Annotated in this window: 44 protein-coding genes; 18 read left to right on the plus strand and 26 right to left on the minus strand. The window is 68.2% G+C overall.

All coding sequences use genetic code 11. The features are described from left to right. Together purN and purM are read right to left on the minus strand one after the other, a co-directional pair. On the minus strand, window positions 1–529 hold a 529-nt coding region (gene purN / locus OXS49_RS16810), incomplete at its 3' end, for a phosphoribosylglycinamide formyltransferase (protein ID WP_267425760.1). Continuing rightward, entirely contained in the window at window positions 529–1608 is a 1080-nt protein-coding gene (gene purM / locus OXS49_RS16815) for a phosphoribosylformylglycinamidine cyclo-ligase (protein WP_267425761.1), read from the minus strand. The genes purN and purM, both read right to left, overlap by 1 nt. 142 nt (window positions 1609–1750) lie before the next feature. On the opposite strand from purM, the gene OXS49_RS16820 reads away from it, so the two are divergent. The 3 genes from OXS49_RS16820 to ppx all read left to right on the plus strand — a co-directional run bounded on the left by OXS49_RS16820 (window position 1751) and on the right by ppx (window position 6968). Then, on the plus strand, window positions 1751–2461 hold the full coding sequence (locus tag OXS49_RS16820) for a DnaA/Hda family protein (protein ID WP_244000014.1): 711 nt from the start codon (window positions 1751–1753) through the stop codon (window positions 2459–2461). Between the two features lie 104 nt (window positions 2462–2565). Then, complete coding sequence (locus OXS49_RS16825; protein ID WP_267425762.1) at window positions 2566–5142, plus strand: RNA degradosome polyphosphate kinase; 2577 nt, start codon at window positions 2566–2568, stop codon at window positions 5140–5142. 335 nt (window positions 5143–5477) lie between these two features. Further along, entirely contained in the window at window positions 5478–6968 is a 1491-nt protein-coding gene (gene ppx, locus OXS49_RS16830; protein ID WP_267425764.1) for an exopolyphosphatase, read from the plus strand. Here the strand turns inward: ppx and OXS49_RS16835 are convergent. After that, window positions 6965–8410 carry an acetamidase/formamidase family protein gene (locus tag OXS49_RS16835; RefSeq protein ID WP_267425766.1) on the minus strand — a complete coding sequence of 482 codons (1446 nt, stop codon included), beginning with the start codon at window positions 8408–8410 and terminating at the stop codon, window positions 6965–6967. The two genes, ppx and OXS49_RS16835, sit on opposite strands and share 4 nt — an antisense overlap. An 81-nt stretch (window positions 8411–8491) precedes the next feature. Beyond that, window positions 8492–10819, minus strand: coding sequence for an NADP-dependent malic enzyme (locus tag OXS49_RS16840; RefSeq protein WP_276081891.1), 2328 nt, complete (start codon window positions 10817–10819; stop codon window positions 8492–8494). 78 nt (window positions 10820–10897) lie between these two features. Here OXS49_RS16840 and OXS49_RS16845 point away from each other — a divergent pair, with 78 nt between their 5' ends. Both OXS49_RS16845 and OXS49_RS16850 read left to right on the plus strand, forming a co-directional pair. Next, entirely contained in the window at window positions 10898–11527 is a 630-nt protein-coding gene (locus OXS49_RS16845; protein WP_267425795.1) for a CatB-related O-acetyltransferase, read from the plus strand. 44 nt (window positions 11528–11571) lie between these two features. Continuing rightward, a complete protein-coding gene (locus OXS49_RS16850) occupies window positions 11572–11826 on the plus strand; it encodes a DUF3297 family protein (RefSeq protein ID WP_244000005.1) in 255 nt (84 codons plus the stop codon). Between the two features lie 13 nt (window positions 11827–11839). Here the strand turns inward: OXS49_RS16850 and OXS49_RS16855 are convergent, their stop codons facing one another. The 6 genes from OXS49_RS16855 to aspS form a co-directional block, all read right to left on the minus strand. Continuing rightward, window positions 11840–12523 carry a hypothetical protein gene (locus tag OXS49_RS16855; RefSeq protein WP_267425768.1) on the minus strand — a complete coding sequence of 228 codons (684 nt, stop codon included), beginning with the start codon at window positions 12521–12523 and terminating at the stop codon, window positions 11840–11842. Further along, window positions 12520–13566: a hypothetical protein gene (locus OXS49_RS16860; protein ID WP_267425770.1), complete on the minus strand. Its 1047-nt coding sequence runs from the start codon at window positions 13564–13566 to the stop codon at window positions 12520–12522. Before OXS49_RS16860 ends, OXS49_RS16855 begins: the two co-directional genes overlap by 4 nt. A 61-nt stretch (window positions 13567–13627) precedes the next feature. Further along, complete coding sequence (locus tag OXS49_RS16865) at window positions 13628–13957, minus strand: hypothetical protein (RefSeq protein WP_267425772.1); 330 nt, start codon at window positions 13955–13957, stop codon at window positions 13628–13630. Then, window positions 13954–15030: an acyltransferase gene (locus OXS49_RS16870; RefSeq protein ID WP_267425774.1), complete on the minus strand. Its 1077-nt coding sequence runs from the start codon at window positions 15028–15030 to the stop codon at window positions 13954–13956. Before OXS49_RS16870 ends, OXS49_RS16865 begins: the two co-directional genes overlap by 4 nt. Then, window positions 15027–15899 (minus strand): glycosyltransferase family 2 protein, encoded by an 873-nt coding sequence (locus OXS49_RS16875; RefSeq protein ID WP_267425775.1) that lies wholly within the window; start codon window positions 15897–15899, stop codon window positions 15027–15029. The genes OXS49_RS16870 and OXS49_RS16875 overlap by 4 nt, the downstream gene beginning before the upstream one ends. Window positions 15900–15909: 10 nt before the next feature. Continuing rightward, the gene (aspS, locus tag OXS49_RS16880; RefSeq protein WP_267425776.1) at window positions 15910–17754 is read right to left on the minus strand and encodes an aspartate--tRNA ligase; all 1845 of its coding nucleotides are present in this window, start codon (window positions 17752–17754) and stop codon (window positions 15910–15912) included. Window positions 17755–17892: 138 nt separating this feature from the next. Here aspS and OXS49_RS16885 point away from each other — a divergent pair, with 138 nt between their 5' ends. The 6 genes from OXS49_RS16885 to xoxJ all read left to right on the plus strand — a co-directional run bounded on the left by OXS49_RS16885 (window position 17893) and on the right by xoxJ (window position 24056). After that, window positions 17893–18318, plus strand: coding sequence for a hypothetical protein (locus OXS49_RS16885; protein ID WP_267425777.1), 426 nt, complete (start codon window positions 17893–17895; stop codon window positions 18316–18318). 76 nt (window positions 18319–18394) lie between these two features. Then, window positions 18395–19567: a ribonuclease D gene (gene rnd / locus OXS49_RS16890; RefSeq protein WP_243999989.1), complete on the plus strand. Its 1173-nt coding sequence runs from the start codon at window positions 18395–18397 to the stop codon at window positions 19565–19567. Between the two features lie 110 nt (window positions 19568–19677). After that, window positions 19678–19965 carry a hypothetical protein gene (locus tag OXS49_RS16895; protein ID WP_267425779.1) on the plus strand — a complete coding sequence of 96 codons (288 nt, stop codon included), beginning with the start codon at window positions 19678–19680 and terminating at the stop codon, window positions 19963–19965. Window positions 19966–20658: 693 nt separating this feature from the next. After that, complete coding sequence (gene xoxF1 / locus OXS49_RS16900; protein WP_243999985.1) at window positions 20659–22464, plus strand: lanthanide-dependent methanol dehydrogenase XoxF1; 1806 nt, start codon at window positions 20659–20661, stop codon at window positions 22462–22464. 132 nt (window positions 22465–22596) lie between these two features. Then, window positions 22597–23211, plus strand: coding sequence for a c-type cytochrome, methanol metabolism-related (locus OXS49_RS16905; protein ID WP_243999983.1), 615 nt, complete (start codon window positions 22597–22599; stop codon window positions 23209–23211). Then, window positions 23211–24056 carry a rare earth element methanol dehydrogenase accessory protein XoxJ gene (xoxJ, locus tag OXS49_RS16910; RefSeq protein ID WP_267425781.1) on the plus strand — a complete coding sequence of 282 codons (846 nt, stop codon included), beginning with the start codon at window positions 23211–23213 and terminating at the stop codon, window positions 24054–24056. Before OXS49_RS16905 ends, xoxJ begins: the two co-directional genes overlap by 1 nt. 6 nt (window positions 24057–24062) lie before the next feature. Here xoxJ and folK read toward each other — a convergent pair whose 3' ends face one another. From folK to OXS49_RS16990, 16 genes are all read right to left on the minus strand, one after another. Continuing rightward, window positions 24063–24533: a 2-amino-4-hydroxy-6-hydroxymethyldihydropteridine diphosphokinase gene (folK, locus tag OXS49_RS16915; protein WP_243999979.1), complete on the minus strand. Its 471-nt coding sequence runs from the start codon at window positions 24531–24533 to the stop codon at window positions 24063–24065. Beyond that, complete coding sequence (folB, locus tag OXS49_RS16920) at window positions 24530–24907, minus strand: dihydroneopterin aldolase (protein ID WP_267425782.1); 378 nt, start codon at window positions 24905–24907, stop codon at window positions 24530–24532. The genes folK and folB overlap by 4 nt, the downstream gene beginning before the upstream one ends. 2 nt (window positions 24908–24909) lie before the next feature. Then, complete coding sequence (folP, locus tag OXS49_RS16925) at window positions 24910–25746, minus strand: dihydropteroate synthase (RefSeq protein ID WP_267425783.1); 837 nt, start codon at window positions 25744–25746, stop codon at window positions 24910–24912. A gap of 82 nt (window positions 25747–25828) precedes the next feature. Then, window positions 25829–26191, minus strand: coding sequence for a hypothetical protein (locus tag OXS49_RS16930; RefSeq protein WP_243926552.1), 363 nt, complete (start codon window positions 26189–26191; stop codon window positions 25829–25831). Next, window positions 26172–26882: a hypothetical protein gene (locus OXS49_RS16935; RefSeq protein WP_243999973.1), complete on the minus strand. Its 711-nt coding sequence runs from the start codon at window positions 26880–26882 to the stop codon at window positions 26172–26174. The genes OXS49_RS16930 and OXS49_RS16935 overlap by 20 nt, the downstream gene beginning before the upstream one ends. Next, on the minus strand, window positions 26879–28024 hold the full coding sequence (gene pqqE, locus OXS49_RS16940) for a pyrroloquinoline quinone biosynthesis protein PqqE (protein WP_267425784.1): 1146 nt from the start codon (window positions 28022–28024) through the stop codon (window positions 26879–26881). Before pqqE ends, OXS49_RS16935 begins: the two co-directional genes overlap by 4 nt. Next, on the minus strand, window positions 28021–29106 hold the full coding sequence (gene pqqC / locus OXS49_RS16945) for a pyrroloquinoline-quinone synthase PqqC (RefSeq protein WP_267425785.1): 1086 nt from the start codon (window positions 29104–29106) through the stop codon (window positions 28021–28023). The genes pqqE and pqqC overlap by 4 nt, the downstream gene beginning before the upstream one ends. Window positions 29107–29417: 311 nt before the next feature. Further along, window positions 29418–30317: a pyrroloquinoline quinone biosynthesis protein PqqB gene (gene pqqB / locus OXS49_RS16950; protein WP_243999966.1), complete on the minus strand. Its 900-nt coding sequence runs from the start codon at window positions 30315–30317 to the stop codon at window positions 29418–29420. Window positions 30318–30351: 34 nt separating this feature from the next. Then, a complete protein-coding gene (gene pqqA / locus OXS49_RS16955; protein WP_012317526.1) occupies window positions 30352–30441 on the minus strand; it encodes a pyrroloquinoline quinone precursor peptide PqqA in 90 nt (29 codons plus the stop codon). A 224-nt stretch (window positions 30442–30665) separates the two neighbouring features. Continuing rightward, complete coding sequence (locus OXS49_RS16960) at window positions 30666–31370, minus strand: response regulator transcription factor (protein WP_243999964.1); 705 nt, start codon at window positions 31368–31370, stop codon at window positions 30666–30668. After that, window positions 31367–33001, minus strand: coding sequence for an ATP-binding protein (locus tag OXS49_RS16965; protein WP_267425786.1), 1635 nt, complete (start codon window positions 32999–33001; stop codon window positions 31367–31369). Before OXS49_RS16965 ends, OXS49_RS16960 begins: the two co-directional genes overlap by 4 nt. Window positions 33002–33061: 60 nt before the next feature. After that, window positions 33062–33268 (minus strand): hypothetical protein, encoded by a 207-nt coding sequence (locus tag OXS49_RS16970; protein WP_243999960.1) that lies wholly within the window; start codon window positions 33266–33268, stop codon window positions 33062–33064. An 84-nt stretch (window positions 33269–33352) separates the two neighbouring features. Next, window positions 33353–34147 carry a formylmethanofuran dehydrogenase subunit C gene (locus tag OXS49_RS16975; protein WP_267425787.1) on the minus strand — a complete coding sequence of 265 codons (795 nt, stop codon included), beginning with the start codon at window positions 34145–34147 and terminating at the stop codon, window positions 33353–33355. 3 nt (window positions 34148–34150) lie between these two features. Next, window positions 34151–35098, minus strand: coding sequence for a formylmethanofuran--tetrahydromethanopterin N-formyltransferase (gene fhcD / locus OXS49_RS16980; protein ID WP_243999956.1), 948 nt, complete (start codon window positions 35096–35098; stop codon window positions 34151–34153). 27 nt (window positions 35099–35125) lie between these two features. Continuing rightward, window positions 35126–36772, minus strand: coding sequence for a formylmethanofuran dehydrogenase subunit A (locus OXS49_RS16985; RefSeq protein WP_267425788.1), 1647 nt, complete (start codon window positions 36770–36772; stop codon window positions 35126–35128). Further along, window positions 36766–37836, minus strand: a complete 1071-nt coding sequence (locus OXS49_RS16990) for a formyltransferase (RefSeq protein ID WP_267425789.1) — start codon at window positions 37834–37836, stop codon at window positions 36766–36768. The genes OXS49_RS16985 and OXS49_RS16990 overlap by 7 nt, the downstream gene beginning before the upstream one ends. A gap of 492 nt (window positions 37837–38328) precedes the next feature. Between OXS49_RS16990 and OXS49_RS16995 the strand changes: the two genes are divergently transcribed. The 7 genes from OXS49_RS16995 to fae all read left to right on the plus strand — a co-directional run bounded on the left by OXS49_RS16995 (window position 38329) and on the right by fae (window position 45255). Further along, complete coding sequence (locus tag OXS49_RS16995) at window positions 38329–39306, plus strand: beta-ribofuranosylaminobenzene 5'-phosphate synthase family protein (protein WP_267425790.1); 978 nt, start codon at window positions 38329–38331, stop codon at window positions 39304–39306. Between the two features lie 86 nt (window positions 39307–39392). After that, a complete protein-coding gene (locus tag OXS49_RS17000; protein ID WP_267425791.1) occupies window positions 39393–40286 on the plus strand; it encodes an NAD(P)-dependent methylenetetrahydromethanopterin dehydrogenase in 894 nt (297 codons plus the stop codon). A gap of 35 nt (window positions 40287–40321) precedes the next feature. Beyond that, window positions 40322–41452 carry an ATP-grasp domain-containing protein gene (locus OXS49_RS17005; RefSeq protein WP_267425792.1) on the plus strand — a complete coding sequence of 377 codons (1131 nt, stop codon included), beginning with the start codon at window positions 40322–40324 and terminating at the stop codon, window positions 41450–41452. 18 nt (window positions 41453–41470) lie between these two features. Further along, window positions 41471–42445, plus strand: a complete 975-nt coding sequence (mch, locus tag OXS49_RS17010) for a methenyltetrahydromethanopterin cyclohydrolase (RefSeq protein WP_243999944.1) — start codon at window positions 41471–41473, stop codon at window positions 42443–42445. A 318-nt stretch (window positions 42446–42763) separates the two neighbouring features. Beyond that, complete coding sequence (locus OXS49_RS17015) at window positions 42764–43672, plus strand: RimK family alpha-L-glutamate ligase (RefSeq protein WP_267425793.1); 909 nt, start codon at window positions 42764–42766, stop codon at window positions 43670–43672. After that, the gene (locus OXS49_RS17020; protein WP_267425794.1) at window positions 43669–44505 is read left to right on the plus strand and encodes a triphosphoribosyl-dephospho-CoA synthase; all 837 of its coding nucleotides are present in this window, start codon (window positions 43669–43671) and stop codon (window positions 44503–44505) included. The genes OXS49_RS17015 and OXS49_RS17020 overlap by 4 nt, the downstream gene beginning before the upstream one ends. Window positions 44506–44742: 237 nt before the next feature. Next, complete coding sequence (gene fae / locus OXS49_RS17025; protein ID WP_091713492.1) at window positions 44743–45255, plus strand: 5,6,7,8-tetrahydromethanopterin hydro-lyase; 513 nt, start codon at window positions 44743–44745, stop codon at window positions 45253–45255. The last annotated feature ends 439 nt before the right edge of the window (window positions 45256–45694 follow it).

The raw sequence follows: 45694 nt of genomic DNA on the forward strand, positions 1-45694 counted from the left end.
CGATCACGCGGTCGGCGAGACTGTCGGGATCGTCGTCCTGACGGACCGGGATCGCGGCCTGGGCCAGGATCGGACCGGCATCGAGTTCCGGCACCACGAAATGGACGGTGCAGCCGTGCAGGCGCACGCCCGCGTCGAGCGCCTGACGGTGCGTGTGCGTGCCCTTGAACAGGGGCAGCAGCGACGGATGAATGTTGATCATCCGCCCCGCCCAGCCGGCGACGAAGCCCGGCGTCAGGATCCGCATGAAGCCCGCGAGGCAGACCAGCTCGACAGACGCGGCCCGGAGTTCGGCGTCGAGCGCGGCATCGAAGCGGGCGCGATCCGGAAAGGCCGTGTGGTCGATGATCCGCGTCGGGATGCCGGCCTCGGCGGCCCGGGCGAGGCCCGCCGCATCGGGCCGGTTCGACAGGACCAGGACGATCTCGGCCGGATAGGCCGGGTCCCGCGCCGCTTCGAGCAGCGCCACCATGTTCGAGCCGCGCCCCGAGATCAGGACCGCGACCCTCATCTTCCCCGTGGTCGCCATCAGAGAGCGAGGCGCCCGCCGAAGGTCACCGCCTCGGGTCCCCGCGGCGTGATGCGGCCGAGGCGCACCGGGGTCTCGCCGGCCCGGGTCAGGGCCTCGTCGACATCGTCCACCGCGTCGGCAGCGGCGATCACCACCATGCCGATCCCGCAATTGAACGTGCGCAGCATCTCGGCTTCGGCGACGTCGCCCTCCCGGGCGAGCCAGCCGAACACCGGCGGCGGGGTCACGGCGTCGAGGTCGACGCTGATGCCGACATCGTCCGGCAGGACCCGGGGCAGGTTGTCGGGGAAGCCGCCGCCGGTGATGTGCGCGAGCGCGCGGATGCCGTCGGTGGCGCCGAGCGCCGCGAGCAGGGGCTTCACGTAGATCCGGGTCGGCGTCAGCAGCGCCTCGCCGAGGCTCATCTCCGGCGCGAAGGGCGCGGACGCGTCCCAGCCGAGACCGGTCTTGGCGACGATCCGGCGGACCAGCGAAAAGCCATTGGAATGCACCCCGGAGGAGGGCAGGCCGAGCACCACGTCGCCGGGGCGGATGCCCGGACGCGGCAGCAGGCTGCCCCGCTCGGCGGCGCCGACCGAGAACCCCGCGAGGTCGTAATCCGAACCGTCATAGAGGCCCGGCATTTCGGCGGTCTCGCCGCCGATCAGCGCGCACCCGGCCTGACGGCACCCCTCGGCGATACCGCGCACGATGTCGGCGCCGACCCCCGGCACCAGCTTGCCGGTGGCATAATAGTCGAGGAAGAACAGCGGCTCGGCGCCCTGCACGATGATGTCGTTGACGCACATCGCCACGAGGTCGATGCCGATCGTAGCGTGACGCCCGGTCTCGATCGCGATCTTGACCTTGGTGCCGACGCCGTCGTTGGCCGCCACCAGGATCGGATCGCGGAAACCCGCGGCCTTCAGGTCGAACAGGCCGCCGAAGCCGCCGATCTCGGCATCGGCCCCGGGGCGCCGGGTCGAGCGCACCAGCGGCTTGATCGTCTCGACCATGGCGTTGCCGGCGTCGATATCGACGCCCGCCGTCGCATAGGTCAGCCCCGTCGTCGGCTCTTTGCCGTCCCTGGCCGTCATGCCCGCGCCACCTCGGTGATTGATCGGCCCGCTCTAGCGGCTAGCCGCGCGTTGCGCGAGTCGGCGCCGGGCCGCCCGACCATCGATCCGCTTGGAAGAACGGCCCTTGACCTGCGCCAGTGCGGGGTGATCCTGAGTGGGCATGCCTGAGAACGTACCACCGCGGCAGCTCGCCTTCGACCTGCCGCTCGATCCGCGCTACGGCCGTGAGGATTTCCTCGTGGGTCCGGCCAACGAGGCCGCCTACGCACTGATCGAGGCCTGGCCCAACTGGCCCGACAGCGTGCTGGTGCTGACCGGCCCATCCGGCAGCGGCAAGAGTCACCTGGCGGCGATCTGGGCCGAGCGCGCCCATGCCTGGACCGTTCAGGCCGGCGACATCAATGCGGATGCGGTCCAGCACCTCGTGTCCAACGGGGCGCTCGTGATCGAGGATATCGACCGGGCGCAGGACCGGGACGAGGCGGCGCTGTTCCACCTCCTGAACCGCGCCCGTGAACGCGGATGCCCGTTGCTGCTGACCAGCGGCACCGGGATCGATGCGCTCAATCTCGCCACGCCCGACCTGCGCTCGCGCCTGCGCCTCGCGCCGGGAATCGCGATTCGAGAGCCCGACGACGCCCTGCTGCGGGCCGTGCTGGTGAAACTGTTCGTGGACCGCCAACTCGTGGTCGATCTGAGCGTTATCGATTCGCTGGCCCTGCGGATCGACCGGTCCCTCGGGCGCGCCCGTGATGTCGTCGCCGAACTCGACCGGGATGCCCTGGGCCGCCAACGGCGGATCAGCCGCCCGCTCGCCCTCGCCGTGCTGCGGCGGATGGGCTTCGACGACGAGTCCGATCCGGACGGCTGATCCTGGAATCCCGGGTTCGTCACGAAACTGTCGTGATGGCTCGGGGTGGACGTTGTAGAACGCGCGCCTTCGCGCAAAGCCGTGATGAGGGACAGGGAACAGGAATGGATTCGACGCAGAAGCCCACGGAACGCGAAGCCGCCGACGAGGCCGCGGAACCCCGTCGGCATCCCGCGTCCCATCCGACCACCCGGCGCGCTCCGGCCGTCCGGCGGACGCCGGCGGGTGCCACCGCCGCGACGAGTCCAGCCTCTGCGCCTGCCGCACAGCTCGAACCGACCGCGCAGCCCAAGCCCATCGCGCAGCCGAAACCCGCCGCGCAACCGAAGCCGGCCGCGACACGGCCCCGGACAGCGACGGCAGCCCAGACCGCAACGGCCGCGCCGCGGGCGGCGACCGGGCCACAGAACACTGCGCCGACGGCCAGTGCTCCGGCAGCCACGGCCGCCGCGATCTCGGACACGACCGATGAATGGCCGGCCGTCGTCGCCCAGCCCGAGGAGCCCCAGGCGGACGCGGCGCGCGAGTCGGTGCTCGAAGCCGGGCGCGGGTTGCGGCACTCGCCGGAGCGGTTCGTGAACCGTGAATTGTCCTGGCTGCAATTCAACAGGCGCGTGCTGGAAGAGGCCTCGAACCCCAATCATCCGCTGCTGGAGCGCCTGCGCTTCCTGTCGATCTCGGCAAACAACCTCGACGAGTTCTTCATGGTCCGTGTGGCGGGCCTGATCGATCAGGTGCGCGCCGGCCTCACGGTTCCGTCCCAGGACGGCCTGTCGCCCTCCGAGCAGCTGGTACGGATCGGCACGGAAACCGCGCGGCTGGGGGCGGACCAGCAGGCGCGCTGGCGCGAGCTGCGCGAGGAGCTGCACGCCTCGGACATCGACATCGTCGAGCCTGCCGCGCTCACCGCCGAGCAGACCACGTGGCTCGAAGACTACTTCCTGACCCATGTCTTCCCGGTGCTGACGCCGCTGGCGATCGACCCGGCCCACCCGTTCCCGTTCATCCCGAATCTCGGCACCACGATCGCGCTGACGCTGGTGCGGCCCAAGGACGGGCGGACCCTGCGCGCCCTGATCCGCCTGCCGGGCGTCATCGACCGTTTCGTGCGCCTGCCGGTGAGCGACAGCGAGACCGCGGCACGCCTGATCCCGATCGAGCAGGTGATCGGGATGTTCACCGGCCGCCTGTTCCCCGGCTACCTCGTGAGGAGCAGAGGCGCCTTCCGGGTGGTGCGCGACTCCGACCTCGAGATCGAGGAGGAGGCGGAGGATCTCGTTCTCCACTTCGAGACCGCGTTGAAGCAGCGCCGCCGTGGCGTGGTGATCCGCCTCGAAGTCGAAGCCGGGATGGCGGAGGATCTGCGCGGCTTCGTGGTCGACGAACTCGAGATCGCCCCCGATGCGGTGTTCCTGGTCGAGGGCATGCTGGCCCTCAACGAACTGAGCCAGGTGGTCGGGATCGACCGGCCGGATCTGAAGTTCAAGCCCTACAACCCACGCTTCCCGGAGCGCATCCGCGAAAGCGGCGGCGACGTGTTCGCGGCGATCCGGCAGAAGGACTTCATTGTCCACCACCCCTACGAGTCCTTCGACTCGGTGGTGCAGTTCCTGGCCCAGGCGGCCCGCGACCCGAACGTGGTGGCGATCAAGCAGACGCTGTACCGCACCTCGTCGAACTCGCCGATCGTCGCGGCGCTGGCCGAGGCGGCCGAGCTCGGCAAGTCGGTGACCGCGCTCGTCGAGCTGAAGGCCCGCTTCGACGAGGAGGCGAATATCCGCTGGGCGCGCAACCTGGAGAAGGCAGGCGCGCAGGTGGTGTTCGGCTTCGTGGAGCTGAAGACCCACGCCAAGCTGTCGCTGGTGGTCCGGCGCGAGGGCGACAAGCTCGTCACCTACTGCCATGTCGGCACCGGCAACTACCACCCGATCACGGCGCGCATCTACACGGACCTGTCGTTCTTCACGGCGGATCCGGCGATCGCCCGGGACGTGTCGCGGATCTTCAACTTCATCACCGGCTACGCGGAGCCCGCCGAGCTGGAGCGCATGGCGGTCTCGCCGCTGACGGCGAAGAACAAGCTACTGGAGCACATCGAGGCCGAGGTTGCCCACGCGAAGGCGGGCCGCCCGGCGGCGATCTGGATCAAGTGCAACTCCCTGGTGGATGCCCAGATCATCGACGCGCTCTACGACGCCTCGGAGGCCGGCGTGCAGATCGACTGCGTGGTGCGCGGCATCTGCTGCCTGCGGCCCGGCATCCCGGGCCTGTCGGAGACGATCCGGGTCAAATCGATCGTCGGGCGCTTCCTGGAGCACGGGCGCATCTACGCCTTCGGAAACGGCGTCGGGCTGCCTCATCCAAAGGCGACGGTCTACATCTCGTCGGCCGACCTGATGAGTCGGAACCTCGACCGGCGTGTCGAGGCGCTGCTGCCGATCACGAATCCCACGGTGCATCAGCAGGTGCTCGACCAGATCATGCTGGCGAACCTCCTGGACAACCGTCAGAGCTGGCGGCTGCTCGCCTCCGGCGGGTGTGAGCGGATCCAGCCGGCGGATGGCGAGGAACCCTTCAACGCGCACAAGTACTTCATGACGAATCCCAGTCTCTCCGGACGCGGCAAGGCGTCGAAGAAGTCGAGCCCCCGTGCGTTGAGCCGGCGGGCGCAGCGCGCCTAGACGTCCCCCGCATGCGCCGGAAGCTCGACAGGTTTCGCGCGGACGCCCTGCGCTTCTGCGCGAGGAACTTGCGGACGATCGAAGATTTGCGCAAAGGACGTACCCGCCCGTCGACGCAAGGCCATGTGGTTTCCCCGCCGCCGACATGGTTTCCCGACCGGCCGCCGGGCCGTGACATCATGGGTCCGGAGCCGACATCGGTCGCAGCGCGACCGGCCACGGCCCCGGATCGCACCGGCGGTGCGTCCAGCGAGCCCGCCGCGCTCACTCAAGGACATGGACGTTTGGGCAGCTCTCGCGCCAATCTCATCCTCGCGCATCCGACGGAGCGGTCCGTGGTCGCCGCGCACGCTCCGGTGGCCATCATCGACATCGGATCGAACTCGGTCCGGCTCGTCGCCTATGACGGCCTAACCCGGGCGCCGACCCCGCTCTACAACGAGAAGGTCCTGTGCGGCCTCGGGCGCAACGTCCTGACCACCGGCCGGCTGAATGACGAGGCGGTCGCGCGGGCGCTCGCCGCGCTGGCCCGGTTCCGGGTGCTGTGCGAGACCATGCGGGTGTCTCGGGTCTTCGTGCTGGCGACGGCGGCGGCCCGCGATGCGGAGAACGGCCCCGACTTCCTGCGCGCCGCGGAGGTGGCCTGCGGCCAGGACATCCAGCTCCTGTCCGGCCGGCGCGAGGCGGAACTCTCGGCGATGGGCGTCATCTCCGGCTTTCACGCCCCCGACGGGGTTGTGGGCGACATGGGCGGCGGCTCGCTCGAACTCGTGGATGTCCGCGGCACCGTGGTCGGGCAGGGCGTGACCATGCCGCTCGGCGGCCTCGCCCTTCAGGATCTCTCCGGCGGCTCAGTGAAGAAGGCCGCCAAGATCGCGCGCGAACACATGCGCAAGGCGGTGCCGCAGCTCGAAACCCTGCGCGGGCGGACCTTCTACGCGGTCGGCGGCACGTGGCGCGCGCTGGCGCGGCTGCACATGGCCGCCCGCGGCTACCCGGTCCACGTGATGCACGGCTACACCGTGGAGCCGAGCGACGAATTGACCTTCCTGCAGCTCGTCGAGCAGACCGACGTCGCCCTGCTCCAGGATGTCGATGCGATCTCCGAGGCGCGGCGCCCGCTCCTCGCCTACGGTGCGGTGGTGCTGGAGGAGATCATCCGGGTCGGCCGCCCACGGGAGGTCGCGATCTCGGCTTCCGGTGTCCGCGAGGGCCTGCTGTTCGAGCAGCTCGACCGCGACGCCCGGCTGATCGATCCGCTCCTGGCCTCGGCGGCGGAGTTCAACACCCTGCGCTCCCGCGCGCCCCAGCACGGCGAGGAACTGATCGCCTGGACCGACCGGTTCGTGACGACCCTCGACGGCCACGAGACCGCGGACGAGCGCCGCCTGAGGCGCGCGGCCTGCCTGCTCTCGGATGTCGGCTGGCGCGCCCACCCCGATTACCGAGACCAGCAGAGCATCGCGGCGATCCAGAACGCCGCCTTCGTGGGCGTCGACCACCCGGGTCGGGCCTATCTGGCGCTGGCAGTCTCGCTCCGGCATACCGGGCTCGCGCCGGAGAAGGCCAATCCGATCCTGCGCACTGTCGCCGGGCCGCGCCTGTTCGAGCGGGCGCGCCTGCTCGGGGCGCTGTTGCGGGTCGCGTTCCCGATCTCGGCCGGGATGGGTGGCGCCCTCGGCCAAGCGCCGCTGACCGTCGAGGACGGGCGGGCCGTCCTGCGGCTGCCGCGGGACTGGGCAGCCCTGAACGGTGACCGCCTGCTGAACCGGGTCCGCGGCCTCGGGCGCGTCACTGGCCTCGAAGGTCGGGTCGAGATCGGCTAGGCGACCCGATCGGGAAAGATTGCCTTTTTGACCACCGCGTGGACGCCCCAATTGCCGTCCACGACCTGCGTGATCCCGAAATCGACCGCCACCGACATCAGAGAGATCGCCTCGTCCTCGGTCAGTCCCTTCGCGTGCATCAGGAACTGGCGCATCTTGCGGAACGCGTCGCGCATGGCGAGGTCGATCGACGACTTCTCGAAAATCGCCGCCTGGGCATCCGGACCGAGGTCGCGCAGGTAGTTCGGGTAGCTGAACCCGGACAGGACCCAATCGTCCTTCGTCTCGATCATCGGGAAGTCGAGGGCTTCCAGCGGCGAGCCCGGCAGGTCGGCCTTCTTGTGCAGGACGAACTGGAAGGTGCCGGTGAGCGAGCACTCGATCGCGGTCCCGCACAATTCGGAATCGCCCTGGCTGGCATGGGGATCGCCCACCGAGAACAGCGCCCCCGGCACCGCGACGGGGAAGTAGAGCGTCGCGCCCTTGCCGATCCGCCAATTGTCGATGTTGCCGCCGGTATAGCTCGGCGGGATGGTGTTGACCCGGTCGGCCTCGGCGGGCGCGACGCCCAGCGTGCCGAAATGCGGGCGGATCGGCACGCGGATCCCCTTCAGCACATCGAAGGTCTTCTGCGTCTTGGCATGGTCGACCGGCAGGCCGGGATAGTCGATGGTCGGATGCGCGACCCCGAACGGGTCGGTGACGCCGGGCCAGCGGAAGCTGTAGACCGCCCGCGCCCAGTCGCGCGCGCCTGTGGCGTCGACCTCGTAGATGGTCACCACCTCCCGGGGTTTGTCGCCGGTGATCAGATCCTTGTAGTGGAAGCCCCACCACGCGGCCGCGTTGCTGCCGAAGGCGAGCCCCTTGTATTTCGGGTTGGCGCTGGGGCGGGGCGCCACGTCGAGGATGCGGACCTCCAGCACGTCGCCGGGCTCTGCGCCGCGGATCGCCACCGGGCCGGTGCAGATATGCACGCCGAGACCGCCGCCGGGGCCGATCTTGGCGTCCATTGCGCCCGCACCGCGGGGCGAGACGCCCATCTTGTCCTTGGTCCAGAGGTAGACGCTCTCGGCGCCCGGATCGCCCTGGATCATCCGTTCGGCATCGTCGCTGGCCTGATGGGTCAGCGTCTCGATCGTCACGAAATCGCCCGAGCCGATCTCGACCTGCGGCTTGAGGCTGCGGCTGAAGAACCCCCAATGCACCGTTTCGGCGTTGGCGGGCAGATGGTAATGGCCGGTCGCGGCGAACTTGGCGCCCGAGGCCTGCGCCAAAGCCGGGCTCACCAGCGAGGGGCCGCCGGCCGCGAAGGCCGCCGCTGCAGCGCCCGTCGCCGCGAAGCCGCTCTTCAGGAAGGCGCGCCGCTCCGGCTCGAGGTCACGCCGGAACTGGCGGCGATGCGCTTCGAAGGCGTGGCAATTCGGGTCGTCGCCCAGGCACATGATGTCCGCTTCCGGTGGTGTCGATTCCCGGAAGCGGTCAAGCAATTCGACGGCCACGCTGGTGGCCGCCGCCGGAGATCCTTACGCGGAGATCATCCCGACCCCGGCCTCCTCGGGCTTGGGCGGAGCCTCGTCCGACTGCGCCTCGACCACCGCGGCGGCCGTGACGTTGACGATGCCGCGGGCGGTCACCGAGGGGGTGAGGATGTGGGCGGGCTTGGCCGGTCCGATCAGCAGGGGGCCGACCGGCAGGGCGTCCGCCATCACCTTCGCGAACTGGAACGCGATGTTGGCCGCATCGAGGTTCGGGAAGATCAGGACATTCGCCGCACCCTTCAGGCGCGAGCCCGGCAGCACCCGGTCCCGGACCATCTCGGAGAGCGCCGAATCCGCCTGCATCTCACCATCGACGATCAGGTCCGGATCGCGCGTCTGCAGGAGCGCCAGGGCGTCACGCATCTTGATGGCGGAGTCCGAATCCGACTGGCCGAAATCCGAGTGGCTGAGCAGCGCGATCTTCGGCGTCAGCCCGAACCGGCTCACGTGGTTCGCACAGGCCTGCGCCACGTCGGCGATCTCCTCGGCGGTCGGGTTCGGGCGGACATGGGTGTCGGCCAGGAAGTAGGCGCCCGTATGGGTGACCACCAAGCTCATGGCTGCGCATTGCTTCACGCCGGGCGCGAGCCCGATCACGTCGCGGATGATGCGCAACCGCGTCTCGAACCGGCCCTCCAGGCCGCAGATCAGCGCATCCGCCTCGCCGCGGCGGACCGCGATGGCACCGATCACCGTGTTGTTGGTGCGCACCAGCGTGCGCGCCGCATCCGGCGTGATGCCGCGCCGGCCCGCGACATCGAGGTAAGTCTGCACGTAGGCGCGGTAGCGGGGATCGTCTTCGGGGTCGATCAGCTCGAAGTCGCGGCCGTGCTCGATCGACAGTCCGAACCGCTTCAGACGGGTCTCCACCACCCGCGGCCGGCCGACCAGGATCGGGAACGCGACCTTGTCCTCGACGATCGCCTGGACGGCGCGGAGCACGCGCTCGTCCTCGCCCTCGGCGTAGATCACCCGCTTGCGCTCGGCCTTCGCCTTGGAGAACAGCGGCTTCATGATCAGGCCGGACCGGTGGACGAACCGGTCGAGGCTGTCGGTATAGGCGTCGAGATCCGCGAGCGGCCGGCCGGCCACGCCCGAATCCATCGCCGCCTTGGCGACCGCGGGGGCAATGCGCAGGATCAGCCGCGGGTCGAACGGGCTCGGGATCAGCGATTTCGGCCCGAACGGCCGCGCCTCGCCGCCATAGGCCCGGGCGACCACGTCCGAGGTGGTCTCGTGGGCGAGGCCGGCGATCGCCTTCACGGCCGCCTTCTTCATCTCCTCGTTGATCTTGTGGGCGCCGACATCCAGCGCGCCGCGGAAGATGTAGGGGAAGCACAGGACGTTGTTGACCTGGTTCGGGAAATCCGACCGGCCGGTGCAGATCATCGCGTCCGGCCGCTCCTGCTCGGCGAGCTCCGGCATGATCTCGGGATAGGGGTTGGCCAGCGCCATGATGAGCGGCTTCTCGGCCATCTCCCGGAGATATTCCGGCTTCAGGACGCCGCCGGCCGAGAGGCCGATGAACACGTCAGCCCCCGGGATCACCTCGGCCAGGGTCCGCTTCTCGGTCTCCTGGGCGAAGACGTCCTTCCAGCGATCCATCAGCTCGGGGCGGCCCTTGTAGACTACGCCCTTGATGTCGGTGATCGTGATGTTCTCACGGGTCGCGCCGAGCGACACGAGCAGGTTGAGGCAGGCGAGCGCCGCAGCGCCCGCGCCCGACGTGACGATCCGGACGTCGGACAGCTTCTTGCCGGCGAGTTCCAGCCCATTGAGGACCGCCGCCGCCACGATGATCGCGGTGCCGTGCTGGTCGTCGTGGAAGACCGGGATGTTCATCCGGGCGCGGCACTGCTCCTCGACCTCGAAGCATTCCGGCGCCTTGATGTCCTCCAGGTTGATGCCACCGAAGGTCGGCTCCAGGGCGCAGACCACGTCGACGAGCTTGGACACGTCCTTCTGGTCGACCTCGATGTCGAACACGTCGATGCCGGCGAACTTCTTGAACAGGACCGCCTTGCCCTCCATCACGGGCTTGGAGGCCAGCGGTCCGATGTCGCCGAGACCCAGCACGGCCGTGCCGTTGGTGAGCACCGCCACGAGGTTCTGGCGGATCGTGAGGTCGGCGGCCTGCTGCGGGTCGTCGTGGATCGCCATGCAGGCGGCCGCGACGCCGGGCGAATAGGCCAGCGCGAGGTCGCGCTGGTTGCCCAGCGGCTTCGTCGCCTGGATCTCGAGCTTCCCGGGCTTGGGCAGGCGGTGGTAGACGAGCGCCCCGGCCTTGAGGTCCTCGGACATGTTATCGGCCATCGCCCACGCTCCCGCTCACCTTTTTCACCGAGGACGACGCGGTCGCGCATCGCGCAGGCTCGCGTCTTGACCGGTCTGTTGCACCGGCTGCGCAGGGGGCGCAACCCGCACAACGAGACGCGGATCCACCTCGCCAAGCTGGCGAGGGCCTACGGCTTCTCCATAGGCGCCTACTCGTATGGGCGTCCAAAGGTCCGCTTTCCGGAAAGCGGCCGGCGGCTGACGATCGGCCGCTATTGTTCCATTGCCGACAAGGTCGAGATCCTGCTCGGCGGCGACCATCGGCTCGACTGGGCGTCGACCTATCCGTTCGCCGCGATGCGCGGGCTGTTTCCGGACGCGCGGGCGCCGGAGGATTTCCACGCCTCCCGGGGCGACGTGGTGATCGGCCACGATGTCTGGCTGGGCTCGGGCTGCATGATCCTGTCGGGCGTCAACCTCGGGCCCGGCGCCGTGGTGGCCGCCCGCGCCGTGGTGACCCGCGATGTGCCCGCCTACGCGGTGGTGGCGGGCAACCCGGCGCGGGTCGTGCGGCATCGGTTCGACGCGGCGACCGTCGAGGCCCTGCTGGCGGCGGCGTGGTGGGACCTGCCGCACGCGGCGGTGACGCGGCTCGTGCCGCTGCTGCAGAGCGGCGACGTGGCCGCCCTCCTGGCAACCCTCGGGGCGGACGCGGGCAGCGTTGCGGCGGGGCGGGGGATTTCGTAATCCGCGGTCCTCTTCGCCGCTGACGCCCAACCTGGAGCTCGCCCATGTCCGATCCCGCGCTGCCTGACCGTCTCTCGGTCAACCCGGACAGTCCGTATTACGACGCGGCCCTGCTGGAGCGCGGCATCGGCATCCGGTTCAAGGGCGTCGAGAAGACCAATGTCGAGGAGTACTGCGTGAGCGAGGGCTGGGTGCGCCTCTCGGCCGGCAAGACCCTCGACCGCGCCGGCAACCCGATGACGGTGAAGCTGAAGGGCCCGGTGGAGCCCTATCTGCGTGATGCAGCGGACGCAGAATGAGGTTCTACCGGGCTCATCGCTCCAGCGGGAATGGGGTGGGTTCCCAGTAGGGCTCCAGCTCCGTCCCGCGAACGTTGGCCGCCTCCCAATCGTGCAGGATCTTGGCCAGCGCCGGGCGGTCGCCGGCCATGAGGGGTTCTTCCACGGCGGCAAGCTGCGTCTGCCAGCGATGCGCGCGCGATCCCGGCGGGAACGACTTGCCGGCATGCCACGGCTGTCGTTCGTGCCAGATCGCTCGCGCGGCGTCGAGCTTGCCGGCCGCGATATGGACGATCATACGGTCCTCGTACGGCTCGTCGTAGACCCAATGGGGCCGCGACGGCAGAGTCGCGTAGCTTTCTGGCGTCCCATAGAGCGCCAGCTTCGGAAGTGCCACGGAGTCCAAGACCGCGATGGCCTCCGGTATCATCGTGGGGTCGGACCAGAGCCAGAACTTCTCCGCTGATGTTGGGGATCTACTTAAATATTCGAAGTATGTACCAATAGCAATAGCCCCGGGCAAGCCCGCAAAATATAGCGCAGTCATAAACAATCTCGGCGAGCAACAATTTGGATCAGAAGTTCGCTCGATAAATATGCCAAGCGCAATATGATGAACTGGATTTTTAATTGCGAAACGATTCCCGATCTGCACGAGATACGGGTGCTTGGTTTTCAAAGCGTCGAAGATCGGTCGAACTTGACGAGCGCTGGTCATACCAACGGCTCGATCTGTATAAGAATATAACGTAGGGCGCCCGGATAACGTCTTTGCACAACAGTAGCAATATCGACTGACCGTGGCCCTCTAAGATACGCATTCCCGGTCTTGTGATCATAGACACAGACAGTTGATGGCTGCGAGCGCTCAAGCACGTCAAGCCGAATCGATCCCCGCGCGCCATATTTCGCATCCGTGCCGGTCGTGGCATCGAAAGATGTCTCGGCAACGAGATTCGGGTCTTTCCGGGCATTTATGACGCCCGCAATGCCAGCATGCACTTTGTTGCCGAAATCCTGCCCACCGAAGTAATTACCAGAGGCTTTGACACCTGCAGCGACCGCGTCCGCTATAGCCTGCACCTCCCTGTTACGAGGGCACAACTGGTCCAACTCAGTCTGCCCTACTGCCCCAACCCACATGGCTTGATCGTTGTAAGCATCCCCCGGGATATACTCGCTCGCGGGAGCAGCGAAGATAGCCTTTCGATCGCTGGTATTCCGCCCAGACAGAACCGAGAAGAGTGATCCCGCTGCCTCGAGTGTCTTCGCGAATCGCCGCGCCAGTTCGTCTGACGGGCGTGGCCGACCCCGGGCCAGTTGGACGAAGGCTTCCGGTTCCGCTCCATCCTGTGTGAGGAGATTTCGAGCCAGGATCTCGTTGCTATCACCATCACGGATCGTCTGCGTAAGACCTGAGGTCTCGAAGACCGTTCGCGTCCCATCCGGTCCGGTGACCGTGTGTTGCTCGTCCCAGTCCGTATGCGGTTGGGCCCGAATCCGGATCGAAAGAACCCGCGATCCATCTTCGAGGACAGCGTCTTCCGTTTGCGACTGAGCCTGGGATCCACCCCCGGTGCCCTCCGGAAGCCAACGGCCGCCATCGGACTGGCCAGCTGGCGCGCGCGGCTGATCAGCTCGGTATTTGCGGCTCAAAACGCACTCAAGCCGGATCAGCTTGACGCCGACGGCGAGGCCAGCGAGCTCGGTGCGGAGGGCCGCGACGTCCTGAGCGTGACGATCATTGGTCAGTCGTGACATCCGCCCCACCTCCGCTTGGACAAAAAACCTATCCGCGGCGGCATGCTTTGTCAAGATTTTCCTATTTTTGCGCTGGCAACTTCCTGGCTGCAGCTTTGTATGTGCAAGCCGCGAAATCTCGCAGCGCCGCGGTGATCATCACTCTGAGCTGGCTCGGCCGCTTCGGAGTCGCCACCACAAGACTCGTCACGACCTCGGGATGGTTCCGCCGCTGCCGCGGCCGACGCGCATGGTTGGACAGGCGAAGGGTCGCGTCCTGGTCCGGGCGCGCGAGGTAAAGGCTGTCGCCGCGCTCGTTCCGGGCGACGATCGTGAAGCCCTGAGCCTCCAACAGCGTTGCCGCCAACGTCAAGGCTGCGGCGGGCGGGAGCAGCCTGTCGGGATTCGTCACGGCCCCGCCGGTTCGATCGTGCCGAGGCGTCGTCGCCCCAGCGCCCGCGCCTTGAGCGCCAGGGCGGGCCGCTCGATCCCGTACCAGGACAGGGCCGCCACCGGCAGCGTCGCCGCGAGGGCAGGGGCCAGCAGCGCGGGTCCCGAAATCTCCGGCCAGAGCGCGTGCAGGGTCTGTTGGATCGGCCAGCCGTAGAGATAGACCCCGTAGGACAGGTCCGCCGGTGGATCGAACACGCCCCGCGCCAGGGGACCGAGGGCGAGCCAGACCACGCCGTAGGCTTCCGCCAGGAACAGCAGGGCCGGATAGGCCGGCGTTCGAACGAGGATGCAGGCCCCGAAGGCGAGGCAGCCGAGGGCGGCCCCGGAGATCCGCAGGCGCTCGCGCCAGAGATAGAGGCACGCGCCAGCCGCGAAGATCAGGGGCAGGCGCAGGGCGGTCTCGGTGCCCTTGGGCAGGTCGGAACCCCGCAGGCCGCCCACGATGGTCAGCGCCAGCGCGAGCGCCGCGACGACCACCAGGGCCGACCAGCGCCGTCGGAGCAGACCGCCCAGGGCGGCAACGAGAACGCCGAGATAGCACAGCACCTCGTATTTCAGCGTCCAGATCGTGCCCAACGGCGCCCGGTACGGGCTGGCCTCGAACACGCCGGGGAGGGCGGCGTTGCTCTTGAAGGTCGTCAACGTCCCGCGGATGAACGCCCACAGGCCCGGATCGCGCCAATACTCGGAGACGGGCAGGCGGGTCAGCGCCGCGCCGAGGCCCAAGGAGACGACCAGGGTCGCGGCCACCAGCCCGGGCAGGATCCGTAAGCTCCGGGCCAGCGCATAGTCCCGGATCCCGCGCCGGTCGCAGCTCATCGTCACGAGGAAGCCCGACACGGCGAAGAAGCCGTTCACCGCGTGCTCGCCCAACGTGTAGCCGGTGAACCGGGCCAGGGGCTCGTCCCCAGCGGCTTCGGTCGCGACGCTGTAGGCGTGGGATACGACCACGGCGACCGCCAGGGCCAGCCGCAGGCCGGTGAAGCCGTTGCGCCCGGCACCGAGCGCCTCGGCGATGGTCCGCGCGCTCATTCGGGCAGGCCCTCGCGGGCCAGGGCGGTGCGGCCGCGCAGGACGGCGAAGGCGCCGGCCGCCGAGCCGCCATAGCGTTCCAGCCCGCTCCGGCGCAGGACCAGGGCCGAGAGCAGCGCCTTCGGCAGGTTGGCCAGCAGGGTCCCGAGGCTCGGATCGGGCAGGCCGTATTTGCGGCTGACATAGGCCCGCGACCATGCCTGATGCCAGCGTGTGCGGAACACGCGGCCCCGCTCGGGCGCCGAGGAACGGCCGCGGCCGTGCAGCGCTTCGGCGGCGTGGACGTGGATGAGGGCATGACCGGCCTCGGCGACGCGCCGGCACAGGTCGTCATCCTCGTAGAACAGGAAGATGTGCTCGTCGAAGCCGCCGAGGTCGAGGAATAGGCGGCGCGGCATCAGCAGGCAGGCCCCGGACAGGAATGGCGCGCAGGCATCGCCCTGCGGCAGCGCGCGGCGACCGCCCGGATTGGTGAGATAGGGCGCGAGCAGCGAGCGCGCCTGGAAGAAGAAACGCCCGTCGGGCTCGACCAGCCGCGGCGCCAGCAGGCCGGCATCCGGCCAGGCCCGGGCCGCCGCCAGCAGGGCATCGACGGCCCCCGGACGCAGGATCACGTCCGGGTTGACGATCAGGACATGCTCCGCCGTCACCGCGGCCCGGACGCCCCGGTTGTTGGCGCGGCCGTAGCCCTCGTTGCGGGCGTTGCGGATCACCTGCGCGCCGGCTTCCTCCGCGACGGCAGCGGAGGCATCCCGGCTGGCATTGTCGACCACGATCGCCGGCACATGCTGCCCGGCGAGCGCGGCAAGGCAGGCGGGCAGCACTCCGGCGCTGTCGTGCGCAACCACGATGGCGACGAGGCGCGGCACCGCGGCCGGACTAGGCCTTCTTCTCGGGCAGGTTGAGGCGGATATGCAGCTCACGGAGCTGCTTGGGCGTCGCCTCGGCGGGCGCGCCCATCATTAGATCCTCGGCGCGCTGGTTCATCGGGAACAGCACCACCTCGCGGATGTTCGGCTCGTCGCACAGGAGCATGACGATGCGGTCGACACCCGGCGCGATGCCACCGTGCGGCGGGGCGCCCATGCGGAGCGCATTCAGCATGCCGCCGAACTTCTCCTCAAGCACCTCGCGGCCGTAGCCCGCGATGGCGAACGCCTTCTCCATCACGTCGGGACGGTGGTTCCGGATCGCACCGGACGACAGCTCGATCCCGTTGCAGACGATGTCGTACTGGAACGCCTTGATGCCGAGGATTTTCTTGGTGTTGGCGCCGGTCTCGTCCTCTGAGGCCAGTGCTTCGAGATCGAGCGCGAGGAACTCTTCGCGATCGATGTTCGGCATGGAGAACGGATTGTGCGAAAAATCGATCCGCTTCTCCTCCTCGCTCCACTCGTACATCGGGAAGTCGGTGATCCAGCAGAAGGCGTACTGGTCCTTGTCGCAGAGGCCCAGCTCGTCGCCGATTCGGATGCGCGCCTTGCCGGCGAGCCCGGCCGCCTTGCCCTCGACGCCGGCGGAGAAGAACACCGCATCGCCCGCCTTGGCCCCGGCCCGCTCGGCGATCAGCGCCTGGACCTCGGCCGGGATGAACTTGGCGATCGGCCCCTTGCCGGTGAGCTGCCCGTTCTCCTCCTCGAACACGACGTAGCCGAGCCCAGGGGCACCCTCGGAGCGCGCCCAGTCGTTCAGCCTGTCGAAGAACGAGCGCGACTGTGCCGCCGCCCCGGTCGCCGGGATCGCCCGGACCACGCCGCCGCCGGCGATCACACCCTTGAACGCCTTGAAGGCCACGTCCTCGCGGGCAAACAAGTCCGTCACGTCGGCGATGATCAGCGGATTGCGCAGATCCGGCTTATCGACACCGAATTTCAGCATCGAATCCGCATAGGTGATCCGCGGGAATTCCTGCGTGACGCGCTTGCCCTGGGCGAATTCGTCGAACACCCCGCGCAGAACCGGCTCCACCGCCTGGAACACATCCTCCTGGGTGACGAAGCTCATCTCGATATCGAGCTGGTAGAACTCACCCGGCGAGCGGTCGGCGCGGGCATCCTCGTCGCGGAAGCACGGCGCGATCTGGAAGTAGCGGTCGAAGCCCGCGATCATCGTCAGCTGTTTGAACTGCTGCGGCGCCTGCGGCAGCGCGTAAAACTTGCCGGGATGGACCCGCGACGGCACCAGATAGTCGCGGGCGCCCTCCGGGCTCGACGCCGTGAGAATGGGTGTCTGAAACTCGAAGAAGCCACCGTCGCGCATCCGGCGGCGGAGCGAATCGATGATCGCGCCGCGCTTCATGATGTTCGCGTGGAGTTTCTCCCGGCGCAGGTCGAGGAAGCGGTAGCGCAGCCGCGTCTCTTCCGGGTATTCCAGATCGCCGAAGACCGGCAGCGGCAGCTCGCCCGCCGGGCCCAGCACCTCCAGGTCATCGATATAGACTTCTACGACGCCGGTCGGCAGCTCGGGGTTCTCGGTGCCGGCCGGGCGGGTCCGCACGCGGCCATCGATCCGCACAACCCATTCCGAGCGCACGGCATCAGCCGCTTTGAATGCCGGGGAATCGGAATCGATCACGCACTGCGTCAGCCCGTAATGATCGCGCAGATCGATGAAGAGCACACCGCCGTGGTCGCGGATGCGGTGGCACCAGCCTGAAAGGCGGATGGCCTGCCCGACATCGGACGGGCGGAGCGCCCCGCAGGTGTGGGAACGGTAACGATGCATGACGGGCTTCTTCTGTGGGAAGGCCGGCACCATTCACGCGAGCCCCCCCAAGTCAAGCGCGGTCCGCAGCCGACGCCTCGGGAAACGGCTTCGGCGACGCCCGTCACACTACCGGACGGGCCCGGCAATCCCCATATCATGTCCATGATCAACAACGTTTTTCTCCCATCCGGGGTCGGCCGAGCTACCCCCGTCGACGCGCGTCCGGGCGCGTGGCGGACGCTGCCGCTCGGTGGGCATTTCGACCTCGTCTACGAGGACGCGTCCGGTGCCTGGAGCAACCGTTCCCTCGACGCGCGCGAACTCAGGCTCGGACCGGGCCGGACCCTTCTCGGCGGCATTGACGCCCGGCGGGGCGGCTATCGCGGTTTCCGGGTCGACCGGATCCGCCGCCTCATGGATGGCGCCACCGGCGAACGCATCGAGACCGGTATTCTCGATCGGTTGCTCGGGCGCGCCGAGGCGCAGCGCCGGGCCGATACCCTTCGGATCAAGCGACAGGGACAAGCGCGCCGGAGGGCCGCCTCGCGACCCCTGACGGTTTCCTCGACACGGGGTTCATGATGGGGAATGCGGGAAAAACAGGGACGCGGCGCGGGTTTCGCTCCCCACCGCCGCGTCGGTTGCGTATAGCCGTTTCATGGATCTGATTTCTTCGACCGACACCCTGCGGGACATCTGTACGCGTCTGGCCGCGCAACCCTTCGTGACCGTCGACACGGAGTTCATGCGCGAGACGACCTACTACCCCAAGCTTTGCCTGATCCAGATGGCGGCCCCGGACGGCACTGCCGTCCTGGTCGATCCCCTGGCGCCGGGGATCGATCTGCAGCCGTTCATTGACTTGATGGCGGATACGCGGACCGTGAAGGTCTTCCATTCCGCTCGCCAGGACCTCGAGATCGTCTGGATGATGGGCGGAATCCTGCCGCACCCGTTCTTCGACACGCAGGTCGCCGCCATGGTGTGCGGCTACGGCGATTCCGTTTCGTACGAGCAGCTCGTCAACGACGTCGCCAAGGCCAAGATCGACAAGTCGTCCCGGTTCACCGACTGGTCCCGGCGGCCCCTATCCGAGGCGCAGCTGACCTACGCCCTGTCGGACGTCACCCACCTCGTCACAGTCTACGAGGTCCTTGTCGCCGAACTGCTGCGCACCGACCGTGGCGCGTGGCTCGACGAGGAGATGGCGGTCCTGACTTCGCCCGAGACCTACCGGGCCGATCCGTCCCAGGCGTGGCGGCGGCTTTCCGGCCGCATGCGCAAGCCGCGCGAAATCGCTGTGCTGATGGAAGTCGCCGCGTGGCGCGAGAGCGAAGCGCAGACCCGCAACGTCCCACGTGGGCGGGTGCTCAAGGATGAAGCGGTGATCGACATCGCTTCCGCGGCGCCCCGGAGCGTCGAAGCCCTGGGCCGCCTGCGAACGATTCCGGCCGGCTTCGAGCGATCCCGCACGGGCACCGACATCCTTGCGGCGGTGGAGCGCGGGCTGTCGCGGGATACGGCCGACATTCGCATGCCGGAGCGGCTACGCCGGGGCGGTGGCAACGGCGCCATCGTCGAACTCCTGAAGGTGCTGCTTAAGGCGGTCTGCGAAGCCGAAGGCGTGGCGCCGAAGATCATCGGCACCGTCGATGATCTCGAAGCGATCGCCGACGATGATCGCGCCAACGTCCCCGCCCTCGAAGGCTGGCGGCGCATGCTGTTCGGTGAGAAGGCGCTCGCATTGAAGCAGGGCCGGCTGGCGCTGTCCGTCGAGGCCGGCCGGATCGTGGTGCGGGATCTCGAACCGGCTTCGCCCGCTGTGGACTGACCGGCCGATGCCGGGCTCTCAATAACCGAGCCGTGAAGGCGTGACTTGGCCGGTGGGCGGGATTAAATGGCAACCTGGTTGCCGTTCCTTCCCGCCCGTGCGTCCCGCGTATGTTCGAGCCGAACGAAGTCCTGAAGACACTGACCGGCCGCGGTCTCGTTACGGCGGAGGGATGCGGTTCGGTGCGGGTCCGCTACCGCGTGATCGTCGAACGGCGGGAGGTCGGTGTCGTCGCCCACGGCACGCTTCACGGCAGCCACACCAATCTGAAGCCGATTTGGCTCGAACCGGACGCGCAGCTTCGGCTTGCGAACGGGCGACGGCTCGACATCGCGATGACCGACCTCGTCGGTGACACCGCCGAGTTCGAGAGCACCGGCCCGGTCGGAACGCTCTGACCGATGACGCCTCTTCGGCTCGCCACGATGCCCGGGACCGAAAACCGGGCGCGATCAAAGCCCAGCTGGCCGGGAAGATTCGGCAATTTGTCGCGCCCTACACTTCTAATGGGGAAAGAGACCGGCTCCTCTGAGGATGCGGCGACTGGGCGCACAGGTCTTCAGAGCCTCGATAGCCCCCTTTGACAGAGCAATCCGATACCGCATCGCCGTTGACGACTGACGCGGCGTCGTGAAGGCCGTAGGCTATCCAACCACTATCAGCGCAGCCAGCGCATGAGCCTGCACAGCAACGCTTTCCCAGATGCAAGTCCTGCATAGGACGCTGTCACATCGCCGTGAGAACGCCGACACCAAACAATAAATCGATTGTGCAGCGCACCATTCCTAACGCGGAATGATGACGATCAATGGCCTTCTGTAACCTCGGAATAAGCCTTCATCCTGTGTCGACATCGGTGGAACAGCGAGTTGACGGCGCTCAAAAATCTCTTAAGGTCCGGGCAAGCCTCGGTTTCGAGGGGACCGCCTCAGGGATGGTGGTTCCTGGCTAAGGGATCTGAAGATCTCTTAAAGTCGATGAAGCCCGCTACCGAGGCGTCCATCCCTGTCGCAAATAGTCAGGTCGGAGTCCGCGCGACACCGCACTCTTGGTGTGTCGCGAGTATTCTCAAAGACTTGTCGGAGGAACCCATGAGAGCAGTGCATCTCCTTGCGCTCGGCGCGGGCGTTGCGGCGGTTGCCGCGCCGGCGCTGGCCAACGAAAGCGTTCTGAAGAGCATCGCCAACCCGGCGGAGCAGGCACTTCAGACGGTCGATTACGCCAACACCCGCTATTCGAAGCTCGACCAGATCAACGCGTCGAACGTGAAGAACCTCCAGGTCGCCTGGACCTTCTCGACCGGCGTTCTGCGTGGCCACGAGGGCTCGCCGCTCGTCGTCGGCAACATGATGTACGTGCACACGCCGTTCCCGAACATCGTGTACGCCCTCGATCTCGACCACGAGGCGAAGATCGTTTGGAAGTACGAGCCCAAGCAGGATCCGTCCGTGATCCCGGTCATGTGCTGTGACACGGTCAACCGTGGTCTGGCCTACGCCGACGGCACCATCATCCTGCACCAGGCCGACACCACGGTCGTGTCGCTCGACGCCAAGACCGGCAAGGTCAACTGGTCTGTCGTGAACGGCGACCCGAAGAAGGGCGAGACCAACACCGCGACGGTTCTGCCGGTCAAGGACAAGGTCATCGTCGGCATCTCGGGCGGCGAGTTCGGCGTGCAGTGCCACGTCACCGCCTACGACCTGAAGACTGGCAAGAAGGTGTGGCGCGGCTACTCCGAGGGCCCGGACGATCAGATGCTGATCGACCCGGAGAAGACGACCTACCTCGGCAAGCCTGTCGGCAAGGATTCTTCGCTGAAGACCTGGGAAGGCGATCAGTGGAAGACCGGCGGCGGTTGCACCTGGGGCTGGTTCTCCTACGATCCCAAGCTCGACCTGATGTACTACGGCTCGGGCAACCCCTCGACCTGGAACCCCAAGCAGCGTCCGGGCGACAACAAGTGGTCGATGACCATCTGGGCGCGTAACCCGGATACCGGCGTCGCCAAGTGGGTCTACCAGATGACTCCCCACGACGAGTGGGATTACGACGGCATCAACGAGATGATCCTCACGGATCAGAAGATCGACGGCAAGGAGCAGCCGCTCCTGACCCACTTCGACCGTAACGGCTTCGGCTACACGCTGAACCGCGCGGACGGCAGCCTGCTGGTCGCCGAGAAGTTCGATCCGGCCGTCAACTGGGCGACCAAAGTCGACATGGACAAGGGGTCGAAGACCTACGGCCGTCCGCTGGTCGTGTCGAAGTACTCGACCGAGCAGAACGGTGAAGACACCAACTCCAAGGGCATCTGCCCGGCGGCGCTTGGTACCAAGGATCAGCAGCCTGCGGCCTACTCGCCGAAGACCCAGCTGTTCTACGTGCCCACCAACCACGTCTGCATGGACTACGAGCCGTTCCGGGTGACCTACACCCCGGGCCAGCCCTACGTCGGTGCGACCCTCTCGATGTACCCGGCCCCGAACTCGCACGGCGGCATGGGCAACTTCATCGCTTGGGATGGCGTCAACGGCAAGATCAAGTGGTCCGACGCCGAGCAGTTCTCGGTGTGGTCCGGTGCTCTGGCCACCGCTGGCGACGTGGTGTTCTACGGAACGCTTGAGGGTTACCTGAAGGCGGTCGACGACAAGACCGGCAAGGAGCTGTTCAAGTTCAAGACCCCGTCGGGCATCATCGGCAACGTGATGACCTACCAGCACAAGGGCAAGCAGTACGTCGGCGTCCTGTCGGGCGTCGGTGGCTGGGCCGGCATCGGCCTCGCGGCCGGCCTGACCGACCCGAACGCCGGCCTCGGCGCGGTGGGTGGCTATGCGGCCCTGTCGCAGTACACCAACCTGGGCGGCCAGCTGACCGTCTTCGCCCTGCCGAACTAATCGGCCGCAGGGTACAAGGTGAAATCGGTGCCGGCGCGGGCTTCCGCGCCGGCACTCTTTTGATTAGACTTACTCGTAAGAGGCTGTCGTTCGTACAAAGACGCAAAGCCTCGGAACTGGGAGACAGATGCGTTGCTCAACCTCAGCAAGATCGTAACGCGGCCGGTTATCGCCGCCCTCGCCCTAGCGACCGTTTCCGCGGTTGCCGTACATGCTGAGGATGCCAAGCCCGCTGCCGACCCCAAGCTCGCCGACTCCTTGAACGCGAACGACAAGACGGCAGAGCAGGATCCCGCGTTGCTCAAGCGGGATGCCGCCGTGAAGATCGAAGACGGCAAGTACATGGACGCCGAAGGTCACCCCACGTTCCACGTGACCCAGGACGGCAAGATGCTCGATTGGTATACCTACTCGGGTTACCGCCGCTATCACGCCGAATGCCACGTCTGCCACGGTCCCGACGGCATGGGCTCGACCTACGCCCCGGCCCTGAAAGACTCGCTGAAGCACCTCTCCTACGAGGAGTTCATCGGCATCCTAGTCGGCGGCAAGCAAGACGTGAATGCTTCCGAGCAGAAGGTCATGCCGGCCTTCGGCGACAACAAGAACGTCATGTGTTACTCTGACGACTTATACGTTTATCTGAAGGCGCGCGCCGCCGGGGCGATCGGACGTATCCGTCCCTCCGAGCACGAAGATAAGCCCGACGCGGCGAAGAAGGCCGAGAAGGAGTGTATGGGCTTCTGATGGCGCTTCTTGCCCGGATCCTCGCCCTCTGCGCCCTGTTTGTGACGACGGCGCAGGGGGCGCTCGCCCAGCATCTGCCGGATACGGTGACGACGGACGTGCTGCGCGTCTGTGGGGACCCGGGCAACATGCCGTTCTCCGAACGCAAGGATGACGGCTTCGAGAACAAGATCGCTGCGATTATTGCCGACGAGCTCAAGGTCAAGATCCGCTATTACTGGCTGACGCAAGGGCCCGGTTTCGTGCGCAACACGCTCGGGACCGGCCTTTGTGATGTCATCATGGGTACAGCCTTCGGCGGCGACCTCGTCCAGACGTCCAATCCCTATTACCGCTCCGCCTACACGTTGGTAACACGGGCCGGCGAGTTCGACGGCATTACAGGCCTCGACGATGCGCGCCTGAAGGGAAAAAGCATCGGCGTGATCGCCGGCACGCCGCCGGTCAATCGGATGGGCGATCTCGGGCTGGTCTCGAATATGAAGGCCTACGCACCCTATCAGCTGGACCCGGCGCGCAAGCACCAGACTGTGGCGGCCGAGATCGTTGCGGCGCTGGCTGCGAAGGAGATCGATGCCGCGGTGTTGTGGGGACCCGCAGCGGGTTGGCTCGCCAAGCAATCCGGGACGGCGATGAACGTCGTGCCCTTGCTGAAGGAGCCGGAGCGGCCGCCTATGGCCTATCGGATCGCCATGGGCGTACGGATCGGCGAGAACGATTGGAAGCGCACGCTGAACGGCGTGCTGCGCAAGCGCAAGGCCGATATTGACGCCGTGCTTCGCGACTACAACGTTCCGCTTCTCGACGAGGAAGAGAACAAGCTGGCCCAGCCAGGCGAGCGCTGAACCGGTTCAGGCCCGCTCGATGCCGCTCCGATCGAGCTTTGCCAGCGCATCCTCAACCCGCTCGCCGCCGATGACGAGGCTCGGCGCGATCTCGGCCAGCGGGACCAGAACGAAGGCCCGTTCGCGCACATAGCGATGCGGCAGGACGAGACGGGCATCGTCCACGGCGGCGCCTTCGTAGGCCAGGACGTCGATGTCGATGACCCGCGGTCCCCAGCGCTCCTCGCGCACGCGTCCCAGATCGTGCTCGATCGACAGACAGGCATCCAGCAGGCGATGCGGATCGAGATCGGTGTCCACCGCAAGCGCGCCGTTGAGAAACCAGGGCTGATCGGTATTGCCCCAGGGCGGCGTGCGGTAATCGGCTGAGCGCGCAACGACACGGATGCCTGGCGTCGCCGCGAGACCCGCCACGGCCCTGTCGAGCATCGCGGCCATGTCGCCGATGTTGCTGCCGATGCCGAGGTACGCCTTCATGCGCGGACTCCACGGCGCCGCAGAATCTCGATGCTGACGCCGTCCAGAATCGCTGGGACTGGTGCGCTCGGCTTGTCGACCCGCACCACGATCGCCGCCACCCGCGCGAACTTGTCCAGGATCGTTGCTGCGATCGTCTCGGCAAGCGCCTCGATCAGATTGAAGCGGCGCTCCGTGGCGATCTCCACGGCGATCTGCGTGAGGTCCGCGTAACTCACCGTGCCGGCAACGTCGTCGGTGCGTCCCGCCTCGCCGAGATCCAGTTGCGCTTCGAGCGAGATATAGAAGCGCTGGCCGAGAACCGCCTCCTCGGGCAACAGCCCGTGCCGGCCGAACACGGCGATCCGCGTCACCCGGATAAGGTCGCCCGCCATCGTCACTGTATCTCCGGCCGCATCACGGCATCGACCACTCGCATGGCGTCGACATGGGCCGCCACATCATGCACCCGCACGATGTCGGCACCGAGCGTCGCCGCGACGGCATGGGCGGCAAGCGACCCGGTCAGGCGGTCGGCCGGACGGCTCTCTCGGTCGTGCAACCGGCCGAGCAGGGATTTGCGTGAGACCCCAACCAGGACCGGGAAGCCCAGTGCCCGGATCTCGGGCAGACGGCGCAGCGCGTCGAGATGCTGCGCCCAGGTCTTGCCGAACCCGACCCCGGGGTCGAGCATGATGTTGGCGTCGTCGATGCCGGCGCGATGCGCGATATCGAGCGAGCGCTCGAAGAAGGCCAGCATGTCGGCGACGATGTCGATATCCGGCTCGATCGTCGCACGGTTGTGCATGATGATGACCGGCGCTCCGTGCGCGGCCGCAACCGTGGCGATATCGGGTTCGCGCTGCAGGCCCCAGACGTCGTTGACGATCCGCGCGCCGGCCTCCAGGGCGACGCGGGCTGTCGACGCCTTGTAGGTGTCGATTGAGATTGGCACGGCCAATCGCGGCGCCACGGCGCGGATCACCGGCAGGACGCGGGCCTGCTCTTCCTCGGCCGGCACCGGGACATGGCCGGGGCGGGTCGATTCACCCCCGATATCGAGGATCGCGGCCCCCTCCGCCACCAGCCGCTCGGCTTGGGCGATCGCCGCGTCTGTTCCGGTGAACAGGCCCCCGTCGGAGAAGGAATCGGGTGTGACGTTGAGGATGCCCATCACCAGCGTGCGTCCGCCGAGATTGGGGAGCAGGTCGGACAAGCCGGGAGAGGGGGTCACGGTGCGGGTCCCGTTCACGTGCGCGCTTTGGGGGCCCGGTGTGCGTCAATCGCGAGGCCGGCGCAACGCCGGCCTCACTTGCCTACCCGTGGTAGCAGCGGATCTCGGCCTCGGCCTGAGCACGCCGAAGTTCGGCGACCTTGTCGTCGAAGATCTTGGTCGACTTGAACTCGTTGGCGCGGTTGCCGATGCCCTGCCGCATCGACAGGACCGTGCTGGCCTGCACGTACTTGTCGTAGGGCAGGATCGCAGCGAGCTGGTCGAGCGAGCAGGAGCATTTCTGCAAGCTGTCCCGGGTCTGGCCGTTGGCCGCCATGCAGCCGAACACATAATCGACCCGCGCATCGGTCGGGTAATCATTTTCTTCCGCCGCCCAGCCGGCCAGCCCCGACAGCGTCAGGGCGAGGACGGCCAGCGCGCCGCGTTCAGCCAGCCTTCTGATCATAGTTCAGCTTCTCCTCCAGCAACTCGCCACCGTCCTGGTTCTTCGAGGACGCCTCGATCGAGACGATCTCGCCGGGGACCGACGGGGCCGTGACGAAGGTATAGGTCATGTCGTCCATGCCGCGCATGCGCTGCGCCAACGCGTCGCCTGCGAACGGCTTGGTCACGACCTGCCAGGCGTCGATGTCCTTACCGCCGAAATTCACTTTCGTGGGCGTCACGACGGCCTTCTCGCGCAGACCCTTGCGGATCGCGAGCTTCAGGTAGCGCGGGTTGGCCTCAAGCACCTTGGCCAACCCCTTCAGATGGTTCTCCAGGAAGAGCGACACGACCGGGTTGCCCGCCATATCCTCGAACGGGCCGGCCGGCACGCGGTTCAAGCCGGAGAACATCGTGACGCTGATGTCCCGGGCGTCCGAGCTCTTTCCGGGCTCGACCTTAAGGACCAGCGTATCCTGCAGCGGCGCGCCGAACGGTCCACCCGCAATGCCGGATCGGCGCAGGTAATCGTAGGTGATCGTGGAGCCCGGCGCCGCGTTCTTCATCTGGGGCTGATCGAACAGCAGATCGGACGCTGAGGGCGGAGCCGCGGCGTTGGCCTGGGTTACGGCGGCAGGCTTCGGTGCGTCTTCGGCCGCGGCAGACAGCGCGGCCAGCACCAGCACGAAGGCAGTCGTGGCAACAACTCTCACGAGTGAACTTCCTCCTTGAACGGCGACCGGACGTTGCTGCCGATCGTCCGATAGACATAATCGGGCGGGTTCTCGGCCGCTTCCTCGACGGCGAGCGCCCGCACCTTGTCGTGAAGCGGGGAGAGCGAGCAGGCCGGGTCGGTGGCGGCAGCGTCCCCGGCCAAAGCCAGGGCCTGGCAGCGGCAACCGCCCCAATCCTTCTCGCGCCGGTCGCAAGAGCGGCAGGGCTCCTTCATCCAGTCGGTGCCGCGATAGGCCGTGAAGGCCGGCGAGTCGCGCCAGATCTCACCCAGCGAATGATCGCCAACGTGCCAGAACTCCAAGCCGGGAATCGTCTCGGCGGCGTGGCAAGGGAGGACCTTGCCCTGTGGCGTGACGTTCATGAGCTTGCGGCCCCAGCCACCCGCACAGGCCTTCGGATATTTGGCGTAATAATCCGGCACCACGAGATCGATGACGAGCTGGCCCTTCAGCCGCTCCCGGGCGGCCTCGACGATCCGGATCGACTCGTCCACCTGCGCCTTATTGGGCATCAGCGCGGCGCGGTTGACGTAGGCCCAGCCGTAATACTGCGTGTGGGCCACTTCGAGCCGTTTGGCGCCCATCTTGACAGCGAGATCGATGAAGCCCGGCACCTCGTGAATGTTGCCGCGGTGGATCACCGAATTCAGCGTCAACGGCAGGCCGAGTTCCACCACCTTGGCGGCGAATTCGAACTTCTGGGGCTGCGCGTTCTTCAGGCCGCCGATCCGCTCGGCATTCTGTGCGTCGACGCCCTGCACCGAGAGCTGCACGTGGTCGAGCCCGACATCGTAGAGGGCCTGGAGCTTGCCCAACGCCCCACCGACGCCCGACGTGATCAGGTTCGAGTAGAGGCCGAGATCCGCGCAAGTCTTGGTGATCTCGACGATGTCGTTGCGCGCCGTCGGCTCGCCGCCTGAGAGATGGACGTGCAGCACGCCGAGGCCCGCTGCCTCCGTGAGAACACGCTGCCACGTCGCCGTGTCGAGCTCTCCGGAGCGGCGGTCGAGCTCGAGCGGGTTGGAGCAGTAGGGGCAACGCAGCGGGCAGCGGTGGGTCAGCTCGGCAAGCAGACCCACCGGGGCCAGTGCCTCGGGGCGATTCGGTGTGACAGCGTTCATCGCTCCAGAACCCGTTTCTCGGCCAACCCGTCGAGCATCACCAGGATATCGGTCTCGATGGCGCGCGGGTCGGCCGCATAGGTCTGGCCCAGCTCGTCGGCGATCGCCGCCACGCTCCGATTGCCATCGACGAGCTTCAGAACCGCCACGGCATTGTCGTCCAGGTCGAAGGTGCGCTCGGGGGCGAGGAGGACCCACTTGCCCCGGGTCTCGTCATTCCGCAGCCGAACACCCCGGGGCAGTCGCGGACGATCTTCGGCCAGCATCTTGCGGCCGGCACCGGCGGCCTGAACCTGCGGCTGCTCGGCGACGAGGCCTTCGCCCGGGCGCCACGCATCTGGCGGGATCATGCCGGGGGCGACGTAGGCGAAGTACAGGGCGTCGAGCTGGGTCCAGAGGACGTTGCATTTGAAGGTCAGCGCGGCCATCGCCTGACGCTGCAATTCCGGCGTGGTCGCGTGCCGTTTCACGTAGTCGAGGGCGAAATCGGCATCTCGCGGCGCCTGGGTGAGGCGCTTATCGAAATAGGCCAACGTGTCCTTGGTGATGAAGTCGTAGTTCTTCAGCATCCCGGCGACACGCTCGGAGATGATGGTCGGCGAGAACATCTCGGTCAGCGACGAGGCGATTGCCTCCAGCAGGCTCTTTTCCGAGACGAAATGGACGTAGGCCTCCACCGAGAACTTCGTCGCCGAGAGGATCCCGTGGGTCGAGAGCACGTAGTCCCGGTCGAATCCGACGCCCTCCGCGAGCTTGAGCCAGCGCTCGATCCCGCCGTCACCCTCGTGATCGCCATCGTGATCGACGATACGCTGGCGCCAGATCCGCCGGAGCGACGCGTCGGTCATCCGGGCCAGGACGGCAGCGTCCTTCACCGGAATCATGGCTTGGTAGTAGTAGCGATTGAGCGCCCAAGCCCGGACCTGATCTTTCGACAGCTTTCCATCATGGAGCAGACGATGGAACGGGTGCAGGATGTGGTAGCGGCGCGCACCGATATCGCGTAGCGCGGCCTCCAATTCCTCGGGGCTGAGGAGACGCTGGCTCTCGGCGGTATCGGGGGTCGGGAAAACTGCGTTCATGGCGTGTCCGGCGTCCGTTCTCGGGTCGCGTTTCCTGTGTCGTCCCGCCCTCGGCGCACGGGGCGTGTTCCTGAACTCGGAGACGATATAGTGCCGACAACCGGTCGGCCCAACAGTCCACGTCGGCCGAGATATTCTGTCGCGTCGTTCGACCCTCGGCCAGCGTTCCCGATCCACACCGGCATCCTGAGCTGCCGGAGCGAAGCGCAGGTCTCGAAGGAGGCCACCGGCCCGCCGCGCGATCCCTGGGATCATCCTTCGATGCGGCTTCGCCGCACGTCAGGAGAAGGGTGTGGATTCGACGGGTCTGGCTACAGCGACAGGCTCAGACCGTCATGCGCCACTGTCCACCCGGCCGCCTCGACATCCCCGCGCTCCGGGGATCCCTCGACCAACACGGGATTGGTGTTGTTGATGTGCACGAAGATGCGCTGCCCGATCTCGGTCGCCGCGAGGGCGTCGATCGAACCGTTCGCGCCGCGCATCGGCACGTGCCCCATGCGCCAGCCGGTCTTCGTTCCGACGCCGGCCCGGATCATGTCGTCGTCGTGCAGAACCGTGCCGTCGAACAGCAGTGCATCCACACCGGCGATGCGCGCCCGCAACCCGTCCGTCACCCGCGCGCATCCAGGAATATAGGCGAGGCGCCGGCCGCCGGCTTCGATCAAGGCGCCGACCGTCGTCTCGGTCTCGGCGCCGATCTCCATGGTCTCGTCCTCCAGCCAGAGCGGCACCTTGCCGGGGACGGGGAAGAGTGTAACCGACAAGCCGGTCAAGGGCTCGAATCGCGCATCCATGCCGACGGCCTCACGGGCTACGACGCCGGCAGCCATTACGTCGAAGACGCGATTGGCGTTCACCGAGTCGAGAATCCCGCCCGTGGCGTAGAGCGTATACGGCTGACCTTCGCGCAGCGTCAGCAAGCCCGCGACATGATCGACGTCGCCGTTGGTCAACAGCACGGCGCGGATCGGCGAATGGCGCAGGCCCTCACGCGGATGCATCGCTCGATTGTCGAAGAGTTGTTGGCGGATATCCGGAGAGGCGTTGATCAGCAGCCAATCCGACCCGTTCGCGGACACTGCGATGCTCGACTGGGTCCGGGGTCGCACCCGGTCCGGGTCGGACCGCGCCAGCGTGCAGATGGGGCAGCGGCAATTCCACTGGGGAAGGCCGCCGCCGGCCGCGGAACCGAGGATCACGACGCGCATGGTGCGGCTCCCGAGATCCCCGGCCCGTAAAAACTCAGTTGAAGGTGTCGATCTCGGCCGACTCGTAGCTCGTCACTTCCATGCCGACGCAGATCTCGGACACGATCGGGGCAGCCCACTTCATGGTGTTTCTCCTTGGCGGTATCCTCACCGAGCGTCGCATGGATCTTAAGAAGACCCTAAGACACTGATGGCGCTCTCGTTTTTAGGCGCGGCACCGGTATCGACGATTCAAGGGCAGGCTTCAAGCACTAAGTTGCCTGATCCTCCCAAAATTTTCGTGTGACACTTCCTAAAGTTCCGGAAACCTACGGGAAACGTCGGTCGGTAGGACTTAAGTACAGTTGGTCATTGTCGAAAGTCCGGGCCGCGCAGCTCCAGCATGAAGCCCTTGCCGCGCACGGTGGTCAAAGCCGGGCCGCCATAACGTACGAAATCGGCCATCTTCGAACGCAGATAGCCGATGTAGACGTCGACCACGTTGAGCGACAGACCGCCCTGGCTGGCCCAGAGCCGGTCGAAGATGTCCGCGCGCGAGACGGGCTTGCCGATGCTCTCCATCAGCATGGCGAGCAAATCGGCTTCGCGGGGAGTGAGTCGGGCACTGGCCTCGCCGCAGCTCGCCTGACGTGTGTCGAGGTCAAGACTCAGTCGGCCTGCCGTGATCCTTGAGCGGGGCGCCTCGGCCTGCTCGCGCCGCATCAGGTGCGTGCGCAGGCGCGCAACCAGCTCGTCGAACTCGAACGGCTTGACGATGTAGTCGTCGGCTCCGAGCGCCAGACCCTCGGCCCGGTCGCGGATCTCGTCGCGGGCGGACAGGAACAGGATGGCGCCGGAGAACCCGCCTTCCCGCAGGGAGCGGCAGACATCGTGGCCCGACCCGTCCGGCAGACCGATGTCGAGCAGCACCGCCCCGGGTGCCGGATCGTGCGCCGCCTTGAGCGCCTCGTCGACGCAGGCCGCCGTGCCGACCTCGAACCCCTCCGCCTCCAGACCCCGGGCCAGGAGGCCGCGGATATCGATATCGTCCTCGACGATCAGGATCCGCGTCATGCGGTCGGCTCCCTCACCTGTGCGGCGCCGGCCGCGTCCCCGGCCGTGCCCGACTCCCATGCCGGATCGAGCGCCGGGATGTCCAGGCTGACGCGGGCGCCGCACCCGTCCGGTCCCGCGCCCAGCCGGATGGTCCCGCCATGCTGCTCGACGATCCAGCGCGCGAGGGCGAGGCCGATGCCGAAGCCCGTCTCATCGGGCCCCGCGCCGGCGCCGCGCTTGAAGCGCTCGAACAGGTCGGCTTCGGAGGTGCCAAATCCCGGCCCGTCATCCGTCACGGTGATCCGCCCGACCGGGCCCGGGCCGGCAGACAGCGCGACCTCGACCCGGGTGAGCCCGGCGGCGTGGCGCAGGGCGTTATCAACGAGGCTCTCCACCGTCTGCCGGATCCACTCGCGATCCGCGAGGCTCTCGACATCCCGGGTCCCCGGATTAAGGGACAGCGCGACGCGACGCCGGGCGGCCTCGGAGGTCATGTTGTCCACCGCCTCCGACAAAACCAGGGCGAGCCCGAGGGGCCGCTTGTCGAACGCGATCTCGCCGGTTTCCGACCGGGCGACGCGCAGCAGATCCTCGACCCGCAGCTTCAGCCGCTGCGCGCGCTTCTTGATCGTGGCGAAGACCGGCCCGGGATCGGCGCCGCGGGAGGCCCCCCGCAACGCGAGATCGCACTCGCCCAGGATCACGGTGAGCGGCGTGCGCAGCTCGTGGCTGACATCGGCGAAGAAGCGCCGCCGGGACTGATCGATGGATTCGAGACGGACATTGGCGGCGCGCAGATCCGCCGTCCGGGCCGCGACCGTGTCCTCCAGCGCCGCCCGGTCGGCCACGACCCGCAATTCCCGCCGGGCAAGGCGCGCCGCCATGCGGTTGACGTTGGTCATCAGGAGGCCGAGCTCGTCGCGGGTTGCGACGGACAGGCGGGTGTCCAGGGCACCGTGTCCGATGGCGCTCGCGGCCCGGCGGACCTCCTCGATCCGCGCCAGCGTCGGCCGGGTGACGCCACGGTACAGGATCGCCAGCAGCACGAGGGCCGCCGTCACCGCCGCAGCCGCGGCGAGGCGTAGGCGCTCCGAAAGCGCCCGGGCCTGCTCGGAGCCGAGTGCCATGCTCCGCCGTTCCACCTCGATGAGGAATGAGAGCGGCTGGCCCGTCATGGCGCCGAAGCCGTTGAGCGCGCCCTTGATCGCGTCCTGCCGCCGCTCAGGCTCGGTCTGGCGATTGATCTGAGCCACCTGCCGGTCGAGGACCGCGCGGGCGGCACGCAAAGCGGCCATCGGGCGGGTTCGCGCGGCATATTGCATCCGGTCGGTGGGGTCGTCGCTCGGCGGAAAGCTCTTGGCCAGGGCCTCGTCGACGGTCCGCAGGGCGCGATCGGCATTGTCGCGGGCGATCGCCATCGCCTCGGGCTGTCCGTCGGGATTGCCCACGGTCTCGACGGCGGCGAGACCGAACTGCGTGAGGCGGCCGGACAGCTCGGCCAACAATTCCAGGCGCCGCTGCGCTTCGAGCGTTCGGTCTACGGTCCGCTCCGCGGCGCCGATCGCCGCCAGCGCCGCCGCAGCAGCCAGGATCACCACGATGGCGGTGCTGCCCAGGAGCAGCGCGAAGCGGGTCTTCAACGAGCGCATGGGGCCGCCCTCGAAGCAGGGCTCAGCATGACACTGCCCGGCCGGCGCGCCAAGGCGCCGTCACAGGTCCTTCGGCGTGCTTCCCTTGGCGGCGCAACGCCAGCGCTCGACGTGCCATTCCGGGTGGGAGGCCTGCCAGGTTGCCAACGCGCTCTGTGAATTGCGTAGGCAGACGAACGGACTCGATGTCTCGAACGACATCTCGATCCGGTCCTCGCGGCAGGTCGAGGGCTGGGCGACGAGGCAGATCGACAGCAGAAGCAGCATGGGCGCGTTCCCGGGCTGCCAGCCTCGTGCGGGCCGGCTTGAACGGGAGGATAGGACGCCTTCACGCCCCTTGCCCAGGCGGCGTCAGGCCGCGACCCAGATCTCGCCCTTCGCGATGGTGGCGAGGTCGCCCGAATAGCGTCGGAGCGGCTTGTCCAGCAGGGCTGCATGCTCCGGGCTGAGGCCGCGCAGGGCCGTCGCCAGCAGGCGCAGGAACACCAGATCGTGCGCGCCGGTCTCCACGAAAGTCTCGGCCATACGCCCGTGCGCGCCGAGGACGAGGGTTCCACGGCGCATGCCGAGCCCCGGCTGGTCGCCGGCCGCGAGGGCCGCCAGAGTGCCGGCGATCATCCGCGAGCCCGCGAAGGCACCCGCGCGCCCGGCGACGATCATCCCCCGCCGCATCCGGTCACCGAGATGCGCGCCCGCGGTTCCGCGGATGATCAGCGTCGCCCCGTCGAGCCCCGTCTTGGCGGCATAGACCGCGCCGCCCGCGTAGTCGCCGGCATCGCCCTCAATGGTGATCGTGCCGCCGGTCGCACCGGAAGCCGCGTAGGGACCTGCGTTTCGGGTGACCGTCAGGCTACCGCCCGCCATGCCGGCACCGAGGCGCTGGCCGACATCGCCGGTCACCCGGATCGTGCCCGCGGACAGGGACGCCCCGACCCGATCCAGGCGCTCGTGACCGCCCTCGATGGTCAGGCTGTCGGACCCGTCGAGGGAAACGGAGAAGCAGTCGCCGAGGCGTACGCCTGTCCGGGTCGTACCGATCTCCAGGCGCTCGGCCTCGCCTTGGGACAGACCCGAGAGCGCCCGAGGGTTAATGTCCAGAAAGTCCAGCCGCTCCGGCGGGGCCGCGCGCAGGGTGAGGGTGCTCACGGCTCAGCCCTCCGACTTGGCGTCGTCGCGCGCGATCAGGTCGCGCAGATGGTAGTGGTGGCGTCCCAGATTGCCGCCGTAATTGCCGGCCGTCACGGCGATAAGCCCGTGTTTTCCGCCGATCTCGGTCGCTGCGTGCAAGCCGGCGCGCATCGAGTCGGACACACCCTGCGAAGTGAGGGCGTCGATCACGATCTCCAGAACCACACCGCAATCCGCCGGGAGCGCCGAGCCAGCCCGGCCCTTGAGCGTCGGGCAGTAGGCGTCGTTGGTGGAGGCCATCATGCCCTTGGTCCGTCCGCCGACCTTTGAACCGGAGCGGACGATCCCGCCTGGGAACGGCAGGATCGCGCCCGGCACCGCCTTGGCGGCCTCCACGGCTACCTCGGCGACCTTCAGCGTCTCCGCATGGGTCCGCCCGAGGAAGAGCAAATTGCCGCCGCCAACCGCACCGTCGACCGCCCGGACCGTATCCTCGCACAGGAACTCGCCGTCCATCACCGGGATACGCCAGTAGCGCCGCGCCTTGCCGGAGGCGTCGGGCAGGCGCTTGGCGATCGCGAAGCCGTCGCCGAAATAGCGGATCGCGCCGCCGAGCTTGATCTTGGTCGGCCCATCGACACCCGCGTAGCAGGCCGTGCCCGGACAGGTGAGGATGCACTGGCCGACCCGCTTGATCAGCTGCTCCTTGAGCCCGTTCGGTTCGAAGCCGAACAGCAGGATGCGGACGCCCGGCCGCCCGTCCGGAGTCTCCTCCGGCGACAGCTCGGCGTCGATCCCGGCCTCGGCGCCGCAGCCGATCACCGAGGTGGCGAAGCCCGTCATCGTGGTCGCGGCGATCATCGCCCACTTGGCGGTGTCGTTCGTGACGACGATGGCGGTCCCGGCCACGTCGAACGCCTCCGCGAAGGTGTCGATGACCGGGATACCGTTGAGGGAGAGGTCAGACATCGTAGTTCCCGCGGCTCGCCCCGCTGATCACGCCCGACATGGCACCGCCTCGAAATTCTCCGTGTCCTCACCGAACGCGGCATCGGGCACCGCGAAGCTGTCGAGGCCCTCGCCGAACCGCTCCGTCAGGTAGGTATCGGCGCGCTTCGCCATGGCCTCGTCGGACTCGACGGTGAGGGACAGCGTGCGTCCGACGCGCCACTCCACCACCTCGCCATCCTCGACGATCGGCACGCCATCCTTGAGGACGAGCTTGGCGGCGGTGAACATGGCGGTGCGGTTCGACTCGTCCCGGTAAATTGCAACGTCCGCCCGAGCGCCGGCCCGCAGGTGACCGCGATCCGCGAGGCCGAGTAGCTTGGCCGGCCCGGACCGCGTGAGCTGCGCGATCTCCAAGAGCGTGTATTCGCGCTCCAGCCCCGGCAGCCCCGAGCGCTCGCCCACGATCTTGGGCAGCGCCGCGATCTCGCGGTCGCGCTCGGACTTGTCCATCAGCAGGTGGATGATGCGTGGGTACTGGGTGAACGGACCGCCGTTCGGGTGATCCGTGGTCAGGATCGTCCGCTCGGGATCGGTTGAGAGCAGCATTATTTCCAAGCCGATCGCCCATTGCAGGGAGCTGGTCGGGCCGCGCGGCCGGTACAGGAACGGCACCACGCCGCCGCCCTCGGCATCACCCGCGTTCAGCACCCACTTCTTGGGATTGGCGCCCTTCCGCCCCGCGAACTGGCGCAGGATGTCGAGGGAGACCGTTACGGTCTGGCCGAACACCACCTGCCCGATGTCGAGGGTGGCATTCGGATTGTCGGTGATCGCCTGTGCGATCCGTTCGGCGGCCGAGCGGAAACCGCCGGTCCCGGGATTGGCCGGATCGACCGCGCCGTAGGCGTAGAACTGGGCGTGGGCGAAGTGGATACGCCGCCCCTCAGCTGCGTCGAGCGTCGCCATGAAGCTGTCGTCGGCGCCCGGCAGGCCGAGGTTGTTGCAATGGACGTGCAGGGGATGCGGGACGCCGATTTCCTCGACCGCGTCGAGAAGCGAGCCCATGATCTGCCGGGTCGAGAGCCCGTAGCAGGGGATCTCGTCGTCGAGCGACAGGCGCAGGGCACCGTCCTTGAACGCCGAGGCGCCGCCCGCATTGATGCATTTCACGCCGAGGCCGCGCGACTGCGCCACTGACAGACTGACGAGGTCGCGCACCGCGTTGCCGCCCTGGCGTTCCCGCAGCAACTGCAAGAGCTGGTCGTCGTTGCCCATCACGGTCAGGGCCCCGCGGTCGAGCAGCGGGATATCGGCGAGTTCGAGCTGTGTAGCCAGCGCGTGGGTCGGCGGCATCGCAGGCTCGACCGCGGTGGTGTAGCCCATCCGCGCATAGGTCGAGCCGATCCAGGCCGCTGCCCCGCCGGCATGCGCGAAGGGATGACCCTCAGGCGCAGCCTCGCTCACATAGAGATCGGGTAGGAGCAGCCGCGAGGTGATCACGTTGCCGCCGGCGATGTGCGAATGCACCTCGACGCCGCCGGCCATCACCACACAGCCCGCCGCGTCGATGACGTGGTCGGCCTCGCGGCCCGGCGGATCAATGACCTGACCGTCCTCGATCCAGACATCCCCGACCGAATCGCGGGACGCGGTCGGATCGACGACGCGCCCGCCCCGAATCACGCTCAGCATGCGGGTTCACTCCTCGACGCGGGCTGGCCGGTGATCAGGCGCTCCGTGAGGGCGCCGAGGATCGACGCGGCCGACGGCAGATCCGTGGGCGCCGAAGCCGGCCAGTAGGTCAGCGCGGCGCGCGGCTCGTTCCACAGGACGCCGCCATGATCGCGGCCGGGCTGGCCGACCGCGATGACGATTTCGGCAGCCTTCGCCGCGCCATCTGCGACGAGGGCCACGGAGGGGACCGCGGACAGCCAATCGGGGCACGCCACCGGCATGGAGGCGAGCCAGAGCACCGCGTCGGCCTCGCCGGCGGCGACCTGCCGGGCGGCGTCGAAGCGCCAGGGGTCGTGCTCGGGCACGCGGCGGCCGAAGCCGCTGCGCGGTGCCTGTCCGGTCAGCCAGGCCGAGACCGGCACCACGGCCCGGTCCTGCCCGATGCCGCCGGTGGCGAGGGTGAAGCAGCGTGTCGTCTCGCTCAGCTCCATGGCGAGCCCCTGAAGCATCTCGATGCCGGCCTCGCCGAGTTCGGCGGGATCGTAGAGGAGGACGCCATACTGAGCGGATGCGAGCCGGGCAGCGATCTGCCCGGGGAGGGCATCGCCGGCGAGGTGGCCGCGGGCAAAGGCACGCAGCACGCCGACGGCCTCGGTCAGGCCGCCCGCGGCGGGCCAAGCCAGCGACGCGGTGGCGTTCGCGCCCACGGCCAAGAGCGCGCGATCCGATCCCGCAGCGCGACCGCGGGTCGGCTTCGTATCGATCAGGCGCTTCATCAGCGGGGTCTGCCAGGGCGCAGCACCCACCACCAGCACCACATCGGCGCGCCCGACGGCTTCGGCGGGCGTCGAGGTCAGGGCCCCGACCCGGCTCAGCGCGCCGAGTTCGGCATAGGTCCCGATCGACCCGGCGGTGTCGACAGAGGCACCGATGCGCCCCGCAAGATCATAGGCCGCACGGATCGCGGCGACGTCGGCGCTGAGGCCGGCGATCACCGGCGCGCGCGCCTTGGCGAGGAGGGACGCGGCCGCCTCGATGGCGGTGCCCGCGTCCGTCGCGCCACCCTTCACCCAGGCTGCCATGCTCCCTCTCGCAACGTTCTTGCTTGGCTTCGGAGCGGGCGACGGCCGTAAGACCGGACGAAGCGGGCACACCCCAAAACAGGGGGCCCACAGAGTCGGAATGGCGCGCCCGCCCGGCAAGTTCCGGGCAGACGGCAAACTCGGCACGCCGTCGCGAGGCCTAGGTTTGCATTCATCCGCCCACCGCGGCAAGGGGGTATGGCTGGGATACGGACGGCGATCTGGGCTGAAATGGTCGGTTATCGCCCTTCCGCGTCACGGCCGGGGACAGGTTTCCAGGTGCATTCCGCGACGGCGCCTGCACGGCGAAACGAATCGTTCGGCCGATCCTGCGCCCTTTGATCCCGGATCTCCCCCCCACCAGCAGCCGCCTTCCAGGGTCTCGCGGCAAACCGTAAGCGACGATCCAAACTCTGATCGGTCGGCACCGTTGCCCTACCCCAGGCCGCGTGTGAAAAGCGCGCCGCACCGGCGGCATGCGAGGAACTGGCAGTGGGCGACGCCCCCGAGCGGAACGAAGACACCGCAGATGGCGCCGTGCGGGTTGAAGCACCGGCGCGGCTGCATTTCGGCTTCCTCGACCTGCATGGCGGGCTCGGCCGGCGATTCGGAAGCATCGGCCTCGCCATCGACGAGCCCTCCCTGGCACTGACCGCACGGCGCTCGCTGCACCCCTCCATCACGGGACCGGAAGCGGAACGCGTGCGCGGCTACGTCCGGGCCGCCGCGGCGCATCTCGGTGGCGGCGAGGATGTCGCCATCGCGGTGGAACGCGCGATCCCGGCCCATGCTGGCTTCGGTTCCGGCACGCAGCTCGGTTTGGCGGTGGCCGCCGCAATGGCGCGCCTGATCGGGGCGCCCTTCGCCGCAGATTCGTTCGCCGCCACGCTCGACCGCGGCAACCGATCCGGTGTCGGCCTCTGCGCGTTCACGGAGGGCGGCCTGATCGTCGATGGCGGACGCGGATCGGACGGGGGACCGCCGCCGGTCATTGCGCGCCTGCCATATCCCAATGCCTGGCGGATCGTGCTGATCATCGATCCCGAGATGGCCGGCGTTCACGGCGTGCGCGAAGTCGAAGCGTTTCGCGATCTGCCGCGCTTCCCGGAAGCGCAGGCCGCGGAGATCTGCCGAATTACGCTGATGCAGGTTCTGCCCGCCGTCGCCCTAGCCGAGCCGCAGGGCTTCGGCGCCGGGATCACCCGGATTCAGGACCTAATCGGCGATCATTTCGCGCCTCACCAGGGTGGCCGATACGCCAGCGCCGCGGTGGCACAGGTGCTGGCGAACGTCGCCGCGCAGGGCATACCGGGCTACGGCCAGTCCTCTTGGGGACCGACCGGGTTCGTGCTCATGCCCTCGGACGCCGCCGCCCGCGCCCTCGTGGCCGATCTCGACCGCGGAGGCTCCCTCCGGTTCGTGGTCGCCCGCGGCCGAAACAGTGGCGCTTCGGTAACCGGTCCGGCTTGAGCGAACGCTCACGGGCTTGACCCGGAACGCCGCTCCGGGTTTGGACGATGGCAAAACGCATCGGTCGCACACCGCACGGGGAATCCATGGCCCGCTCGATCCTCCATATGCTGACGCCACTCCGGCACATGAGCCCGTTCGACGTGAACATGGCCGTGGATGCCGGCTACGAGACGGTGGTGACCTATACCGAGGTCAGCCTCGCCGACGTGGTCTCGCTGACCCAGGATTCGATTTTCTCGCGGTCTCCGGCCGACGGGACGCGGACGGGCATCTTCATCGGCGGCAAGAACGCCGAGGACGCCCTCGACATGGTCGACCGGGCCAAGAAGGCCTTCGTGCCGCCCTTCGTGAACCACGTCTTCGCCGATCCGGCGGGCTCGTTCACGACAGGGGCCGCGATGGTGGCGCAGGTCTCCCGGGCGCTTCGGCAGACGTTCAACACGGGTCTTCAGGGCAAGCGCATCGTGATCTTCGGCGGGGCCGGCGTGGTGGCCTACGTGGCGGCGGTGATCGGAGCGCTCCAGGGCGCCACCACAGTGCTGGTCGGCCATGACGGCGAGGAGCGCGTCTCGAAGATCGCCTTCACCATGAAATGGCGCTTCGGCATCGACGTTGGCGCCGTCGACGGGACAACGCCGGAGGATCGCCGCGTCGCCATCCGGGACGCCGACGTGATCCTGTCGGCCGGGCCCGCCGGCATCCCGATCCTGACGGCGCAGGATCTCGAATCGGCACCGAAGCTCCTCGTGGCCTCGGACGTCAACGCCGTGCCGCCCGCCGGCATCGCGGGGATCGACGTGAATGCCGTGGACGTGCCCCTGCCCACCGGCAAGGGCGTCGGCATCGGCGCGCTGGCGGTCGGAAACGTGAAGTACCAGACGCAGCGCCGCCTGTTCGACCGGATGCTGGCGTCCGATACCCCACTCTGCCTCGACTTCCGCGACGCCTACACCCTCGCGGTCGAGATCGCCGGCTGAAATCATTCGGGCCCGATCTGACGAGCCCGATCGGGATGGCGGGCGCGATCCTGATCGCCGCGCAGGCCGGGCGAGCCCTCGCAGAGGCAGCGCGGCGTGCTGGCTTGCGGCCCTACGTGGCCGACCTGTTCGGCGATTCCGATACCCTGGCTTTCGCCGAGGCCTACCGCCCGCTGCCGGGCCGCTTCGGCATGGCGCCCTCTGCGGCCGAGACGTTGGTGGCACTCGACGACCTTGCGGCGGCGGCCGGAGGCTCGATGGGTCTGATCCTCGGCAGCGGCTTCGAGGACGCCCCCGGTCTGGTGGCCGAATTCGCGCGCCGGCACCGGCTGCTCGGCGCCTCCGCCGAGACCATCGCGCGCCTCAAGGATCCGGCCGCCTTCGCCGCCCTGTGTGCGAGCCTCGACGTGCCGCACCCTGCGGTCTCGATGGGTGCGCCGGACGATCCGTCCCGGTGGCTGCTCAAGCGGGTTGGCGGCAGCGGCGGCTCCCATATCCGCGCGGCGACTCAGTCGACGCCGCCGCCGGGCCATTATCTCCAGGCGCACGTCCCCGGGCAGGCGCACGCCCTCAACGTCCTGGCCGATGGCCGCACGATCCGGATCTTGGCGGTGACCGAGCAATGGTGCGCTCCGACTCCGATCCGGCCCTATCGCTATGCCGGAGCGCTGGTCCGCGGCGGCGCCGAGCCGCCGGCTCTGTGCGGGGCACTCGTCGTCGCGATCGCGGACGCCACCGCACGGATCGTTGCCGCGACCGGGCTGCGGGGCCTCGCCAGCGCCGACATCCTGGTCGACGGGTCCGACTGGTGGATGATGGAGATCAATCCGCGCCCCGGCGCGACGCTGGATATCCTCGACCGGCGCGCGGTGCCGCTGCTCGAAGCCCACATCGCCGCCTGCCTGGGCGCGATGCCGGAACTCGGTGCGCCTCCGGTGGGTGCGGCGGCCGCGCAGATCTGTTACGCCGACCGGGAGCTTGCGCCTGTGCCGGACCATGATTGGCCGGACTGCGTGCGTGACCGCCCGCGCCCCGGCTCGGTGGTCCGCCGCGACGCGCCGCTCTGCACGGTGCTGGCCGAAGGCGCGGACCGGGCGGAGGCGCTCGACCTGTTGGAATCGCGAACGGCCCGCCTGCGGGCGGCCCTCGCAGCGCAGAAAACATAAGTTCGAGGAAGCCCCGTGATGAGTGCCAGCCCATCCTATCCCAGCGTCAACGCGCTCTCAGGCCCGCTGGTCGAGCGGCTCGTGGCCGAGGCCGCGACCCTGCGGCTCTCCGTGTCGCAGGCGGCGGGCGGCGCCCGGATGATCGATGCCGGGGCGCAGGCGCGGGGCTCGATCGAGGCCGGACGGCGCATCGCCGAGATCTGCCTGGGCGGCCTCGGCACCGTCTCCATCGCGCCGAGCGGTCCGATCGCATCCTGGCCCTACTCGGTGACGGTTCACGCCGCCGATCCGGTGCTCGCCTGCCTGGGCAGCCAGTATGCGGGCTGGAGCCTCGCGGATGAGACCGGTGATTCCGGCTTCTTCGCCCTCGGTTCGGGTCCGGGCCGCGCTGTCGCGGTCGTCGAAGATCTGTACCAGGAACTGGGCTACCGCGACTCGGCGACCAGCACCGCCCTGGTGCTCGAAGCCGCCGGCGGACCGCCTGACAGCGTCGTGGCCAAGGTGGCCGAGGCTACCGGTCTGCGGCCGGAAGATCTGACCTTCATCTTCGCGCCGACCCAGAGCCTCGCCGGCTCGACCCAGGTGGTGGCCCGCGTGCTGGAGGTCGCCCTTCACAAGGCCCACACGGTGGGTTTCGACCTGCACGCCATCGTGGACGGGATCGGCTCGGCCCCGCTCTCGCCGCCCCATCCCGACTTCATCAAGGCGATGGGCCGGACCAACGACGCGATCATCTATGGTGGCCGGGTCCAGCTCTTCGTGGACGCCGACGATGCGGACGCCAAGAGCCTCGCCGAGCAGCTGCCCTCCACCACCTCGAGCGATCACGGCGCGCCCTTCGCCGAGATTTTTTCCCGGGTGAACGGCGACTTCTACAAGATCGACGGGGCGCTGTTCTCCCCGGCGGAGGCGATCGTCACGTCGGTGCGTTCGGGCGCCACCTACCGCGGCGGCCGCCTGGAGCCGACGCTGGTGGAGGCGTCCTTCGCCTGAGGCCACCAACGCGCTCGCCCTCTGATCTTTGCGGGATCCGGCCCGATGATACCGGTGCAGGATCGTGCGCGGGTCCCCTCTCCCGAGCGGGAGAGGGACAGGGCGAGACCTGTCCGGACGAGGCGCGACCGGACTGCGCGGGGATGGCGTGCTCGATCCTGAAGCTTCTCCTCCCTCACCCCAACCACCTCCCGCTCGGGAGAGGGAGCCGGTCGCGTTCCGTCCCAAGCGTTGCGTTCCGATGGTGAAAGGGCCAGCACCGTCACCCCAAGGCGAAACCCGCGGATCAGCTCTTGACCGTGACGAAACAGGACTTCCATGCATATCGGGCTCGCCGCCGATAACGGCAATTGGCACAGGAACCGCCTGCTGACGGCCCTCCGGGCGCAGGGCGTCGAGCCGGTGCTGTTCTCCCTGGCCGACGTGGCCGTGGTCACCGGCGGCGGCGAGCCCCTGCGTGTCCCGGGCTTCCCGGACACCCTGCCGGATGGGGTCCTGATGCGCACCATCGCGGGCGGCACGTTCGAGGCCACCACGATGCGCCTCGGGGTGCTGCACGCCCTGGTGGCGGCGGGCGTCACCGTGTGGAACAGCCCGACCGCCACCGAACGGTCGGTCGACAAGGCCGCCACCTCGCTGCTCATCGCCCGGGCCGGCCTGCCGACGCCGGCAACCTGGGTTTTCTCCAAGCGCGAGGCCGCCGCCGCCCTCGTGGCGGTCGAGGCCCGGCCCGGGGCACCGCTGGTGCTCAAGCCGCTGTTCGGCTCGCAGGGGGAGGGGCTCGTCCTGATCGAGCGGCCGGAGGACCTGCCCGACGAGGAGGCCGTGGCCCGGGTCTACTACCTGCAGCGCTACGTCCCGCGGCGCGATGGGCTCTGGCGCGACTATCGGGTGTTCGTCTGCGACGGGCGGGCGATCGCCGGCATGATCCGCGAGGGCGACGGCTGGATCACCAACGTCCACAGGGGCGGCCGTCCGCTGCCTTGGGCCATGCCGCGCGCCGCCGCGGACCTCGCCGAGGCCGCCGCCGCTGCGGTCGGCGTCGACTATTCCGGCGTCGATCTGGTCGAGGACGGGGAGGGCGGCTTCTCCATCCTGGAGGTCAATTCGATGCCGGCCTGGTCGGGCCTCCAGACGGTGTGCGAGACCGATATCGCCGCAGCAGTTGTCCGCGGCTTCCTCGCCGCCGTCCGGGGCGCGAGCCGGCCGCGGCTCGTGGTGGCATGAGCGGCACGCTCGACCCCGCGCTGATCGGCACGCTGTACAAGGCGGCCTGCCTCGCGGAGCTCGATGCCCTCAAGCCCGGCAACGTCCATGCCTTCGCCGCCGGTCATCGCATGGTGGTGGCCGATTTCGTCACCAGCGCCGAGGTTTCGGCGCCGCCCCTGGCGCGGCAAGGCGCCGGGATCGGCGAACGGGTCCACGGCGGGGTCGCCGCCACGATGGCGGCGGTGGGTCAGAACACCAATCTCGGTATCCTCCTCCTCTGCGCGCCGCTCGCTGCCGCAGCCGAGCGCGGGACGGGCATCGCGGCCCTGCTCGACACCCTCGACCGTTCGGACGCGGAGGCGGTCTTCGCGGCGATCCACCTCGCCAATCCCGGCGGCCTCGGCCGGGCGGAACGGCACGATGTCGCCGCGGACGCGCCCGCCTCCCTCCACGACGCGATGGCGGAGGCCGCCGACCGGGACCGCATCGCCCGTGCCTACGGGACCGGGTTCGCCGACGTGACGGCGATCGGCCTCCCGGCCCTCATGGAGGCAAGGACGCGGGGGCTTGATCCGTCCTGGTGCACCACAGCCGTGCATCTCGCCTATCTCCGGTCGGTCCCCGATAGCCACATCGCCCGAAAGCGCGGCCGCGCCGCCGCCGAGGACCTTCGCCGGGAGGTCGAGAAAATCGTGGCCGGCCTTGACCTCACCGCGCAGCCGGTCGAGCCGCTGCTGGCCCTCGACGTGTCGCTGAAGGCACGCGGCCTCAACCCGGGCACGACTGCGGATTTCACGGTCGCGACCGTGTTCTGGGACGCGCTGGCGAGCGCGGGCGCCACGCTGGCCTGAACCGTGCAAGTTCCCGTGTTTCCAAGGGCGAAGGCTAAAAAAATTCCTTCGCGGCAGAGCCTTGCGCGGGTTGTGAGCCGCAGGTGCCCGCTGTAGGGTCCGCCGCGCTGTCCGGCCCAACCGGCTCGACCCTTCCGGCTCGGCCGGTGGTCGGGCGCCGATAACAAGGATGGCTTCCCGGCCGCGGCACCGCCCCCGGCGCGCGGCTCTATTTCGGAATCCAGGGAGAGACACCGAATGGCGAAGATCACCAAGGTTCAGGTCGGCGAAGCGCTCGTCGGCGACGGCAACGAGGTCGCCCACATCGATCTCATCATCGGACCGCGCGGTTCGCCGGCCGAGACGGCTTTCTGCAACGGCCTCGTGAACAACAAGCACGGCTTCACCAGCCTGCTCGCGGTCATCGCGCCGAACCTGCCCTGCAAGCCGAACACCCTGATGTTCAACAAGGTCACCATCAACGACGCCCGTCAGGCCGTCCAGATGTTCGGCCCGGCCCAGCACGGCGTTGCCAAGGCCGTGCAGGACGCGGTGGCCGAGGGCATCATCCCGGCGGACGAGGCCGACGACCTGTTCATCCTGGTCGGCGTGTTCATCCACTGGGAGGCGGCCGACGACGCCAAGATCCAGAAGTACAATTACGAGGCGACCAAGCTGTCGATCCAGCGCGCCGTCAACGGCGAGCCGAAGGCTTCGACGGTCACCGAGCAGCGCAACTCCGCGCAGCACCCCTTCGCCGCCAACGCTTAGATCGGAGACGGTCCTGGGCAGAGTGAGCCTCCGCCCGCACCGCGGGGCCTGCTCCAGCGACTGGCTTCGATCTTCCTCGGCCGATAAGTAGGCCCCTGACGGGACGGCGAGAGCCGTCCCGTTTTTCGTTTGTCGTCGCCGGCGTTGCCGTCCGCTCCGTTCTCCAACCAGCCCCTCAGCCGGCCCCTCAGGCGGCAGTGTCGTTGAACGGCGGCGATCCTCGGACAGCGCGGCGCGTTCCGGTGCTCTCCGGCGAGGTCCGCTTCGCGCGCCTCGGACTGAGAGGCGCGGCGGAAATACGCGCAGCCTCCGCTCGAAGGGGGTGTCGCGTCTGGCCATGACGACTGTCTCCGAACGCGGCATACGTGAGTCCGGCAGGTCGCGCGTCATCGTCCCCACCCGCCATTGGCGCCGGGGGCATGGCCCAAGAAGCAACACG

Source organism: Methylobacterium sp. GC_Met_2, assembly GCF_026540795.1.
GTDB lineage: Bacteria > Pseudomonadota > Alphaproteobacteria > Rhizobiales > Beijerinckiaceae > Methylobacterium.

What these genes read in the sequence shown, in the direction of transcription:
- OXS49_RS16860 (WP_267425770.1), bottom strand. Translation starts at nt 13,566, where the DNA reads ATGTCACGACTGACCAATGATCGTCACGCTCAGGACGTCGCGGCCCTC.
- pqqB (WP_243999966.1), bottom strand. Translation starts at nt 30,317, where the DNA reads ATGCGCGTCGTGATCCTCGGTTCCGCGGCCGGCGGCGGCCTTCCCCAG.
- OXS49_RS16835 (WP_267425766.1), bottom strand. Translation starts at nt 8,410, where the DNA reads ATGTGCCTGGGCGACGACCCGAATTGCCACGCCTTCGAAGCGCATCGC.
- pqqC (WP_267425785.1), bottom strand. Translation starts at nt 29,106, where the DNA reads ATGAACGCAGTTTTCCCGACCCCCGATACCGCCGAGAGCCAGCGTCTC.
- OXS49_RS16820 (WP_244000014.1), top strand. Translation starts at nt 1,751, where the DNA reads ATGCCTGAGAACGTACCACCGCGGCAGCTCGCCTTCGACCTGCCGCTC.
- OXS49_RS16960 (WP_243999964.1), bottom strand. Translation starts at nt 31,370, where the DNA reads ATGACGCGGATCCTGATCGTCGAGGACGATATCGATATCCGCGGCCTC.
- fae (WP_091713492.1), top strand. Translation starts at nt 44,743, where the DNA reads ATGGCGAAGATCACCAAGGTTCAGGTCGGCGAAGCGCTCGTCGGCGAC.
- folB (WP_267425782.1), bottom strand. Translation starts at nt 24,907, where the DNA reads ATGGCGGGCGACCTTATCCGGGTGACGCGGATCGCCGTGTTCGGCCGG.
- OXS49_RS16965 (WP_267425786.1), bottom strand. Translation starts at nt 33,001, where the DNA reads ATGCGCTCGTTGAAGACCCGCTTCGCGCTGCTCCTGGGCAGCACCGCC.
- OXS49_RS16850 (WP_244000005.1), top strand. Translation starts at nt 11,572, where the DNA reads ATGTCCGATCCCGCGCTGCCTGACCGTCTCTCGGTCAACCCGGACAGT.
- pqqE (WP_267425784.1), bottom strand. Translation starts at nt 28,024, where the DNA reads ATGAACGCTGTCACACCGAATCGCCCCGAGGCACTGGCCCCGGTGGGT.
- folK (WP_243999979.1), bottom strand. Translation starts at nt 24,533, where the DNA reads ATGAAGGCGTACCTCGGCATCGGCAGCAACATCGGCGACATGGCCGCG.
- OXS49_RS16895 (WP_267425779.1), top strand. Translation starts at nt 19,678, where the DNA reads ATGTTCGAGCCGAACGAAGTCCTGAAGACACTGACCGGCCGCGGTCTC.
- OXS49_RS17020 (WP_267425794.1), top strand. Translation starts at nt 43,669, where the DNA reads ATGAGCGGCACGCTCGACCCCGCGCTGATCGGCACGCTGTACAAGGCG.
- rnd (WP_243999989.1), top strand. Translation starts at nt 18,395, where the DNA reads ATGGATCTGATTTCTTCGACCGACACCCTGCGGGACATCTGTACGCGT.
- aspS (WP_267425776.1), bottom strand. Translation starts at nt 17,754, where the DNA reads ATGCATCGTTACCGTTCCCACACCTGCGGGGCGCTCCGCCCGTCCGAT.
- OXS49_RS16840 (WP_276081891.1), bottom strand. Translation starts at nt 10,819, where the DNA reads ATGGCCGATAACATGTCCGAGGACCTCAAGGCCGGGGCGCTCGTCTAC.
- OXS49_RS16930 (WP_243926552.1), bottom strand. Translation starts at nt 26,191, where the DNA reads ATGATCAGAAGGCTGGCTGAACGCGGCGCGCTGGCCGTCCTCGCCCTG.
- purM (WP_267425761.1), bottom strand. Translation starts at nt 1,608, where the DNA reads ATGACGGCCAGGGACGGCAAAGAGCCGACGACGGGGCTGACCTATGCG.
- OXS49_RS16825 (WP_267425762.1), top strand. Translation starts at nt 2,566, where the DNA reads ATGGATTCGACGCAGAAGCCCACGGAACGCGAAGCCGCCGACGAGGCC.
- OXS49_RS16990 (WP_267425789.1), bottom strand. Translation starts at nt 37,836, where the DNA reads ATGGCAGCCTGGGTGAAGGGTGGCGCGACGGACGCGGGCACCGCCATC.
- OXS49_RS16885 (WP_267425777.1), top strand. Translation starts at nt 17,893, where the DNA reads ATGTCCATGATCAACAACGTTTTTCTCCCATCCGGGGTCGGCCGAGCT.
- OXS49_RS17000 (WP_267425791.1), top strand. Translation starts at nt 39,393, where the DNA reads ATGGCCCGCTCGATCCTCCATATGCTGACGCCACTCCGGCACATGAGC.
- xoxF1 (WP_243999985.1), top strand. Translation starts at nt 20,659, where the DNA reads ATGAGAGCAGTGCATCTCCTTGCGCTCGGCGCGGGCGTTGCGGCGGTT.
- OXS49_RS17005 (WP_267425792.1), top strand. Translation starts at nt 40,322, where the DNA reads ATGGCGGGCGCGATCCTGATCGCCGCGCAGGCCGGGCGAGCCCTCGCA.
- fhcD (WP_243999956.1), bottom strand. Translation starts at nt 35,098, where the DNA reads ATGTCTGACCTCTCCCTCAACGGTATCCCGGTCATCGACACCTTCGCG.
- OXS49_RS16855 (WP_267425768.1), bottom strand. Translation starts at nt 12,523, where the DNA reads ATGACCAGCGCTCGTCAAGTTCGACCGATCTTCGACGCTTTGAAAACC.
- mch (WP_243999944.1), top strand. Translation starts at nt 41,471, where the DNA reads ATGAGTGCCAGCCCATCCTATCCCAGCGTCAACGCGCTCTCAGGCCCG.
- OXS49_RS16870 (WP_267425774.1), bottom strand. Translation starts at nt 15,030, where the DNA reads ATGAGCGCGCGGACCATCGCCGAGGCGCTCGGTGCCGGGCGCAACGGC.
- OXS49_RS16985 (WP_267425788.1), bottom strand. Translation starts at nt 36,772, where the DNA reads ATGCTGAGCGTGATTCGGGGCGGGCGCGTCGTCGATCCGACCGCGTCC.
- OXS49_RS16970 (WP_243999960.1), bottom strand. Translation starts at nt 33,268, where the DNA reads ATGCTGCTTCTGCTGTCGATCTGCCTCGTCGCCCAGCCCTCGACCTGC.
- OXS49_RS17015 (WP_267425793.1), top strand. Translation starts at nt 42,764, where the DNA reads ATGCATATCGGGCTCGCCGCCGATAACGGCAATTGGCACAGGAACCGC.
- pqqA (WP_012317526.1), bottom strand. Translation starts at nt 30,441, where the DNA reads ATGAAGTGGGCTGCCCCGATCGTGTCCGAGATCTGCGTCGGCATGGAA.
- xoxJ (WP_267425781.1), top strand. Translation starts at nt 23,211, where the DNA reads ATGGCGCTTCTTGCCCGGATCCTCGCCCTCTGCGCCCTGTTTGTGACG.